The 54,350-nt window shown below is 63.3% G+C and carries 59 protein-coding genes, 1 other RNA gene and 3 pseudogenes (2 of these 63 cut by a window edge); 38 read left to right on the plus strand and 25 right to left on the minus strand.

The genetic code is table 11. The features are described from left to right. Window positions 1-651, plus strand: the 3' end of a protein-coding gene (gene pyk, locus J2Y48_RS20410; protein WP_310421690.1) for a pyruvate kinase. It extends 789 nt beyond the left edge of the window; only the last 651 of its 1,440 coding nucleotides appear in the window; the start codon falls outside the window, past its left edge; its stop codon occupies window positions 649-651. A 76-nt stretch (window positions 652-727) separates the two neighbouring features. Here the strand turns inward: pyk and J2Y48_RS20415 are convergent, their stop codons facing one another. The 5 genes from J2Y48_RS20415 to J2Y48_RS20435 all read right to left on the minus strand — a co-directional run bounded on the left by J2Y48_RS20415 (window position 728) and on the right by J2Y48_RS20435 (window position 3,478). Continuing rightward, window positions 728-1,327 carry a hypothetical protein gene (locus J2Y48_RS20415; protein ID WP_310421693.1) on the minus strand — a complete coding sequence of 200 codons (600 nt, stop codon included), beginning with the start codon at window positions 1,325-1,327 and terminating at the stop codon, window positions 728-730. 68 nt (window positions 1,328-1,395) lie between these two features. After that, window positions 1,396-1,521, minus strand: a complete 126-nt coding sequence (gene ykgO / locus J2Y48_RS20420; RefSeq protein WP_012709334.1) for a type B 50S ribosomal protein L36 — start codon at window positions 1,519-1,521, stop codon at window positions 1,396-1,398. Between the two features lie 184 nt (window positions 1,522-1,705). Continuing rightward, entirely contained in the window at window positions 1,706-2,761 is a 1,056-nt protein-coding gene (locus tag J2Y48_RS20425; RefSeq protein ID WP_310421714.1) for a 5-(carboxyamino)imidazole ribonucleotide synthase, read from the minus strand. Beyond that, entirely contained in the window at window positions 2,758-3,225 is a 468-nt protein-coding gene (gene purE, locus J2Y48_RS20430) for a 5-(carboxyamino)imidazole ribonucleotide mutase (RefSeq protein ID WP_310421983.1), read from the minus strand. Before purE ends, J2Y48_RS20425 begins: the two co-directional genes overlap by 4 nt. Window positions 3,226-3,274: 49 nt before the next feature. Further along, window positions 3,275-3,478, minus strand: a complete 204-nt coding sequence (locus J2Y48_RS20435) for a YdcH family protein (protein ID WP_108003658.1) — start codon at window positions 3,476-3,478, stop codon at window positions 3,275-3,277. Window positions 3,479-3,696: 218 nt separating this feature from the next. On the opposite strand from J2Y48_RS20435, the gene J2Y48_RS20440 reads away from it, so the two are divergent. Continuing rightward, a complete protein-coding gene (locus tag J2Y48_RS20440; RefSeq protein ID WP_310421720.1) occupies window positions 3,697-3,870 on the plus strand; it encodes a DUF465 domain-containing protein in 174 nt (57 codons plus the stop codon). A 155-nt stretch (window positions 3,871-4,025) separates the two neighbouring features. Here the strand turns inward: J2Y48_RS20440 and J2Y48_RS20445 are convergent, their stop codons facing one another. Next, complete coding sequence (locus J2Y48_RS20445) at window positions 4,026-4,796, minus strand: sulfite exporter TauE/SafE family protein (protein WP_310421723.1); 771 nt, start codon at window positions 4,794-4,796, stop codon at window positions 4,026-4,028. A gap of 102 nt (window positions 4,797-4,898) precedes the next feature. On the opposite strand from J2Y48_RS20445, the gene J2Y48_RS20450 reads away from it, so the two are divergent. The 6 genes from J2Y48_RS20450 (at window position 4,899) to J2Y48_RS20475 (ending at window position 10,773) form a co-directional block, all read left to right on the plus strand. After that, a complete protein-coding gene (locus J2Y48_RS20450; RefSeq protein WP_310421726.1) occupies window positions 4,899-5,552 on the plus strand; it encodes a thiamine phosphate synthase in 654 nt (217 codons plus the stop codon). Window positions 5,553-5,562: 10 nt separating this feature from the next. Then, window positions 5,563-6,879 carry a sel1 repeat family protein gene (locus J2Y48_RS20455; protein ID WP_310421730.1) on the plus strand — a complete coding sequence of 439 codons (1,317 nt, stop codon included), beginning with the start codon at window positions 5,563-5,565 and terminating at the stop codon, window positions 6,877-6,879. 143 nt (window positions 6,880-7,022) lie between these two features. Continuing rightward, window positions 7,023-7,586 (plus strand): elongation factor P, encoded by a 564-nt coding sequence (gene efp / locus J2Y48_RS20460; protein ID WP_310421732.1) that lies wholly within the window; start codon window positions 7,023-7,025, stop codon window positions 7,584-7,586. Window positions 7,587-7,648: 62 nt separating this feature from the next. Continuing rightward, window positions 7,649-8,449, plus strand: a complete 801-nt coding sequence (locus J2Y48_RS20465; protein ID WP_310421735.1) for an inositol monophosphatase family protein — start codon at window positions 7,649-7,651, stop codon at window positions 8,447-8,449. A gap of 209 nt (window positions 8,450-8,658) precedes the next feature. Then, window positions 8,659-9,738: a MotA/TolQ/ExbB proton channel family protein gene (locus J2Y48_RS20470; protein WP_310421738.1), complete on the plus strand. Its 1,080-nt coding sequence runs from the start codon at window positions 8,659-8,661 to the stop codon at window positions 9,736-9,738. Window positions 9,739-9,741: 3 nt separating this feature from the next. Beyond that, window positions 9,742-10,773, plus strand: a complete 1,032-nt coding sequence (locus J2Y48_RS20475) for a peptidoglycan -binding protein (RefSeq protein ID WP_310421741.1) — start codon at window positions 9,742-9,744, stop codon at window positions 10,771-10,773. 268 nt (window positions 10,774-11,041) lie between these two features. On the opposite strand, the gene J2Y48_RS20480 is transcribed toward J2Y48_RS20475, so the two are convergent. Both J2Y48_RS20480 and J2Y48_RS20485 read right to left on the minus strand, forming a co-directional pair. Beyond that, the gene (locus tag J2Y48_RS20480; protein WP_310421745.1) at window positions 11,042-11,956 is read right to left on the minus strand and encodes a hypothetical protein; all 915 of its coding nucleotides are present in this window, start codon (window positions 11,954-11,956) and stop codon (window positions 11,042-11,044) included. 406 nt (window positions 11,957-12,362) lie between these two features. Beyond that, a complete protein-coding gene (locus tag J2Y48_RS20485; protein ID WP_310421748.1) occupies window positions 12,363-14,174 on the minus strand; it encodes an ABC transporter transmembrane domain-containing protein in 1,812 nt (603 codons plus the stop codon). A gap of 192 nt (window positions 14,175-14,366) precedes the next feature. Here J2Y48_RS20485 and rpmE point away from each other — a divergent pair, with 192 nt between their 5' ends. Next, window positions 14,367-14,588: a 50S ribosomal protein L31 gene (rpmE, locus tag J2Y48_RS20490; RefSeq protein ID WP_310421752.1), complete on the plus strand. Its 222-nt coding sequence runs from the start codon at window positions 14,367-14,369 to the stop codon at window positions 14,586-14,588. A 139-nt stretch (window positions 14,589-14,727) separates the two neighbouring features. Here the strand turns inward: rpmE and J2Y48_RS20495 are convergent, their stop codons facing one another. The 3 genes from J2Y48_RS20495 to J2Y48_RS20505 form a co-directional block, all read right to left on the minus strand. Beyond that, window positions 14,728-15,246 carry a DUF1465 family protein gene (locus J2Y48_RS20495; RefSeq protein ID WP_310421755.1) on the minus strand — a complete coding sequence of 173 codons (519 nt, stop codon included), beginning with the start codon at window positions 15,244-15,246 and terminating at the stop codon, window positions 14,728-14,730. Between the two features lie 366 nt (window positions 15,247-15,612). After that, window positions 15,613-15,801, minus strand: coding sequence for a DUF1192 domain-containing protein (locus J2Y48_RS20500; protein WP_310421759.1), 189 nt, complete (start codon window positions 15,799-15,801; stop codon window positions 15,613-15,615). Next, window positions 15,798-17,063, minus strand: coding sequence for an MFS transporter (locus tag J2Y48_RS20505; RefSeq protein WP_310421762.1), 1,266 nt, complete (start codon window positions 17,061-17,063; stop codon window positions 15,798-15,800). The genes J2Y48_RS20500 and J2Y48_RS20505 overlap by 4 nt, the downstream gene beginning before the upstream one ends. Window positions 17,064-17,231: 168 nt before the next feature. On the opposite strand from J2Y48_RS20505, the gene J2Y48_RS20510 reads away from it, so the two are divergent. Next, on the plus strand, window positions 17,232-17,387 hold the full coding sequence (locus J2Y48_RS20510; RefSeq protein WP_310421765.1) for a hypothetical protein: 156 nt from the start codon (window positions 17,232-17,234) through the stop codon (window positions 17,385-17,387). A gap of 407 nt (window positions 17,388-17,794) precedes the next feature. Here the strand turns inward: J2Y48_RS20510 and J2Y48_RS20515 are convergent, their stop codons facing one another. The 4 genes from J2Y48_RS20515 to tkt form a co-directional block, all read right to left on the minus strand. Then, window positions 17,795-18,820, minus strand: a complete 1,026-nt coding sequence (locus J2Y48_RS20515) for a class I fructose-bisphosphate aldolase (protein ID WP_310421768.1) — start codon at window positions 18,818-18,820, stop codon at window positions 17,795-17,797. 345 nt (window positions 18,821-19,165) lie between these two features. Then, complete coding sequence (locus J2Y48_RS20520; RefSeq protein WP_310421771.1) at window positions 19,166-20,362, minus strand: phosphoglycerate kinase; 1,197 nt, start codon at window positions 20,360-20,362, stop codon at window positions 19,166-19,168. 363 nt (window positions 20,363-20,725) lie between these two features. Then, on the minus strand, window positions 20,726-21,727 hold the full coding sequence (gene gap, locus J2Y48_RS20525) for a type I glyceraldehyde-3-phosphate dehydrogenase (RefSeq protein WP_310421773.1): 1,002 nt from the start codon (window positions 21,725-21,727) through the stop codon (window positions 20,726-20,728). 71 nt (window positions 21,728-21,798) lie between these two features. Beyond that, entirely contained in the window at window positions 21,799-23,781 is a 1,983-nt protein-coding gene (tkt, locus tag J2Y48_RS20530) for a transketolase (RefSeq protein WP_310421777.1), read from the minus strand. A 332-nt stretch (window positions 23,782-24,113) separates the two neighbouring features. On the opposite strand from tkt, the gene J2Y48_RS20535 reads away from it, so the two are divergent. From J2Y48_RS20535 to J2Y48_RS20555, 5 genes and pseudogenes are all read left to right on the plus strand, one after another. Further along, a complete protein-coding gene (locus tag J2Y48_RS20535; protein ID WP_310421780.1) occupies window positions 24,114-24,386 on the plus strand; it encodes a DUF4164 domain-containing protein in 273 nt (90 codons plus the stop codon). A 150-nt stretch (window positions 24,387-24,536) separates the two neighbouring features. Then, window positions 24,537-24,908 (plus strand): cell division protein ZapA, encoded by a 372-nt coding sequence (locus J2Y48_RS20540; protein WP_310421783.1) that lies wholly within the window; start codon window positions 24,537-24,539, stop codon window positions 24,906-24,908. A 148-nt stretch (window positions 24,909-25,056) separates the two neighbouring features. Next, a non-coding RNA gene (ssrS, locus tag J2Y48_RS20545) (6S RNA) lies at window positions 25,057-25,217 on the plus strand. Window positions 25,218-25,511: 294 nt separating this feature from the next. Beyond that, window positions 25,512-25,904, plus strand: a pseudogene (locus J2Y48_RS20550) (flagellin); the annotation flags it as partial. Between the two features lie 1,053 nt (window positions 25,905-26,957). After that, window positions 26,958-27,266 carry a flagellin gene (locus tag J2Y48_RS20555; RefSeq protein WP_405030271.1) on the plus strand — a complete coding sequence of 103 codons (309 nt, stop codon included), beginning with the start codon at window positions 26,958-26,960 and terminating at the stop codon, window positions 27,264-27,266. 85 nt (window positions 27,267-27,351) lie between these two features. Here the strand turns inward: J2Y48_RS20555 and tal are convergent, their stop codons facing one another. Continuing rightward, window positions 27,352-28,314, minus strand: coding sequence for a transaldolase (gene tal / locus J2Y48_RS20560; protein WP_310421786.1), 963 nt, complete (start codon window positions 28,312-28,314; stop codon window positions 27,352-27,354). A 288-nt stretch (window positions 28,315-28,602) separates the two neighbouring features. Here tal and J2Y48_RS20565 point away from each other — a divergent pair, with 288 nt between their 5' ends. Then, on the plus strand, window positions 28,603-29,586 hold the full coding sequence (locus J2Y48_RS20565) for a sugar-binding transcriptional regulator (RefSeq protein WP_310421789.1): 984 nt from the start codon (window positions 28,603-28,605) through the stop codon (window positions 29,584-29,586). A 39-nt stretch (window positions 29,587-29,625) separates the two neighbouring features. Here the strand turns inward: J2Y48_RS20565 and J2Y48_RS20570 are convergent, their stop codons facing one another. Further along, on the minus strand, window positions 29,626-29,928 hold the full coding sequence (locus J2Y48_RS20570) for a LuxR family transcriptional regulator (protein ID WP_310421792.1): 303 nt from the start codon (window positions 29,926-29,928) through the stop codon (window positions 29,626-29,628). Between the two features lie 231 nt (window positions 29,929-30,159). Between J2Y48_RS20570 and J2Y48_RS20575 the strand changes: the two genes are divergently transcribed. The 4 genes from J2Y48_RS20575 (at window position 30,160) to J2Y48_RS20590 (ending at window position 32,210) form a co-directional block, all read left to right on the plus strand. Then, on the plus strand, window positions 30,160-30,753 hold the full coding sequence (locus J2Y48_RS20575) for a 5-formyltetrahydrofolate cyclo-ligase (protein WP_310421795.1): 594 nt from the start codon (window positions 30,160-30,162) through the stop codon (window positions 30,751-30,753). Then, entirely contained in the window at window positions 30,753-31,577 is an 825-nt protein-coding gene (locus J2Y48_RS20580; protein WP_310421798.1) for a TIGR00282 family metallophosphoesterase, read from the plus strand. The genes J2Y48_RS20575 and J2Y48_RS20580 overlap by 1 nt, the downstream gene beginning before the upstream one ends. An 83-nt stretch (window positions 31,578-31,660) precedes the next feature. Beyond that, window positions 31,661-31,915, plus strand: a complete 255-nt coding sequence (locus J2Y48_RS20585; RefSeq protein ID WP_310421801.1) for a BrnT family toxin — start codon at window positions 31,661-31,663, stop codon at window positions 31,913-31,915. Continuing rightward, the gene (locus J2Y48_RS20590) at window positions 31,902-32,210 is read left to right on the plus strand and encodes a BrnA antitoxin family protein (protein ID WP_310421803.1); all 309 of its coding nucleotides are present in this window, start codon (window positions 31,902-31,904) and stop codon (window positions 32,208-32,210) included. Before J2Y48_RS20585 ends, J2Y48_RS20590 begins: the two co-directional genes overlap by 14 nt. A gap of 122 nt (window positions 32,211-32,332) precedes the next feature. Here the strand turns inward: J2Y48_RS20590 and J2Y48_RS20595 are convergent, their stop codons facing one another. Then, a complete protein-coding gene (locus J2Y48_RS20595) occupies window positions 32,333-32,875 on the minus strand; it encodes a pyridoxamine 5'-phosphate oxidase family protein (RefSeq protein ID WP_310421806.1) in 543 nt (180 codons plus the stop codon). 157 nt (window positions 32,876-33,032) lie between these two features. Here J2Y48_RS20595 and J2Y48_RS20600 point away from each other — a divergent pair, with 157 nt between their 5' ends. From J2Y48_RS20600 to J2Y48_RS20610, 3 genes are all read left to right on the plus strand, one after another. Next, a complete protein-coding gene (locus tag J2Y48_RS20600) occupies window positions 33,033-33,851 on the plus strand; it encodes an MBL fold metallo-hydrolase (protein WP_310421986.1) in 819 nt (272 codons plus the stop codon). Window positions 33,852-34,058: 207 nt separating this feature from the next. After that, complete coding sequence (locus tag J2Y48_RS20605; protein ID WP_310421809.1) at window positions 34,059-34,805, plus strand: YebC/PmpR family DNA-binding transcriptional regulator; 747 nt, start codon at window positions 34,059-34,061, stop codon at window positions 34,803-34,805. Between the two features lie 70 nt (window positions 34,806-34,875). Then, on the plus strand, window positions 34,876-35,511 hold the full coding sequence (locus J2Y48_RS20610; RefSeq protein ID WP_310421812.1) for an HAD hydrolase-like protein: 636 nt from the start codon (window positions 34,876-34,878) through the stop codon (window positions 35,509-35,511). Between the two features lie 2 nt (window positions 35,512-35,513). On the opposite strand, the gene J2Y48_RS20615 is transcribed toward J2Y48_RS20610, so the two are convergent. Then, window positions 35,514-36,509, minus strand: a complete 996-nt coding sequence (locus J2Y48_RS20615) for an LLM class flavin-dependent oxidoreductase (RefSeq protein WP_310421816.1) — start codon at window positions 36,507-36,509, stop codon at window positions 35,514-35,516. 160 nt (window positions 36,510-36,669) lie between these two features. Between J2Y48_RS20615 and ruvC the strand changes: the two genes are divergently transcribed. The 9 genes and pseudogenes from ruvC (at window position 36,670) to J2Y48_RS20660 (ending at window position 41,667) form a co-directional block, all read left to right on the plus strand. Further along, window positions 36,670-37,182 carry a crossover junction endodeoxyribonuclease RuvC gene (gene ruvC / locus J2Y48_RS20620; RefSeq protein ID WP_310421819.1) on the plus strand — a complete coding sequence of 171 codons (513 nt, stop codon included), beginning with the start codon at window positions 36,670-36,672 and terminating at the stop codon, window positions 37,180-37,182. Window positions 37,183-37,240: 58 nt separating this feature from the next. After that, complete coding sequence (locus J2Y48_RS20625) at window positions 37,241-37,495, plus strand: AbrB/MazE/SpoVT family DNA-binding domain-containing protein (protein WP_310421822.1); 255 nt, start codon at window positions 37,241-37,243, stop codon at window positions 37,493-37,495. Next, window positions 37,495-37,908: a type II toxin-antitoxin system VapC family toxin gene (locus J2Y48_RS20630; protein WP_310421824.1), complete on the plus strand. Its 414-nt coding sequence runs from the start codon at window positions 37,495-37,497 to the stop codon at window positions 37,906-37,908. The genes J2Y48_RS20625 and J2Y48_RS20630 overlap by 1 nt, the downstream gene beginning before the upstream one ends. 43 nt (window positions 37,909-37,951) lie before the next feature. Beyond that, window positions 37,952-38,569: a Holliday junction branch migration protein RuvA gene (gene ruvA / locus J2Y48_RS20635; protein ID WP_310421827.1), complete on the plus strand. Its 618-nt coding sequence runs from the start codon at window positions 37,952-37,954 to the stop codon at window positions 38,567-38,569. A 69-nt stretch (window positions 38,570-38,638) separates the two neighbouring features. Then, complete coding sequence (locus J2Y48_RS20640; protein ID WP_310421831.1) at window positions 38,639-38,926, plus strand: AbrB/MazE/SpoVT family DNA-binding domain-containing protein; 288 nt, start codon at window positions 38,639-38,641, stop codon at window positions 38,924-38,926. Beyond that, window positions 38,923-39,327, plus strand: a complete 405-nt coding sequence (locus J2Y48_RS20645) for a type II toxin-antitoxin system VapC family toxin (RefSeq protein ID WP_310421834.1) — start codon at window positions 38,923-38,925, stop codon at window positions 39,325-39,327. Before J2Y48_RS20640 ends, J2Y48_RS20645 begins: the two co-directional genes overlap by 4 nt. Then, window positions 39,324-40,364, plus strand: a complete 1,041-nt coding sequence (gene ruvB / locus J2Y48_RS20650; protein WP_310421837.1) for a Holliday junction branch migration DNA helicase RuvB — start codon at window positions 39,324-39,326, stop codon at window positions 40,362-40,364. Before J2Y48_RS20645 ends, ruvB begins: the two co-directional genes overlap by 4 nt. 1 nt (window position 40,365) lies before the next feature. Then, window positions 40,366-41,202, plus strand: a pseudogene (locus tag J2Y48_RS20655) (metallophosphoesterase); the annotation flags it as partial. A gap of 177 nt (window positions 41,203-41,379) precedes the next feature. Further along, window positions 41,380-41,667, plus strand: coding sequence for a DUF1330 domain-containing protein (locus J2Y48_RS20660; protein ID WP_310421989.1), 288 nt, complete (start codon window positions 41,380-41,382; stop codon window positions 41,665-41,667). A gap of 200 nt (window positions 41,668-41,867) precedes the next feature. Here J2Y48_RS20660 and J2Y48_RS20665 read toward each other — a convergent pair whose 3' ends face one another. The 4 genes from J2Y48_RS20665 to J2Y48_RS20680 form a co-directional block, all read right to left on the minus strand. After that, a complete protein-coding gene (locus tag J2Y48_RS20665; protein ID WP_310421840.1) occupies window positions 41,868-42,374 on the minus strand; it encodes an Hsp20/alpha crystallin family protein in 507 nt (168 codons plus the stop codon). 214 nt (window positions 42,375-42,588) lie between these two features. Beyond that, window positions 42,589-43,485 (minus strand): NAD(P)-dependent oxidoreductase, encoded by an 897-nt coding sequence (locus J2Y48_RS20670; protein WP_310421843.1) that lies wholly within the window; start codon window positions 43,483-43,485, stop codon window positions 42,589-42,591. Next, window positions 43,482-44,375 (minus strand): glycosyltransferase, encoded by an 894-nt coding sequence (locus J2Y48_RS20675; protein ID WP_310421846.1) that lies wholly within the window; start codon window positions 44,373-44,375, stop codon window positions 43,482-43,484. The genes J2Y48_RS20670 and J2Y48_RS20675 overlap by 4 nt, the downstream gene beginning before the upstream one ends. Further along, entirely contained in the window at window positions 44,372-45,592 is a 1,221-nt protein-coding gene (locus J2Y48_RS20680; RefSeq protein WP_310421992.1) for an NAD-dependent epimerase/dehydratase family protein, read from the minus strand. The genes J2Y48_RS20675 and J2Y48_RS20680 overlap by 4 nt, the downstream gene beginning before the upstream one ends. A gap of 138 nt (window positions 45,593-45,730) precedes the next feature. Between J2Y48_RS20680 and ybgC the strand changes: the two genes are divergently transcribed. Beyond that, on the plus strand, window positions 45,731-46,195 hold the full coding sequence (gene ybgC / locus J2Y48_RS20685; RefSeq protein ID WP_310421849.1) for a tol-pal system-associated acyl-CoA thioesterase: 465 nt from the start codon (window positions 45,731-45,733) through the stop codon (window positions 46,193-46,195). A gap of 2 nt (window positions 46,196-46,197) precedes the next feature. On the opposite strand, the pseudogene ligD reads toward ybgC, so the two are convergent. Both ligD and J2Y48_RS20695 read right to left on the minus strand, forming a co-directional pair. Continuing rightward, window positions 46,198-48,812 (minus strand): annotated as a pseudogene (gene ligD / locus J2Y48_RS20690) (DNA ligase D). A 7-nt stretch (window positions 48,813-48,819) separates the two neighbouring features. Beyond that, window positions 48,820-49,662: a Ku protein gene (locus J2Y48_RS20695; protein WP_310421852.1), complete on the minus strand. Its 843-nt coding sequence runs from the start codon at window positions 49,660-49,662 to the stop codon at window positions 48,820-48,822. Between the two features lie 529 nt (window positions 49,663-50,191). Between J2Y48_RS20695 and tolQ the strand changes: the two genes are divergently transcribed. The 5 genes from tolQ to pal form a co-directional block, all read left to right on the plus strand. Beyond that, window positions 50,192-50,908, plus strand: a complete 717-nt coding sequence (gene tolQ / locus J2Y48_RS20700) for a protein TolQ (protein WP_310421855.1) — start codon at window positions 50,192-50,194, stop codon at window positions 50,906-50,908. A gap of 29 nt (window positions 50,909-50,937) precedes the next feature. Next, the gene (gene tolR / locus J2Y48_RS20705) at window positions 50,938-51,387 is read left to right on the plus strand and encodes a protein TolR (RefSeq protein WP_310421858.1); all 450 of its coding nucleotides are present in this window, start codon (window positions 50,938-50,940) and stop codon (window positions 51,385-51,387) included. A 10-nt stretch (window positions 51,388-51,397) separates the two neighbouring features. After that, window positions 51,398-52,465, plus strand: coding sequence for a cell envelope integrity protein TolA (tolA, locus tag J2Y48_RS20710; protein WP_310421861.1), 1,068 nt, complete (start codon window positions 51,398-51,400; stop codon window positions 52,463-52,465). Window positions 52,466-52,502: 37 nt separating this feature from the next. Next, on the plus strand, window positions 52,503-53,804 hold the full coding sequence (tolB, locus tag J2Y48_RS20715) for a Tol-Pal system beta propeller repeat protein TolB (RefSeq protein ID WP_310421864.1): 1,302 nt from the start codon (window positions 52,503-52,505) through the stop codon (window positions 53,802-53,804). A gap of 232 nt (window positions 53,805-54,036) precedes the next feature. Next, window positions 54,037-54,350, plus strand: partial view of a peptidoglycan-associated lipoprotein Pal gene (pal, locus tag J2Y48_RS20720; RefSeq protein WP_310421867.1) — the 5' portion only. It continues 211 nt past the right edge of the window; only the first 314 of its 525 coding nucleotides appear in the window; its start codon is at window positions 54,037-54,039; the stop codon falls past the right edge of the window.

Genomic DNA, 54,350 nt, shown 5'->3' on the forward strand with positions numbered 1-54,350 from the left:
GCCTGCCGCCGCGCCGGCAAGCCGGTTGTCGTCGCGACGCAGATGCTCGAATCGATGATCTCCTCGCCGGTTCCGACCCGCGCCGAGGTCTCCGACGTCGCCACCGCCGTCTTCGAGGGTGCCGACGCGATCATGCTGTCAGCGGAATCGGCGTCCGGCGAATACCCGGTCGAGGCTGTCTCTACGATGGCCGCGATCGCCAGCAAGGTCGAGCGCGACCCGAACTATCCGGGCATCATTAATGCCCAGCGCACCCCGCCCGAGGCCACCGGCGCGGATGCCATCTCGCTTGCCGCCCGCCAGATCGCCGAGACGCTGAACCTGACGGCGATCGTCTGCTACACCTCGTCGGGCACCACCGGGCTGCGCGCCGCTCGCGAGCGGCCGGAGGTGCCGGTCCTGGCCCTTTCGCCCATCATCGAGACGGCACGGCGCCTGTCGGTGGTCTGGGGGCTGCATTGCGTGGTCACCGGCGATGCCGAGAGCCTCGACGACATGGTCAATCGCGCCTGCCGCATCACGGTCAGCGAGGGCGTCGGCAAGCCGGGCGACCGCATCATCATCTCCGCCGGCGTGCCGCTCGGAACACCGGGCGCGACCAACATGCTCCGCATCGCCTATATCGGCTCGGATGGCGCCAGCGGCGTCTAAGCGGAATGACCGGTCACAGCCTGTCGAAGGGTGGGCCTCGGCCCGCCTCAGACTGCTGAAAAGCCGCGATGGCGTCTCAGGTCCGTTTTCCCGCCAGCTTTTCGGCGATGTCGCCGAGCGCTTTCTGGGCCCGGCGCTCGGACGGGTAGATGTCGAGGAAGCGCTGCCACGCCTCCAATGCCAGTTCGTCGCGACCGTAACTCGTCAGGATCATCGCCATGCCGGCGATGGCGCCGAAATGGCGTGGCTCGATCGTCAGAACACGATTGATGTCCGACATCGACTTCCGATAGTTGCCGAGCTTGTAGTTCACTGTCGCGCGCTGATTCCAGCCCTCGACGTAGCCGGGTTGAAGCTGGATGACCTCGTCCAGGTAGTCGAGCGCTGCCCCGTCGTTGTCCTCGGCCATGGCCTTGTCGACCTGCTGCATCAGGAAATTGACAGTGGCGCTGCCGGAATCGCGCCATTCCACCCGTATGCTGTCGGAGATCACCTTCGCCTTGTCCGGATCCCGCTCGTGCTTCAGTTCGGCAAACAGGGCGTTCAGCCGTTCGGCGGGCGTTGTGAGCGCCGGTTCGTTCTGGGGGATGGCGGCCGCCTGACTATCCTGCGCGAAGGCGGTCCCGGGCAACGGGGCAAGCAGCGACAGGGCGGCATAAACAACGTAAAAGCGCATGCGGTTATGCTAAACCGCATGCGCTTGAAAGCAAACTGCTATCTTTCGACAGGCCGGGACGCCTGCGCTCAGCCCTGGCGGGCCTTGAAGCGCGGGTTCGACTTGTTGATGATGTAGACGCGACCCTTGCGACGAACCAGGCGGTTTTCGCGATGGCGGGTCTTGAGCGACTTGAGCGAATTCTTGATCTTCATGTTTCTGATCCGCGATGCTGGGGAGGAAACAAATCCGCCCGAAAACTTGTCAATTAAAAACGCGCCATGTCGGGCGCGCTCTCAGGTTGGCGTTCGTGTAACCGCTCATCCGATTGCTGTCAACCGTTTGGCGGGAGTTTTGGCGTTCGCGCACCGCGATTTCCACGGCGCGCGAAGCCGTTTTTCAGCGCAGTTCCGTGACGTGGCCCATCTTGCGACCCGGGCGCGACTCGCTCTTGCCGTAGAGGTGCACGAGGACGTCAGGTGTCTTCAGCCAGGCTGGCACAGTCTCGATGTCGTCGCCGATCAGGTTCTGCATCACGCAGTCGGAGTGGCGGCGCCCGTCGCCGAGCGGCAGGCCCGCGACGGCGCGGATGTGCTGCTCGAACTGTGAGATAACACAGGCTGCCTCCGTCCAGTGGCCGGAATTGTGCACGCGTGGGGCCATCTCGTTCGCCACGAGCTGGCCGTCTCCAAGCACGAAGAACTCGACGCCGACGACGCCGACATAATCTAGTCGATCGAGGATCGCGCGTGCGGCCCGCCGTGCCTGATCGGCCGTCGCCTCGTGGATGGCGGCCGGCACCGTGGACGTGTGCAGAATACCGTCGCGATGGACATTCTCGGCCGGGTCGTAGCAGACGATCGTCCCGTCCTGCGCGCGGGCGGCAATGATCGAGATCTCCCGCTCGAAGGCGATCAGGCCTTCAAGGATGAGCGGCACGGAACCGAGCGCTGCAAAGGCGCCCTGCCTGTCCTCGGCCGGCGAGCGGAACATCCTTTGTCCCTTGCCGTCATAGCCCAGACGCCGGGTCTTCAGCACGCCGATGCCGCCGAAGGAATCAAGCGCCGCGTCCAGATCCGCCTGGCTGTCGACAGCCGCGAACGGGGCGGTTGCGATCCCGCACTCATTGATGAAGCGCTTCTCCACCAGACGGTCCTGCGAGACTTCCAGCGCCTTCGGCGGTGGAAACACCGGGGCTGACCGAACCAGCCGCTCGGCGGCCGCAACCGGCACGTTTTCGAACTCGTAGGTGACAACGTCGCTGCGGCCCGCAAGCTCATCGAGCGCCGCAGGATCGTCATAGGCTGCGACGATCTGGGCATTGGCCACTTGGGCGGCCGGGCAGTCGATCTGTGGTTCGAGAATGATGGTGCGGAGGCTCAGCCGCGCGGCCGCCATGGCAAGCATGCGACCGAGTTGCCCGCCGCCGATGATTCCGATCGTGCCGACGCTCATAGTGGGCCATCCACCGGGTAGTCCGCCACCGAGGCGCTCTGGTTCTCCCGCCACTCGTCGAGTCGAAGTGCGAGCTCCGGATCCGACAAAGCGAGGACGGCGGATGCAAGCAGGGCCGCATTCACGGCGCCAGCCTTGCCGATTGCAAGCGTGCCGACCGGAATGCCGGCTGGCATCTGCACGATGGAAAGCAGGCTGTCCTGGCCGGACAGCGCCTTGGACTGGACGGGAACGCCGAAGACCGGTAGCGAGGTCATCGCGGCGATCATGCCGGGCAGGTGCGCGGCGCCGCCGGCACCGGCGATGATGACCTTGAAGCCCTCCGGGCGCGCATTCTTGGCAAATTGGTACAGCCGGTCCGGGGTGCGGTGGGCGGAGACGATACGTGCCTCGTAGTCCACTTCCAGCGCATCCAGCGTGTCGGCGGCGTTCTTCATCGTCTCCCAGTCGGATTGGCTACCCATGACAATGGCGACGGGGGGCGTTTGCGGTGTCTTCACTGCGCTTTCCGTTTCAGGCGATGATATCGGGAATAATCTGGTCCTCGATCTTGGAGATCCGGTCCTTGATCACGAGCTTCTTCTTCTTCATGCGCTGCACTCTCAAGGCGTCGCAGCCAACCTGGATCATGGCATTGATGGCGGCGTCGTAATCCTCGTGTTCCTGGCGCAGCCGGGCTATTGCCAATCGCAGTTCCGCCTGTTCCTGGTCTGCCATGCTCTCATTCCCCATCCCTTCACGATGACGACTTGTGCGCCATTCGCATTCAGCAAGATCGCTGCTCCTATCACGAAACGAGGGTCTACGGGAAGTTATACTCCGCGACCTTTTCACCTTCGACAAATGAAAATTGGCATGGCAAACTCCGCCTGTTGCAACCTGGACACCAGACGCGCAAGCGTCCGGGTGCGAACAAAAATGGAAGGAACTGTCACATGTCGATTGAGGCTCACCTTGCCACGCTTGAAAAGAAGCACTTCGCTCTTGAAGAAGAGCTTCACGAAGCGATGAACCGCCCGTCCTCCGAGGACGAGATTATCGCTGACATCAAGCGGCGGAAGCTGCGCATCAAGGACGAGATGGAGAGACTTCGCTCGTCAACGAATTGATTGGACAGAATTTTCCAAAAAGGAGTTGAACTGGGGGTGACCGCGCCCCGTCATCGCGAACCATGACAAAGGCGGATCAATAGGGCCTGATAGGCCGATTTCGATGTCCCGGTTGCCCAACGGCGGCCGGGATATTTTGTTTGTGGCCGACGACTTCAGATCAGGGAAGAAATTCCGTCATAGGCTAGCTTGAGGCCCGCCATCAGGGCCATCGTATACATGAAAGGATAGAACACCTCGGTCTTCATGCGCTTGACCAGGTAGCCGCCGGCGGCGGTCGCGGCCATGGCGAGGGGCGCAAGGGTTGCGGAGATTGTCAGGTTGGTCTTGTCGAGCTGTCCGAGCGCGAAGTAGGGGATGAGCTTCACGGCGTTCAGGATGGCGAAATAGCGCACGATCGCGCCCGTGTATTCGCGCGGCGGAAGCTTCAGCGGCAGGGCGTAGACCTGAAAAGGCGCGCCACCGGCATGCGCAACGAAGCTGCCATAACCGGCGAGCGTGCCGAAAAAGGCGGCCGGACCGACCCGCTGCGGCTTCGGCGGGATGATGATGCCGTGCCGCAGCCGCCATTGGCTGTGGAAGTAGCGCAGCGCAAAAAAGATGGTGATCGCGCCGATGATCAGACGCAGCGCATCGCGCGGAACATAGGCGGACGTCGCCCAGCCGAGTGCGACCCCGACGATGCCGCCCGGCAGCAGGAACTGGAGCGTGCGGCGGTCGTTGTGCTGGCGCCACATCCACAGCGAGACGATGTCGCTGATGACGAGGAGCGGCAGGAAGACCGCAGCCGCTTGCACCGGCGGAACCACCATGGCAAGGATGGGCACGCCCATCAGCGCCAGTGCCTCGCCCATCCCGCCTTTGGCAAGCCCGACGAGGATCACGGCGGGGACGGCGGCGAGATAGATGCTGGGGTCGATGGACATGCGGGCGATTGATCCAATGGTGCAACCGGTCTATCGGCTTTGGCTGGGCATTGCGAGAGGGGCTGTACTCTCCGAAGAGAATTCTGACGAAATGGATGTTCGATGACTGGAACCGAAAACCGCTGCCGCCTCATGCTGATCCTGCCTGAAGGAGAGGATATCGACGCGCGCCGGGTCATGCTGGAGGATGCACTGCGCGGGGGGGACGTCGCGTCGGTGGTGCTGCCCCAGTACGGATTGGAGGACGGCGTCTTCCAGATGCATGCCGAGGCGTTGGTGCCGGTGATCCAGCAAGCGGGTGCCGCAGCCCTGATCGCAGGGGACACGCGCGTCGCCGGACGCGCCAAGGCCGACGGTATTCATGTTGCCGGCGGGATCGAGGCATTGGCGGAGGCGATCGAGAAACATTCGCCGAAGCTGATCGTGGGTGGCGGCAATGCCAAGGACCGGCACATCGCGCTGGAAATTGGCGACCTCGCGCCGGACTATATCTTCTTCGGCAAGATCGGCGGCGACATCAAGCCGGAGCCGCATTCCAAGAACCTTGCGTTGGGCGAGTGGTGGGCCTCCATGGTCGAGGTTCCATGCATCGTCATGGGGGGAACCGATCCACAATCGGCGCTCGCGGTGGCGGAAACCGGAGCCGAGTTCGTCGCGCTTTGCCAGGCCGTGTTCGGCGAGCCCCGGAATGCTGCTCAGGTCGTTGCCTCGGTCAATGCGCTTCTCGACGAAAAAGCGCCACGGTTCGAGGATTAAAGGCGAGCGCATGAAGAGGGCTTCCGATCTTTGGTCATTGCGGTTGACGACGATTCTGTGCTGTGCGCTCGGCGCCGGCGCCCCGGTCACATATGCCGAAGAGTCGCCGAAGCCGACCGTGGCACAGGAGCCTGCCCCCGGAACATCGGGCGGAACGGGCGCTTCGGCGCCTGCGGCGGCCGGCGAAAGCGATCAGGCTGCTCCCGCCACGCCTCCCGGCGTCACCGATGGAAGCGGCACGGCAACTGCCGCACCTTCGAAAGCCCCGGAAGCCACTGACACCGAGACCGAGGCGCTGGACGGACCGGCGCCCGATCAGCGCACATCGCGACTTCTCGATCCTGCCGGCGGCGACCCCGCGGGGCGCATCTCGGCGAAGGGTGCGAATGATGCGGACAAGGAAAAGCAACTGCAGGGGCCCTCGGAGGGGTTGAGCGTCCTCGACCGCATGGGAGCACCGCTTCCGGACCTCCCAGCGGAAAAGACCTATACCGGCAAGCTGGACGAGGCCTATGGCGCCTATCAGCGCGGCTTTTACCTGACCGCGATGGATCTAGCCCTCCCACGCGCCCAGGGAGGCGACGCAGCCGCCCAGACGCTGGTGGCCGAGCTCTTCGATCAAGGCCTCGGCGTCAAGCGCGACCGCAAGGAGGCGGCCTTCTGGTACAAGCAGGCCGCCGAAGGCGACGACCCGGCCGGAATGTTCAAATATGCGCTGCTTCTGATCGAAGGCCGGATCGTTCCGCGCGAACGCAAGAAGGCGGACGAACTGATGAGGAAATCGGCCGAGGCGGGCAATCCTTCGGCACAATTCAACTATGCCCAGATGCTCGTTGCCGACAGCCCCGGCGAAAAGGGGCTCCGCGCGGCGATGCCCTACTACGAGAAGTCGGCCGAGCAGGGCATTGCCGATGCGCAATACGCCTTGGCGCAGATCTACACCAATCTCGCGAATCTGCCGCCGGAGAAGACCAAGCGTGCCCGTGAATGGCTGTTGCGCGCCGCACGCGCCGGATATGACACCGCCCAGCTCGACCTTGGCATCTGGCTCGTCAACGGGGTGGCGGGCGAGAAGGACTATGAGGCGGGCTTCAACTGGTTGAAGAAGGCGGCGGACGGCGGCAACGTCGTGGCGCAGAACCGGCTGGCCTATCTCTATATCAACGCGCTCGGAACGCGGCCGGATCCGATCGAGGCCGGCAAATGGTTCGTGCTGTCGCGCCGCGCCGGTCTGAACGACGATGGGCTGGAGGATTTCTATCTCGGCCTGACCGACGAACAGCAGAAGGCGGCGATCGCCGCGGCAAACAAGTTTCGGCCGCGCTGAAGGTCGGAGCATTGCGGCCGGCGAATGGCTGCGTTCCGCGCGCGAGGCTTGAACTTTTAAGGGATTTATGGTCTTGAGGCCGCATAGCCGGTTCGCGATCCCGTCAATTGCGCGGAGCCGGCGATTTTCTCTACGGAACTCTCATGAAAATCAACGGCAGCGAAATCAAGCCGGGCTATGTCATCGAGCACAATGGTGGTCTTTGGGCAGCGGTTAAAAGCACCACCGTCAAGCCTGGCAAGGGCGGGGCGTTCAACCAGGTCGAGTTGAAGAACCTGATCGATGGCACCAAGCTCAACGAGCGGTTCCGCTCGTCGGAGACGGTCGAGCGCGTCGAACTCGAGAAGAAGGACTTCCAGTTCCTGTTCGAGCAGGGCGACGGCCTCGTCTTCATGGATGTCGACACCTATGACCAGCTCGAACTGCAGAAGGAATTCGTCGGCGACCGCGCCGCCTTCCTGAAGGACGGGATGATGGTCACGGTCCAGCTCTACAACGACAAGCCGATCGGCATCTCGCTGCCCGACCAGGTCGTTCTGGCGGTGGCCGAGGCCGACCCGGTGGTGAAGGGGCAGACGGCGGCGTCGTCCTACAAGCCGGCGATCCTGGAAAATGGCGTACGTGTTCTTGTTCCGCCCTTTGTCGAGGCCGGGGAACGCATTCTCGTCGACACCAACGAGATCACCTATCTCCGCCGCGCCGATTGACACCGATATCCGCCGGCGGCGACAGTCAATGCCCGCCGGACTAATAACAAGGACAAGCCCCGATGGCTCGCTCAGCTCTTCTCAACGTCATGGTTCAGGCCGCATTCAAGGCCGGCAAGTCGCTCGCACGCGATTTCGGCGAGGTGCAGAACCTCCAGGTGTCGCTGAAGGGGCCGGGCGACTACGTTTCCCAGGCGGACCGCAAGGCCGAAAAGCTGATCCGCGATGAACTCCTCAAGGCCCGACCGACCTATGGCTTCCTGGGCGAGGAGAGCGAGGAGATCAAGGGAACGGACGGCGCGCACCGCTGGATCGTGGACCCGCTCGACGGCACGACCAACTTCCTGCACGGCATTCCCACCTTCGCATCCTCGATCGCGCTGGAACGCAACGGTGAGATCGTCGCAGCCGTCGTGCTCAACCCGGCAACGGACGAGCTCTACACCGCCGAAAAGGGCGGCGGCGCCTTCCTGAACGATCGCCGTCTGCGGGTCGCTGCGCGCAAGGAACTGTCGGACTGCGTCATCGGCTGCGGCGTGCCGCACCTTGGCCGCGGCAATCACGGCAAGTTCCTGATCGAGTTGCGCCATGCCATGGGCGAAGTGGCCGGTGTCCGCCGGATGGGGGCGGCCGCCCTCGATCTCGCCTTTGTCGCCGCCGGCCGTTTCGACGGCTTCTGGGAGCGCGACCTTTCGGCATGGGACGTCGCGGCCGGCATTTTGCTGATCCGCGAGGCTGGTGGTTTTGTCAGCGATCTGAACGGTGGCAATGCCATGCTCGAAACCGGCACGATCGTGGCCGGCAACGAACATATCCACAAGGCGCTTTCCGAGGTGCTGCATCGTCCGGTGCCGTCGCGATAGGAGGATTTCACGACCGGCGCCCGCACTCGCTCGCGGTTCCGCTCGTGCGGAAGCCGCGCCGCGCCGTCACGGCGCCCGGCAAACGCGCGCCGGGGGCGGGGTGCCGTCAAGGCTGTGCACTGTCCAACGTAAGGTTATGAGCAACCTCTTCAATTCGGCGCAATCTTCCTCTAGGCTTTCATCGTACTGAAGCAGGAGACGCGGGGATTATGGCAAAGCTGGCGCTGTCTGATTGGGAGGGGACGGCCGAGACCGGGGACGTCTATCCCCACAAACTGTCGAGTCCGATGCCGTTCTTCTGGACGATGGTGATCTTCCTGATCATCGTCGGCTTCGTCGCGGCGATCCTGTTTCGCCAGGCACATGCCGCCTTCGTCAGTAATCCCGGCCTCAATGGCCTGATTCTCGGCGTGCTTTTGATCGGCATCCTGCTCGTTTTCAGCCATGTGCTTTCGCTCCGGCCGGAAGTGCGCTGGTTCAATTCGTTCCGCGCCGCCGGCAGTGCCGAGAAGGTTGGCCGCGATCCCGTCCTGCTCGCGCCGATGCGGGCGCTGATCGGCAAGCATCATGCGATCGCGATCTCCACGACTGCGTTGCGCTCGATCCTCGATTCGATCGCCACCCGCCTGGACGAATCGCGCGACACGTCGCGCTATCTCATCGGCTTGCTGGTCTTTCTCGGCCTGCTCGGCACTTTCTGGGGGCTGCTCGGCACGATCGGCTCGATCAACACCGTCATCCAGTCGCTGGACGCCGGCGCCGGGACGGCAAACGACGTGCTGACAGTCTTGAAGGAGGGGTTGTCAGCGCCGCTTTCCGGCATGGGCACGGCGTTTTCGACCTCGCTGTTCGGCCTCTCCGGCTCGCTGATTCTCGGCTTTCTGGACCTGCAGGCGGGGCGCGCGCAAAATCGCTTCTACATGGAGCTGGAAAACTGGCTGTCGTCGGTCACCGACGTTTCCTCGGAGCTGTCGCCCAACCTGGCTGCCGATAGCGGCGATGCGGCGGATATCAAGGCGCTCGCCGAGCAGATCCTGAAGCTCTCCCAGGACGGCGGACACAGCCGCTCGACTGCGGCCATGGCAAGCCTTGCCGAGGGTATCCAGGGTCTCGTCAAGAACATGCGCAGCGAGCAGCAGATGCTGCGCGACTGGATCGAAGGGCAGCAGGACGAGGCCAAGGCCCTGCGCCGAACGCTCGACCGGTTGGCGGCGCGGACCAATGGCGAACGTTCCTCCGATCGGGGCCATGACAACGAGCGGCTGCGCGACCAGGCCGGAGGCGAATGACCCATGGCGCTCGCCCGCAACCGCCGCTCGCAACGGGCCGTCGACTACTGGCCGGGCTTCGTCGACGCCCTTTCGACGCTGCTGCTCGCCATCATGTTCCTGCTGTGCGTATTCGTGCTCGCCCAGTTCTTCCTGAGCCGCGAGATCACCGGCAAGGATGAGGTTCTCAACCGACTGACGAGCCAGGTCAACGAACTGACCCAACTGCTGGCGCTGGAAAAAAGCGGCAAGCAGGATCTCGAGGACACACTGGTCAATCTGCAGGCCTCGCTGGCGGAATCCGAAGGCGAGCGTTCGCGGCTGCAACAGATGCTGAACCAAGGCGCCGGCGCATCGGACGCCGCCAACGCCCGGGTCGCGGGCCTCAATGAATCGCTCGACGCCGAAAAGCAGGTGAGCGCACGCGCGATGAGCCAGATCGAACTGCTCAACCAGCAGATCGCGGCACTTCGGAGCCAGATCGCGGCGGTCGAGGGTGCGCTGCAGGCCTCGGAAGCCAAGGATCAGGCTTCGCAGGCGAAGATCGCCGATCTCGGCCGTCGTCTCAACGTCGCGCTTGCACAGCGGGTTCAGGAGCTCAATCGCTATCGGTCCGATTTCTTCGGGCGCCTGCGGGAAATTTTGTCCGACCGCGAGAACATCCGCATCGTCGGCGATCGCTTCGTGTTCCAGTCCGAGGTGCTGTTCCCGTCCGGCAGCAGCGAACTGAACCCCGACGGCCAGACGGAAATGGCCAAGCTCGCCACCGCACTGCTCGACCTGGCCAAGGAAATCCCGCCGGAAATCAACTGGGTGCTGCGCGTCGACGGCCATACCGACAACGTGCCGCTGTCCGGCTTCGGGAGATACGCAGACAACTGGGAGCTCTCCTCGGCGCGCGCGACTTCCGTCGTCAAGTTCCTGATTTCCAGGGGCGTCCCCGCCGATCGCCTTGTCGCCGCCGGCTTCGGCGAATTCCAGCCCTTGGCACCCGGCGAAAGCGAGCAGGCCCGCGCAACCAACCGGCGGATCGAACTGAAACTGACGGAAAAGTAACGTGGGGCGGACCTGCCTTCCGGTTGAGGAGGGGGGTACGCCTGCAGCGGTCCGGAACTACGTAGCAAATGCTACCAACGTCCGCTTCTGGCCCGAAGCGGCTGTTGCGGAACTGATCCGGGTATGTCCGAGATGGGGTGAAAAGCTGACTATCTCCTTCTGACGCAGCAGGTCGAAAAGCAGACACTCGGTGATCGGCCAATATGGTGCTATCAGGGGACAGGCCACCATTGGACTGAGGCCCTTGAGGCAGAGATTGTGAGGGTGACTAAACCGTAGACCAATTTGCCACGCGCCCATCTGAGATCGTTGTGTCGTACCGCTCGATGAACTTCAACATTTTCTCTTTGTCGGTATAAGTCTGTGCCCACTTTGCCGCACCGTCTGCAACGGCCAACATTAGTAGATAGAGGTTGAACGGCTTGGGCAGACGCAGGTCTAATTGTGCCATTGAGGGGGCCCTTCCGATGTAAGGCGCTATGGAAGACACCTTCCCAGCGAGGACCTGTCGCGATGCGAGGTTGGTCATGTGAAGAATCGAGTTTCGAAATTCCCAGACCTCAACCGCGCTTATACCGATTGGCGTGAGGTCTACATATGTGTCCAGCCAGTCAGTGAAATTGCCGCGGACGTCGCCATGTTCCACAAAAGCGAGCGTATCGACGCACGACATAAGCAACTTTGCCGATGATACATGGTGGCCCGCGTTGAAAAGCAACTTGATAGCTTTGAAATAGTCGTCGTTGAGCAGTTCGGCCAAGTAGAAATTATTTTCTCGCACGTATGTGACCAAATAGTCTGGGACTGATCCACGTCCTTCAATCTGTGTCACGACGTCGCCGCGAAGCGGGCTCGTGGAAACCTGTTGATTTACAGTTGGCACGCCGTCGACAACTGACGTCACGCAATAAATTACCGCGCGAGGTGCTCTAAAGTGACAGAACGCCTCCTCAAAATAGTGAGTCACTTCGCTAAAGCGTTGCGCCGCAATCCACTCATCGGGGGTGAAGGTCCGTTCGAAATCAAAACGCTTGGCGTTCGTGTGGTCGGTCTCAACGTTGGCTAGCAAGTGTTTTAGTTTGGCCTCGTCACTGCCCGCTAGACGGTGATGGCGGGCACCATATTGCCGAGCTACTCCCTGATCAAAATAAACAAAAATGTTGAAGGCGCGTTCCTCGAACATCGACGCTCATTTTTCTGGCTAATTATCAAGTTGTTGTACAATTTTGCGCTGTACTATTACTGATTGCAACGCGGATCGCCAAGGTTTGCCCCGATAAGTTTTTCCTTCCCCGCGGCACGAGAGCGAGCGGCTACATTCACTATTTAAATCATTTGGCACGGCCTGGCGGTGGATTTCAGGACACCGCGAGTACGATCAGATTGGTTGGAATGTGGCTTGCCGGTCTTGCCCTACGGCAGCTTTCAGGAATTCTTAATGTGGCTCAAACGACCGAAATGAGGTCGCAAAGCGGCCTTCATTAGCGCTTAGAGATGTGCCTACTGTTGGCGCAAAGCCGCCATCGCCGCTTTTCCCCTTGCACCCGCCTCGCTTCGCTTGGTGAGGCTTGCCGTTTGGCGGGCAGGTTCTACCGCGCCGCGGCCGCCAGTTCGCCGGCGCCGTCGTCGAATTGCAGGCGCGCCAGCTTGGCATAGAGCCCGCCATGGCGAACGAGGGACTGGTGGGTGCCTTCCTCGACGATACGGCCATGGTCCATGACGAGGATCCGGTCGGCCTTCAGCACGGTCGCAAGCCGGTGGGCGATGACGATGGTCGTGCGATGGCCCATCAATCCGTCCAGCGCCTTCTGCACGAGCTTCTCGCTCTCGGCGTCGAGCGCGGAGGTCGCTTCGTCGAGGAGAAGCAGCGGGGCGTCCTTCAGGATTGCTCGTGCAATCGCGATGCGCTGCCGCTGCCCGCCCGAGAGCGTGATGCCGCGCTCGCCGACCATCGTGTCGAAGCCGTGGTCAAGCCGGTTGATGAATTCTTCCGCCTGTGCGGCCTCGGCGGCGGCGCGGACCCGTTCCGGTGAGGCGCCCGGTAGGCCGAAGGCGATGTTGTCGGCAATCGTGGAGGCGAAGATCGTCACGTCCTGCGGCACGACGGCGATGCGGCTGCGGACCTCTTCGGGATCGGCCGAGCGCAGGTCGACGCCGTCGAGTGTCACCGTTCCGCTGGTGGGGTCGTAGAAGCGCAGGATCAGCGACAGGATCGTGCTCTTGCCGGCGCCAGAGGGGCCGACGACCGCCACCGTCTCACCCGGCCTGATCGAGAACGTCAGACCATTGAGGCTGCGATAGCCGGGGCGCGAGGGATAGGCGAAATGCACGTCGGAAAAGTCGAGCGCGCCGCGCGGGGGGACGGGAAGGGCGGTCGGATGCGCGGGGGCGGTGATCGCCGGCTTCTCGTCGAGAAGTTCGGTCAGGCGCTCCGCAGCGCCGGCGGCCTGGGACAGTTCGCCCCAAACCTCAGAGAGCGAGCCGAGACTGCCGGCGGCAAAAACCGAGTAGAGCAGGAACTGGCCGAGCGTGCCGGCGGAGATGTTGCCGGAGAGGACGTCCTGGGCGCCGAACCAGAGGACAGCCACGACGCTGCCGAACACCATGGCGATGGCAAAGCCGGTCAGGAGCGAGCGGGCGAGGATAGCCGAGCGGGCCGCACCGAAGGCGGTTTCAACAGCGTCACCGAAGCGGTTGCGCGCGGACTGCTCCGCGTTGAACGCCTGTACCGTGCGCGCCGCGCCGATCGCCTCGCCGGCGTAGGCCGAGGCGGAGGCAAGCGTGTCCTGCGCCTGGCGCGAGCGGCGGCGCACCGAGCGGCCGAAGGCGACCAGCGGGAAGACGATGATCGGGATTGCTGCCAGCACCAGGCTCGAGAGCTTGGGGCTCGTGTAGATCATCATGGCGATCGCGCCGAGGCAAAGGATCAGGTTGCGCAGCGCCACCGACGCTGTCGCCCCCACGGCGGACTTGATCTGGGTCGCGTCTGCGGTCAGGCGCGAGACGATCTCGCCGGACTGGTTCTGGTCGAAGAAGGCGGGCGACAGACGCGTCACATGATCGAACACGTCGCGGCGCAGGTCAGAGACGATGCGTTCGCCGAGCGTGATGACGAAATAGTAGCGAAAGGCGCTTGCGAGCGCCAAGAGGATCGCCAGCGCCGCCAGCATCATGAAGTAGGTGTCGATGAAACCGGCATCGGATCCGGAGAAGCCGTGGTCGATCATCCGCCGCACGGCCATCGGCAGCGCCAGCGTGGTGACGGCGGCGGCAACCAGGGCGACGAGGGCGCCGGAGACGAGGCCGCGGTAGCGGGTGAGATAGGGGCCAATCGCTGCGAGCGGTCGGAGCGATTTGCGTTCGGTCTTGCGCTCCGCGCCGGCCTCGGGTTCTTTGCTCACGTTTACCTCATTTCCGGTACGTTGCGGCAGGAATTATCTTTCGGCTCTTGTTATCCCGCCGGCCTTCATGTATAGGCTCGCCATCGAATTGGGAAGCCGCTGGCCTATCGGTCGCGGCTTCATTTACGTCTTTGGCCCGGCTGCCGCAACCGATTGCGACAAATGGTCTCCGGAACCTGCAGGAAGATTGTCATGAAGGCTGATATCCATCCCGACTACCACACCATCAAGGTCGTCATGACCGACGGTACCGAGTACGAAACCCGTTCGACCTGGGGCACCGAAGGCGCGGTCATGAACCTCGAAATCGACCCGAAGTCGCACCCGGCCTGGACCGGCGGCAACCAGCAGCTTATGGACCGCGCCGGCCGCGTTTCCAAGTTCAAGAAGCGCTTCGAAGGCCTCGGCCTCTAAGTCGATCCGCTTTAGCGATTTTCGAAGCCCGGGTTTGCCCGGGCTTTTTTGTTGCCCGCTTTCACCTGCGACCGCGTCCGGACAACAAAAAACCCGGCTGATGGCCGGGTTGCGGTTGCCTTCGGTGAGCCGAGAGCGGTCAGTTGTTGCCAAAAGCCGTGTGCAGCAGGTTGATCTGTGCCTGGACGCTGTTCTGGTTGTCCGGCACGAAGGTCTGGACGTCCTGGGGGCGATACATTTCGCGGTCGAGCAGGGCGACGCGATTCTGCAGACGCAGCGAGCGCTCTATCAGGTCGCGGAAGGATTCCGGCAGCTCGTTCCAGCCCGGCGCCGCGCGATCGACGTTGAAGCCGTCCAGACGCACCTTGCTTTTTTCCGAGAGCACCTGGTCGCGCGTCATCTCGCCATTGTTCACGGCGCGCTGCAGCAGCAGCCAGGAGGCCATCTGCATCAGCCGGGTCGTCAGCCGCATGGATTCGGCGGCGTAGAGAACGGATGCCATGCGCGGCAGAACCTTGGCAGCCTGGCGGCCCGGGCCGTCGAGGTAGCTAGCCGTTTCCTCCACCAGCCCCATGCCTTCGGCGTACAGGTTCTTGAACTGCGACGACGTCGCGACGTGACCGGCGAAGCTGACGGTATTCAGTCCTCTATCAGACATGGCCCCATTATCCTGTTTAACGCGATCACGATTAAGATGCCACGACGCTCGGAGAAGTGTTCCGCTGGGTCGTTTTCATGCGGGCAGAATGTTCTCATAGCCGATTTCCCGCAAGCACGATCTTAAGAAAGGGTTAATCTCCACAATTCTTTACAGCATTGCGAGACAGCGGGAAAGCACGCAAAAAAAGAGCCGCGGGAAGCGGCTCTCAAGGTAAAACAGGGAGAAAATCAGACCCATTCCCCAAGCGGCGAAAATGTCTGAATCCGGAAAAGTCCGGATACACGATTAATAGCGCATGATGCTTAATGGCCAGTTAACCGTATCGCCGGACTCGTGTTGATCGTTTCGGCCGGAGCAGAATTGTTAACGAAACAGTTTTTCAGCCGCCGAGCGGCTCGCCCCTTTCCGGATCTTCTCTTCCTCGAGGCGTGCGATCTCCTCTTTGAGCAGCGCGATGCGGTTTGCCAACTCGTCGACCGAAAGCAGCGACAGATCGCTGCCGATCTCGTGTGCCAGCTTTTTGACGGGCCTGTCGTCATCAGACATGCTCATTTTCCATCCTCCGTTGTCGGGTGCGAACCCGTGTCCTGACTTGCGCGCGGCGAGAGACGCAGGCTTTCCGGTGTCGTCAGCGTGCCGGGATTTGTAAAGGCCTCACGGGCGACCGCGGGAAGGGCGGCCCGGCGGCGGCTGCGGAAGATCGCGTAGGCCGAGATCAAGAGGTGTGCGGCGAAGGTGACGAGGAACAACGCATAAGGACCGACCGTCGACATCACCGGGCCGCCGAGGGTCGGGCCAATGATCGTGCCGATGCCGTAGAGCAGCAGCAGGCCGCCGGACACCTTTACGAAATCCTCCGGGCTGGCGAAGTCGTTCGCATGGCTGACGGCGATCGGGTAGAGCGCATTCGCCGCTGCGCCATAGAGCGCGATGACGATCAACAGAGGGGTGACGGAGGCGGGCTGCAGAACGAACATGAAAAGTCCCGACGCGGCAGCGACGGCCGAGAGTGCGGCCAGCACGTAGCGGCGGTCGACCCGGTCGGAAACGCGGCCGGCCGGCAGTTGCATGACGGCGCCCGCGAAGATCGTGACGCTCATCATCAGTGCGATCGAGCTCGCCGTCAGCCCGGCCTCGGCACCGAAGACGGCGCCGAGCGTGCCGAAGGCGCCGTTGGCGATACCGATCAGCACGATGCCGACGCAGGCCACTGGCGAGGTGCGGAACAACGCCGGTATGTCCAGCCGGACCTGCTTCAGCGGCTGGGGGGAGGCGGCAGTCGACAGCGTCGTCGGCAGCATCGCCAGGCAGTAGAGGATGCCCGCGACCATGAAGAGGATCGGCGTGCCGATATCGCCGAGCGGCACCATCATCTGGCCGCCGACCACGCCGAAGAGGGTGATGGCGACGTAAAGCGAAAAGATCGCGCCACGGCTTTCGTTCGTCGCCCGCTCGTTCAGCCAGCTCTCGATGATCATCGAGGTGCCGGCGATGGAAAAGCCCGTGACGGCACGCAGCGCCACCCACCAGATCGGATCCACGAGGATACCGGTCAAAAGCGCGATGATGGCGATCAGCGAGGCGAAGCCGGAAAAGGCCCGCACGTGGCCGATGCGCTTGACGATCTTGGGCGCCAGCAGGCAGCCGAGCACGAAGCCGCTCGCCCAGGACGTACCGAGCAGGCCGAGAAGGGTGGTCGCATAGCCCTCATGGGCGCCGCGCATCGGCAGCAGCAGGCCATGAAGGCCGTTGCCGAGGAAGAGGAACAGGGTGCCGAGCAAAAGCGCGAAGACGGAAAGGAGATTTTTTCGCATCGAGTATCCCTGAAGCCTGCGACCGGAACGACTATGCAGACAAGCACATGATTTCCAAAGCCGAATCTTGACGAGAATCAAGTCGGCCTGGTTGCGCCGTCGCGATGGCAACCCACGGCTTGGAAAAGTGTCCGCCTTGTGACAGGAAGCGATAAAAGGGAACATGTCATGTCGAAAGTTCTGCCGCTTCTTCTCCTCGTCGCCATGGCACTTCATCTGCTGCGCCCGCTTGGGCTGCCCGGCCTGCGGCGACGCCGAGACTTCTGGAAGATCGCCGTCGGCGCGATCGCGCTGATGATGCTGACGGTACTGGTCCGGCCTTAAAGGCGAGGTCATCCAAGCGCCCCGGCTGCGAGCCGTGCGCGGATGCTGGTGGTTCCGCTATTTTCGGGGAGCAACTTGCCGGGCTGATCTTGTTCGGTTGCTGATGCGCTGCTGGCCGGCCGCATCTGCCCCTGCCGCATCTGCGAATCAAAGAGGGCCGCCCTTCGGCGGCCCTCCATGAGGTTTGGCCCTGTGTGACAGGCCCGGACCGATGGGTCCGAGGAAGGTGGGACTCAGAACGAGGGCTGCCTCGCTGCTGCCACCACAATTCCCAGTGCCGTCACGAGGTCCGAAATCTCATTAGACATTGGATCACCTTCCTTTCTGTTCGTTGACGTTACCCGACATGTAGGTCGCAGGCGGGTAAACGCAAGGCCGCTTGCGCATTTTGCAGCCGTTCGCTGCAGTCAGGCTGCGCTTTCCATCTCCTTCTTCCATTCGCCCTTGGCGGCAAGACTGCACATTTTTGCCCGGTGGACGAAGGCGCGCTGGCCGGCGGCGACATTCTCCGGCTTGCCGCCCCAGGCGGCAAGCGCCTCGGCTTGCAAGGCACGGCCATAGGAAAATGTCAGTTTCCAGGGATGATGACCCAGGGCATTGATGGCCGATAGGTGGGCGGTCGCCTCTTCGGTAGACTGCCCGCCGGAAAGGAAGGCAATGCCGGGTACCGCTGCCGGCACGGTGCGTTTCAGCACGCGCATGGTGCGCTCGGCAACCTCCTCGATGGACGCCCCTCGCGCCTTCTTGCCGTCAATGACCATGGAGGGCTTGAGGATCATGCCCTCGAGGCGGACGCGCTGGCCGGCCAGTTCCTCGAAGGTGATGCGCAGCGTTTCCTCGGTCACGTCCTGTGAGCGCAGGATGGAATGGTCGCCCGGCTCGCCGTCCATCAAGACTTCGGGCTCGACGATCGGCACGATGCCTGCCTGCTGGCAGAGGGCGGCGTAGCGGGCGAGGGCATGGGCATTGGCCTTGATCGCGCCGTAGCTCGGAAGCACGTCGGAGACGGCGATGACGCCGCGCCACTTGGCGAAGCGCGCGCCGGCCTCGCGGTATTTCGCCAGCCGGTCGGCAAGGCCGTCGAGCCCCTCCGTGATCTTCTCGCCGGGGAAGTTTGCCATCGGCTTGGCGCCGGTGTCGACCTTGATGCCGGGGATTGCGCCGGCGGCGCGGATGATCTCGGTCAGCGGCCGGCCGTCGGAGGCCTTTTGGAACAGGGTCTCCTCGTAGAGGATGACGCCGGAAATGAAAGAGCGCATCGCCTCTTCGGCGGAAAACAACATCTGGCGGTAGTCGCGCCGGGAGGCCTCGGTGGATTCGACGCCGATGCTGTCGAGGCGTTTCTTGATGGTGGCGGTGGATTCGTCGGCGGCAAGCAGGCCTTTGCCGGTCGCGACTATGGCGGCAGCAATGTCTTCCAGTCTCTCGCTCATGCTTTTCTCCCTTGCCTCACGGCATTGATCTTGTTTCCTCTCCTGTCCTTCTGCATCGGCAGCCATTTGCGGCCGCACCTTTCGCCATCTTCGGCCAGCGCAGGTGGGGCGTCAACGAAAATGGCCCCCTCCCTTGGGTGGAGGGGGCCATGTCTATTGACCAGTGATGTAGCTGAGCGTTGGAGGCTGGTTGCGACTCTTGCTCCTTCGTCATGCCGGACCTGATCCGGCACCCAGCGCGCTCAAGTCCTTGGGCGCGGAAGGAGTCTCGCATGCCGCAGACGCGGGGTGGTTGGATCCCGGCTCAAGGCCGGGATGACGGAGCGGTTGGGAGCCGTCCGCGGTCTACTTCTGCTGCAGCACATCGACGCCCGGCAGCGGCTTGCCTTCCATCCATTCCAGGAAGGCGCCGCCGGCGGTGGAAACGTAGGTGAAGTCGTCGGCAACGCCAGCATGGTTGAGGGCTGCGACCGTGTCGCCGCCGCCGGCGACCGAGATCAGCGCTCCTTCCTTCGTGCGGGCGGCAGCGTGTTTGGCCGCTGCAACCGTGGCCGCGTCGAAGGGGGCAATCTCGAAGGCGCCGAGCGGGCCGTTCCAGACGAGCGTCTGCGCGCGCGAGATCCAGGCCTTGACCGTCTCGATCGACCTCGGACCGACGTCGAGCACCATGGCGTCGGCGGGGATCGCGTCGATCGCGACGGTCTCGTTGTCCGCGCCCGCCTTGAATTCGCGGGCGACGACACCGTCTTCCGGCAGGATGATGGCGCAGCCGGCGGTCGCAGCCTCGATCATGATCTGCTTGGCAGTGTCGGCGAGGTCATGCTCGCAAAGCGACTTGCCGACATTGGTGCCACGGGCGGCGAGGAAGGTGTTGGCCATGCCGCCGCCGATGACAAGCGCGTCGACCTTCTTCACGAGGTTCATCAAGAGGTCGATCTTGGTGGAGACCTTGGCGCCGCCGACGATTGCCACGACCGGGCGCTTCGGATTGCCGAGGCCCTTTTCCAGCGCCTCGAGCTCGGCCTGCATGGTGCGGCCGGCATGGGCGGGAAGCAGGCGGGCGAGGCCTTCGGTCGAGGCATGGGCGCGGTGGGCGGCGGAGAAGGCGTCGTTGACATAGATGTCGCCGTTGGCGGCAAGCGCCTTGGTGAACTCGGCGTCGTTCTTTTCCTCGCCCGCGTGGAAGCGGGTGTTCTCCAGAAGCAGGATGTCGCCGTCCTTCATTGCGTCAACGGCGGCCTTGGCGTGGTCGCCGATGCAGTCCTGGGCGACGGCGACCGGCTTGCCGAGCACGTCCTTCACGGCCGAAACGATCTGCGAGAGCGACTGGTCGGCGACCGGTTGACCCTTCGGGCGGCCGAAATGGGCGAGCAGGATAACCTTGGCGCCCTTCTTCGACAGTTCGAGAATCGTGGGGGCGACCCGCTCGATGCGCGTTGCGTCGGTGACCTTGCCGTCCTTGACGGGGACGTTGAGGTCGACGCGGACGAGCACGCGCTTTCCGGCGATGTCGTTGAGGTTGTCTAGGGTCTTGAAGGTCATGGCACCGCTCCTCGAATTCTGGGCCGAAAGCACCGCGCGCCGAACGCGCAAAATCGCTGCAATATACGTTTCGGAGTGTCCCACCTTCAATCCAGTCGGCGGGATGTATCTGGACAAGCTGATGGTGAACCAGCTTTGCCATGGGGCTCTTGGAGCAACGGTCGCATCTTCGCCGTCATGCCGGACTTGATCCGGCATCCAGCGCGCTCAAGTCTTGAGCGCAAGATAAACTTCCGCGCCGCAGACGCGACGCAACTGGACCCGGATCAGATCCGGGGTGACGGAGGGTAGATGGCGCCTCAACACCAAGCGCCGTGTCACGGACGACACCCGGACATCTGCCCGGGTGTCGTCCGACTTGCCTTAGATCAGCTTGCCGAGCGCAACCGCGGTGTCGGACATGCGGTTCGAGAAGCCCCACTCGTTGTCGTACCAGGAGAGGACGCGGACGAGGTTGCCCTCGAGAACCTTCGTCTGGTCGGCGGCGAAGCTCGACGAATGGCTGTCGTGGTTGAAGTCGATCGAAACGAGCGGGCCGGTGACGTAGTCGAGGATGCCCTTCAGTTCGCCTTCGGCGGCGGCCTTGATGGCGCCGTTGACTTCCTCGGCGGTGACGTTGCGCTTCGGCACGAACTTCAGGTCGACGACCGAGACGTTCGGGGTCGGAACGCGGATCGAGGAACCGTCGAGCTTGCCCTTCAGTTGCGGCAGCACGAGGCCGACGGCCTTGGCGGCACCGGTGGAGGTCGGGATCATCGACAGCGCCGCAGCGCGGGCGCGGTAGAGGTCCTTGTGCATGGTGTCGAGGGTCGGCTGGTCACCCGTATAGGCGTGAACCGTCGTCATGTAGCCCTTCTCGATGCCGAAGGCCTTGTCGAGAACGTAGGCGACCGGCGCCAGGCAGTTCGTCGTGCAGGAGGCGTTCGAGATGACGAGGTCGTCCTTGGTCAGCGTGTTGTGGTTGACGCCGTAGACGATGGTCTTGTCGGCGTTGTCGCACGGGGCCGAGACGATGACGCGCTTGGAACCGTTGGCGAGATGAGCGGCTGCCTTTTCCTTCGTCGTGAAAAGACCCGTGCATTCCAGCGCGATGTCGACGTCGCCCCAGGGCAGTTCCTTCGGGTCGCGGATGGCGGTGACACGGATCGGACCGCGGCCGACGTTGATCGTGTCGCCATCGACGGTGACGGTGTGCGGGAACCGGCCGTGAACCGAATCGTAACGCAGCAGGTGAGCGTTGGTCTCGACCGGGCCGAGGTCGTTCAGGGCGACGACTTCGATGTCGGTGCGGCCGGATTCGATGATGGCGCGGAGCACGTTGCGGCCGATGCGGCCAAAGCCGTTGATGGCAACTTTTACGGTCATTTCAGGACTCTCCCTGTCAAATGTTGATATGCAAAAAGGCCGGCGCGCAGGGGATGCGCGCCGGCCGACGATCAGGCCAGCTTGGCTTCCGCCGCGGCGACCACCGCTTCAGGCGTGATGCCGAAATGCTGGTAGAGTTCCTTGTAGGGGCCGGACGCGCCGAAGGTGCTCATGCCGATGAAGGTGCCATCGGAACCAATGATGTGATCCCAGCCCTGGCGGATGCCGGCCTCGACGGCGATCTTGACCGGCGAATTGCCGATGATCGCCTTCTGGTACTCTTCCGGCTGCTCGTAGAACAGCTCGAAGCAGGGGACGGAGACGACGCGGGTGGCCACGCCCTTGGCCGTCAGCGCCTCGCAGGCCTTAACTGCGATCTCGACCTCGGAGCCGGTGGCGAAGATCGTCACCTTGGCGTCGGCGGCGGAGATCAGGTCGTAGGCGCCCTTGGCGCAGAGGTTCTGCTCCTCGAACTCGGTGCGGACCGCCATCAGGTTCTGGCGGGTCAAAGCCAGGCCGGAGGGGCGGTGCTTGTTTTCCAGCGCCAGCTGCCAGCACTCGGCCGTCTCGGTGGCGTCGGCCGGGCGGAACATCAAGAGGTTCGGAATGGCGCGCAGGGCGGCCATGTGCTCGACCGGCTGGTGCGTCGGGCCGTCCTCGCCGAGACCAATCGAGTCGTGGGTCAGGACGTGGATGACGCGGATGCCCATCAGCGCGGCAAGACGGATCGACGGACGGCAGTAGTCCGAGAAGATCAGGAAGCCGCCGGAATAGGGGATCAGGCCGCCGTGCAGGGCCATGCCGTTCATGGCAGCCGCCATACCGTGCTCCCGCACGCCCCAGTGGATGTAGCGGCCGGAGAAGTCGTCCGGCGTGATCGACGCGGTCTGGCTGGTCTTGGTGTTGTTGGAGCCGGTCAGGTCGGCCGAGCCGCCGATCGTTTCCTTCAGCACGCCGTTGATGACTTCGAGGGCGTCCTCAGAGGCCTTGCGGGTCGCGGGCGAGGGCTTCGTCTCGGCGAGCTTCTTCTTGTACTCGACGATGGCCGAACCCAGGCCGCTTTCCAGTTCGCCGGCAAAGCGGCGGACAAACTGTACGCGCTTCTCGGCGTCGGCCTTTTCCAGGCGCTCCTGCCATTCCTTGTGCGCCTTGGTCGAGCGCAGGCCGGCGAGGCGCCAGGCGTCGAGCACGTCGGAGGGAACGACGAAAGCTTCGGATTCCCAGTTGAGCGCCTTGCGGGTGGCGGCGATCTCGTCGGCGCCAAGCGGGGAGCCGTGGACCTTGTGGGTGCCGGCCTTGTTCGGGGCACCGAAGCCGATCGTCGTCTTGCAGGCGATCATGGTCGGCTTGTCGGACTTCTGCGCCTGCTCGATGGCGGCGGCGATCGCCTCCGGGTCATGGCCGTCGACGGCGATCGTGTTCCAGCCGGAGGCGCGGAAGCGGGCGTGCTGGTCGGTGCTGTCGGCGATCGAGATCGGGCCGTCGATCGAAATGTTGTTGTCGTCCCAGAACACGATCAGCTTGTTGAGCTTCAGGTGGCCGGCGAGCGAGATCGCCTCCTGGCTGATGCCCTCCATCAGGCAGCCGTCGCCGGAAAGCACGTAGGTATAGTGCTCCATCAGCTCGGAACCGAACTCGTCGCGCAGCTTGCGCTCGGCGATTGCCATGCCGACGGCATTGGCGATGCCCTGGCCGAGCGGACCGGTGGTCGTCTCGATGCCGGCGGCGTGGCCATATTCCGGGTGGCCGGCGGTCTTGGCGCCGAGCTGGCGGAAATTCTTGATCTCGTCGATCGTGATGTCCTCATAGCCGGTGAGGTAGAGGAGCGAATAGAGCAGCATCGAGCCGTGGCCGGCCGACAGCACGAAACGGTCGCGGTTCGGCCAGGACGGCGCCTTCGGATCGAAGGTCATGAAGCGGGTGAAAAGCACCGTTGCGATGTCCGCAGCGCCCATCGGCAGGCCGGGGTGGCCGGAGTTTGCCTTCTCCACGGCGTCCATGGAAAGGAAGCGAATAGCATTCGCCATCCGGTCGTGTTTTTCGCGAGAGATCATGACTGTTCCAAATCAATCGGGGTGTCGGGGCCGATGCCTGCTGGGGCACCGGGCAGAGAGCGGCTGACACATAGCAGGTGCGCTGCGGGAGTCAACGAATTGAGCCGCTTTCGCCGCCTTTTGCGGCAATTTGCCGGCGGAAAAGGCAAAGCCGGAAAGGTCGCTCGGGACCATCTGTTGCACTGCAATAAACCCCTCATCCACAGTCGAACACATCGCCGCTTCGCCGCGCGGTTGACGCTGGCGCTCAGTGTTGAATAGTGTCAAGTCCTTGAAGCAGGCGACAGCCAGCTCGATTCGACAGCTACACTTGATGTGCCGGTGAAGGCGTTATGGCGGCAGGAGAGACAGTCCGGACGGCGATCGAACAGTTGCGCAAGGCTTTGGCAGGCCTCGACAACGCACTGGAGATGCGCTTCGACCGTGAGCGGAATCACGGCGAGATCGAGAGCGAGGTTCGGCGCGTCAACACGGATCGCTCCCGCCTCGCACAGGAGCTTGACGAGTCGGAATTTCGGGCGAACCGCCTCGAAGAGGTCAATCGCGAGGTTTCCCGTCGGCTGGTGACCGCGATGGAGACGATCAGGGCGGTGCTCGACCGCTGATGGGACGCATACGGCGATCCTCTAAAGCATGTCTCCCGAAAGTGGAAACCGGTTTCGGGACAAAGACATGCGAAAAAACAAGGATCTAAAGTGTGGCAAGCGGATCTGAAAGATCGCGACACGCTTTAGGAAGCAACACGGGAACATCCGATGGCGCAGGTAACGGTGTTGATCGACGGCAAGGCCTATCGCATGGCCTGCGAGGAAGGGCAGGAGCAGCATCTGACCGATCTTGCCTCCGGTTTCGATCGCTATGTCGGCCATCTGAAGGGGCAGTTCGGCGAGATTGGCGATCTGCGCCTCACCGTGATGGCCGGTATCATGGTGATGGATGAACTGAGCGAAGTCACGCGTCGGCTGCAAGCCCTGGAGGCGGAACTCGCCGGATTGCGGCGCGAGCGGGAAAATGCGCTGGCCGACATCTCGCATGAAGAGGAAACGATCGCCCAGGCGCTCGGCGAACTGACGAGCCAGATCCAGGGGATGACAGCGAAGCTGACGGGTCGGCCACCCGCCAACTAGACGCGTCCAGTGTTTGCGGCCTCGTCAAACTGTTATCCGCACCCGCTGAGTGACCGGACAATAGCCAGGCTATAGCTTCCCGCAACGACCAGTCCGACATCGAGCGAAACACACTGGCGGACAGGGCCGATTCATCCTATATCTACTAGGCGGTCTGCGCTTCCCGACAGGTAACCACAATCCCCGGGGCCATACACGATCTCAAGGGAGCTGTCCCTGACCGGGCCCGTGGGTCCGGATATACGGCGCCCACCTACTTTGTAGGCACCCGGGATCGTAAAAAATACCATCGGTCGTCGTGGATCGCGCTCTTCTCTTGCATTGTTTTGATCGCTTGTCGCGTCGTTGGGCCTCCAGCGTCGCTACCGGTAGCCGCTTGTGAGCCATGACTTCGTTGTTGCTCGATGCCCCGTTTTCGCAAGGGGCCCGAAGACAGCTTTCGTATCGTATTACCAATATATAGCATTGATTTTGCGGAATTTTTCCTCTCAAAATTTTCCGTTCCGCTGCAAATGTTAACCGTAAGGTAACCAGCATGGCGGATGTATGACACAATTTGTTTCTGCTCATGATGAGCGCTTTCCATCATTTATGGGTACCGCAATGACCAGCATTCATACGAATGCGGGGGCGATCGCTGCGCTTCAGACGTTGCGCGCCCTCGACAGCAACTCGCAGAAGGTACAAGGCCAGGTCAGCACCGGCATGCGGATTGCAGTCGCTTCCGACAACGCTGCCTATTGGTCGATCTCGACGACGATGCGCTCGGACAACATGGCGCTGTCGGCGGTTTCGGATGCGCTCGGACTGGGTGCGGCGAAGATCGACGCGGCCTATGCCGGGATGGAGGCGGTTGTCGACGTGCTGCAGATGTTCAAGGCGAAGTTGGTTGCGGCGAGTGAAGATGGCGTGGATAAGGCGAAGATCCAGCAGGAGCTTGAGCAGTTTAAGAACCAGATTCTTTCGATTGCGCAGTCCTCGTCCTTCAATGGAGTGAACTACCTGTCGACGGACATCGAGGACATCTACGATTCCCAGATGAACGCGGCGACCGTCGTCTCCGCGTATGTTCGCGACAGCGAAAACGCAGTGTCGGTCGAAAAGACCTCCTTCAAGCTCTTAGACATCTCGCTGTTTAACTCCACCGGCGGCGGTCTGCTGCAAAAAGACCCACGTGATGTGAAGAACATCGGCGGCATAAGGGTTTGGGAATACAGATCCAGTGAGGCCGTGAAGTGGGAAGGATGGAGCGATCAGTACAAGCAATCCGGCGCTAACGCCTCCATCAATATTCCCTACACGCTACCGCTTAGTTTCGACGCGCCGGGTGCCGAGATCAGGTTCAAGATCACCGTCGACGCGGATAATCCCGCGCAGGGGCTGCCAGGACCGCTGGAGCCCGGGCAGACAACGGAAATTATCATCGACCGTTCTATCGTTGACGCGGCGCTTCCGGCGGCGAACGGAGTGATTTCGACGCATGACGACTATGCGAAGGTGCTGGAAGAAGCGCTGACCTTCTTTGGGGCGGCGGCAAGCGCCAGGGCCAATACATACTACCCGCCCTTTCCTTTTCTGGTCCAGAAATCGATCGATATTTCCACGGACGATTCACTCGGCCTTCCTGGCACATATGTCGGTATCACCGATTTCACCAGTAATGTCGGCGCTCAGGATATAAACGGCTTGTCTAGCTGGGGGCGGGGCGGGTGGAGTTTGCCGCTATCGTTTAAGCCTTTCGTTGTCTATGAGGAATCCCTCATATCCTTCAATTTCAGCCTGAATGGGGCGGCGCCGACCAGCCACAGTTTTGATCGGGAATACGTCAACAGTCTGCTCGGAATCGATGATGGCAAGATTCGAACGCCTGAAGACATGGTCACTCTTCTGCAGTCACTGATTGGGCAACCGGGCCTCCAGATAGAGGTATCTGGTAGCGGGGTGCTGGTGCGAACCGATCCGGCGGTCCACCGAGCGGCCGGTTCCGGCACGTCGCTTGGCTTCAGCAACATTCACTACAATCTGGAGCCGCTGCCAGACATCAACCTGATGGACATCGACATCGTTAACGGCTCCCGACCGCTTGAGGAAGACATCGATTACATCGAGGCTGTTCTCGGACGGGTGACAAATGGGGCTTCAATTCTGGGGTCGATCAAGAGCCGCATCGAATTTCAGACCGAATTCTCCAAAAAGATGCATGACGTGATCGACGGGAGCATCGGTCGCCTTGTCGATGCCGACATGAACGAGGCCTCGACGCGCCTCAAGGCGGTGCAGGCGCAGCAGCAGCTTGCGGTGCAGTCGCTATCGATCGCCAATTCAAGTTCGGAAGGTATCATGCAGCTGTTCCGTTGATGCGGGTCAGATCATGTGTCTCGACCTCAAAGCAAAAACGGCCGCCTCAAGGGCGGCCGTTGTGGTTTTGCGGATCGTATTGAGATCAGGCCGCAGCCTTCATCTCCTTGTCGACCAGGGCGCGCAGCGCGCCGAGGTCCTTGGCGAAGGCGCGGATACCTTCGGCGAGCTTTTCCGTCGCCATGGCATCCTCGTTCAGCATCCAGCGGAAGGTCTTCTCGTCGATCTTGATCGGGGCGACGTGGCTGACGGTTTCTGGCGAGAGCCGGCGCTCGAGCTTGCCTTCGGCCTTGTCGAGTTCTTCCAGAAGCTGCGGGCTGATCGTCAGCCGGTCGCAGCCGGCCAGCGCCTCGATCTCGCCGGTGTTGCGGAACGAGGCGCCCATGACGATCGTCTTGATGCCGTTGGACTTGTAGTAGTCGTAGATCGCGCGCACCGAAAGCACGCCCGGATCGTCCTCGGCGGTGAACGTCTTGCCGGTGGCCTTGACGTGCCAGTCGAGGATGCGGCCGACGAAGGGCGAGATCAGGAAGGCGCCGGCATCGGCGCAGGCGATCGCCTGGGCCTTGTTGAAGAGCAGCGTCAGGTTGCAGTCGATGCCCTGCTTCTGCAGGACTTCGGCGGCGCGAATGCCTTCCCAGGTCGAGGCGAGCTTGATCAGGATGCGCTCGCGGCCAATGCCGCGCTCGTCATAGGCCTTGATGATGGCGCGCGCCTTGTCGATGGAAGCCTGCGTGTCGAAGGAGAGGTCGGCGTCGACTTCTGTGGAGACGCGTCCGGGCACGAGTTCGGAGAGCGCCGAACCGACGGAAATCGCCAGCCGGTCGGCGACGGCGGCGACGACGCCCTCGCGGCTGCCGCCCTGCGACTGACCCCAGCGCAGCGCCTCGGCGACGGCGTCGGCGAACATCGGCGTGTGCAGCGCCTTCAGGACGATGGTCGGGTTGGTCGTGCAGTCGACTGGCTTCAGGCGGGCGACGGCTTCGATGTCGCCGGTGTCCGCGACGACGGTCGTCATCGCACGCAATTGTTCAAGCTTGGAGGTCATGTTCGAGATCCCGTTCCGTGGTGTCCTGTGAAGCGCCGACCGTCGGCTCGAAACGATCGCCGTTGCCTTCGAGCACACGTGCGGCAGCTATACGGGATTTGACGCTTCCCGCGTCCGCGCACGCAAATGCACCCGGCGTCGGTGACGCTGCGGCACGAGCGACTATCGTCGTCGGCTCGCGCCGATGTCAAGCACTTTTGCTCACGCTGTTAAACATATGTCGCGGGGCTTGGGTTCCATGCTATGAGCGGTCGATTTGTCCACAGAACGGGTCGATACGGAGGCGCATTGGTGAAACTTAGGCGGGAGACGCACACAGCAATATCGGAGAGCGCGTCGCTGCGTCTTCGCGCGGCGTGGCTCTACTACAACCAGCGCATGACGCAGAAGGATGTCGCCGAAAAGCTCGGCGTCAGCCGGTCGACGGTGATCCGCATGCTCGACGAGGCGCTGAAGCGCGGGGAGGTGCAGATCTGGATCGACGAGGGCGTCGGCGACTGCGTGGAGCTGGCGACACGGTTGGAGCGGGCCTACGGCCTCGACGAGGCGGTGGTGGTGCCGGCGGCCGACAGCGCCGAGGGCACGGCCAAGAGCGTCGGGCTGGCGCTCGGCCAGTTTCTTACCGAGGCGATCCCAGACGACTGCACGATCGGCGTCGGCTGGGGCCGCACGCTGACCGCCTCGCTCGCAAGCTTCCGCCCGGCGCGGCGGGAGCGTGTCAAGGTCGTCTCGCTGCTCGGCGGCGTCGTCGAGGCGCATCACATCAACCCGATCGAATACAGTTGGCGGATTGCCAGCCAGCTCGGCGCCGAGTGCTATCTCTTTCTCGCCCCGCTGCTCGTCGACAGCCGCGAGACGAAGCGCAGCCTCATCGACAAATGCGGGCTGAAGCCGCTGTTCGAACTGGCGGAGACGATGGACATCGCCGTCGTTAGCTGCGGCGACATCGGGCCAGACTCCAGCTCGCTGTCGCGCGGCTTCCTGCCCCGCCAGGTGCTGGAGGAACTGGTGGCGGCCGGCTGCGTCTGCGATACGATGTGCAATTTTTTGGACGCCGAAGGACGCACCATCGATCATCCGATCCGCGACCGGGTCATGTCGATCGACCTCGACACGGTGAAGAAGGCAAACCACATCGTGCTCGTCTCCGGGGGCGCGCACCGCGCGCCGGCGATCCGTGCAACGATCCGGCGGATCGGCTGCAACACGCTGATCACCGACGAGGGGGCGGCGATGGCGATGCTGGAGCTGGCGGAAGCGCAGGCGGCGTAAGGGCGGTGTCGCCAACCTGCCCGATCGCGCAGGTTGGTGTCAGATCAGGTTGAGAAGTGCCGCGCGCGAAATCGCGCAGGTAATGTTCCGGGCGTCCAGCTTCACCACGGCCGTCGTCAGCGCCTCGACGACGCGCGAAAGGGGCAAGTCTGTCTCGATCACGATCTGCTCCGGTGGCTTGCCTTCGGCGCACAACGCCAGGCAACGCAGTTCGATGGCCGTAAGCTCCGGCTTGGCCTGGCGCGGCCGGGGTGATGAGTGCGAATCGACGGTGGACATGACGCGGTGATAGAGCGGGTTTCCGCGGTCGTTCCAGCCGAAGCTGACGGGATGCTTTATCAAACGTTATCCTGCTTTTGCGGCTTTCAGCAACTTTCGCGGAGTTTGCGGAAGGTTGAGCTGTAGGTCGCTTTCTCATCCAGGTTGTCGCGAAACGGCACGTGTCGACACCGTCCGGCACCCTTGCCTGTGTCCAAAGGTTTCGGGCTTGGCCATGTCGGTCGCGTCCGGCGGTTGCGGGTGGCGCTGTCCGGCGCTATGGGAAGCAAAACGATCAGCAACGGGAAGAGCCGCGTGACGCCGAAAGAACTGAAAGCCGCGCTTCGCAACGAGAAGCTGGCGCTTCGGGACAAAATGCCGGTGGAGGCCCGCATCGAGGGCAGTCTCGCCATGGCGGACCACGCCGGCGACGTGATCGCCATCGATCCCGGCGCAGTGATCTCGGGTTTCTGGCCGATTCGCTCCGAGGCCGACATTCGCCCGCTGATGGCGCGCTTGGCCGAGCGCGGCGCCCGGCTGTCGCTTCCCGTCGTGCTCGACCGGGAAACCATCGTCTTCCGCGAACTGGTGCGTGGCGCACCATTGATCCACACCGGTTTCGGCACGACGGGGCCGGGTCCCGAGGCCGCACTCCTCGATCCGGAAATCCTGCTGGTTCCGCTTTCGGCCTTTGATGTGAGCGGGCATCGGATCGGATACGGTGCGGGCCACTACGACCGGGCCATCGACCGGCTGCGCGCGAAAGGGCGCTCACCCCGCCTGATCGGCATCGCCTTCGACTGCCAGGAAGTGCCCTCGGTGCCGGCCGAAGCGCATGACGTGCCGCTCGATGCCGTCCTGACGGAGAGTGGTTTTCGGATATTCAACGGACAGGGTGGAGAGGGCTGATGCGCTTTCTGTTTTTGGGCGACATGGTGGGCAAGACGGGCAGGACCGCGGTGTGGAACCGGCTGCCAGGCCTGATCTCGGACCTCAAGCTCGATTTCGTCGTCGTCAACGGTGAGAACGCCGCCGGCGGCTTCGGCATCACCGAGGACATCTTCCAGGAGACGATCAACGCCGGCGCCGACGTGGTCACTACAGGCAACCATGTCTGGGACCAGAAGGAGGCGGTGACGTTTGCCAGCCGGCACGACCAGTTCCTGCGCCCGGCCAACTATCCGGCCGGGACGCCCGGCCGCGGCTCGAACCTGTTCTTCGCCAGGAACGGCGCCCGCGTGCTGGTCGCCAACGTCATGGGGCGGGTCTTCATGCACCCGGAACTGGACGACCCCTTCACGGCAGGCGAGGCGATCCTCGCATCCTGCCCGCTCGGCGAGCAGGCCGATGCGGTCATCTTCGACTTCCATGCCGAGGCGACCAGCGAGAAGCAGTGTTTTGGCCACTTCGTCGACGGACGCGCGAGCGTCGTCGTCGGCACCCATACCCATGTGCCGACCGCGGACTGCCAGATCCTCAACGGCGGCACCGGCTACATGTCGGATGCCGGCATGTGCGGCGACTACGACAGTTCGCTCGGGATGGACAAGGAGGAGCCGCTCAACCGCTTCATCTCGAAGATGCCGAAGGGCCGCTTCGAGGCGGCAAGCGGCCCGGCGACCATCTGCGGCGTCGGGGTGGAGATTTCCGACCGGACCGGGCTTGCCGAGAAGATCGCACCGCTACGGATCGGTCCACGGCTGTCGGAGACGATCCCGGATTTTTGGACCTGAGGGATTCGCCTTAAGATTGCGCTTGCGCGAATTTGAAACTAGGGCATGATTTTAGTATCGTGATTTAAAGTGATACAAAAATCGTGCAGATCCTTTATGATGAGAGCAAGCGCCGGGCGAACATCGCCAAGCATGGATATGATTTTGCCGAGCTGACGCTGGAGTTCTTTGCGGCGTCTACCATCGTTCCGGTAAAGCGAAATCGCCTGATGGCGATCGGTGTCTTGCGCAACGGCATTGTTGCGGTGGTGCTCGCCCGGCTCGGCTCGCAAGGCATCTCAATCATCTCGATGCGAAGGGCGAGCCGTAAGGAAAGGGCCGTTCATGAACGCTGGTAAGCACCCTATCCCACCGCTGAGCGACGAAGAGGAAGCGGAAATCCAGCGTGAGATCGCCGACGATCCGGACAGCGCCGAGGCCACCGATGAGGAACTGGCTCAGGCCCGTCCGTTCGCCGAGGCCCTTCCTGACCTGATGGAGGGCATCCGGCGCGCGCGCGGGCGGCCGTCCTTGGCGCGGTCGAAGCAGCAGATCTCGCTGCGGCTCGACCCCGAGGTGATCGAGAAGTTCAAGGCGACGGGCAAGGGCTGGCAGGCGCGCATCAACGAGGTGCTGAAGCGCGCCAAGGTCTGAGCGCGCACAAACCGCTTGCGAACCGCGGATCATTACCGCTGCTGTGTTGAGACTCTGCACCGTGACTTCGCACCCGCGTCACATCATCGGTCGAACGACTGAAGAACGCTCTACATCGGGCCTCACCTCGGCCACTGCCGCTGGTCCGCCGAAGTCTCGCCGAAGACAACGTGCGCGCGCACGCCAACGTCCGGCTCTTCGTCGGCGCTGAAATTTGCCTTGGCGATCTCCCAGCCGAATTTCAGGGTGCTGCCGGTGGAGGCCCAGATCGCGGCATCGTCCAGCCGCAGGGCCAGCATGGTAAGCCTCGGGTCGTCCATGCCGTGATCGTACCAGGCCTCAACAACCGAGTTCCAGAATTCATTGATTTTCGCCAGGTCCTTCTCGACGGTGATGCGGCCGGCGAGCGAGGCGTGATAGTCGTGATCCTTGCCGACGACGCAGAAGATGCCGCGTTCGCCGTTGCCCCCGCCGATCGCCTCGGCCAGGTCCGTGTCGGTCTTGGTGAAGAACCAGATCGTGTTCGTCTCCCGGTCGAGATGCGGGGCCATCGGCTGTGGGTGCATGCGGACCCGCTCAAGCCCGAGCATGCCGGCAGCGATCCGGTCGATCTCGTCGAAAAGCTGTTCGCGGGGGTTTTCGCGGGCGCGGGTCAGGCTCGTCATGAGATTGCTCCTTTGCAGTTCCAACTGCCGGCGCAACGTGCCGGAGAGGGCCATTGTTCCGGTGACGGGATTGTGAAGGCAGCCGCCGGGCCAGCAACTCGACCTGACAGGCCGCGGAAGGCATAGTGCCTTCGGTCGATGATCGGAGCCGCCGATGATGCAAGTCCGACTTCTTTCCCCGCTTGTCCTGCTTTGCGTCCTGGCCGTTGCCGGGGCGGCGCGTGCCCAGGAGCCGGCGAAGCCCCCCAGCCAGTGCCAGATGATCGCGCAGGCGCTGCCGGAGGCGGTCTTCGCGAGCGTCCGGTCCACCGGCGACGTCCAGAACGACGGCACCGTCGAGATCACCTACATCGGGCACTCCACTTTCTTCATCGAGACCGCGGGTGGCGTGAAGATCGCGACCGACTATAACGGCTGGTATCAGACACCATCGCTGCCGACCGTGGTGACGATGAACAGGGCGCACTCGAGCCACTACACGCTCATGCCCGATCCCGGTATCGCCCATGTGCTGCACGGCTGGCGCGACGACGGCGGGCCGGCCAACCACGACCTCGTTGTCGGCGACGTCTATATCCGCAACGTGCCGACCGACATCCGCGGATGGGGCGGAGCGATGCAGGAGAACGGCAACTCCATCTTCATCTTCGAGGTCGCGGGGCTTTGCATCGGCCATCTCGGCCATCTGCATCACGAACTGACCGGCAAGCAATATGCCGAGATCGGCCGGCTCGACGTGCTGATGGTGCCGGTCGACGGCGGCCTGACGATGGGGGCAGAGAGCATGAGCCGGGTGGTCGAGCGGTTGCGCTCGGCGCTGATCCTGCCGATGCACCGGCGCGGCCCGCCGATTGCGCAGTTCCTGTCGATGTTCGACGAGGATTTCGATGTTTCCATCGCCGACACGGCGAGTGTCGCGGTCTCCACCCGTTCCCTGCCGCGGCGACCGACGATCCTGGTCCTCAAGGGCGTCTGAGCGAAACAGCGGCCGCCGGCCGGCAGCGACGTTTTTGTCGGCCCTTCTGGACGGATGGCGTCAATGAAACTATAAGGCGCCATTTTCCAAAATCGGAGCCGCCGGGCCGGACTGGACGCGGATGGGTGCGCTCCCGAACCGAAACAGCGCCGGCCGTCGCTCCCGGAGCGGATCGTCGCCGTCGCGCCAGACAGATCAAGGGGTGTCATGGCAGGCCATTCACAGTTCAAGAACATCATGCATCGCAAGGGTCGCCAGGATTCCGTGCGCTCGAAAATGTTCTCCAAGCTCGCACGCGAAATCACCGTTGCCGCCAAGACGGGCATGCCCGATCCGGCCATGAACCCGCGGCTGCGGCTGGCGATCCAGAACGCCAAGGCGCAGTCGATGCCGAAGGACAACATCGAGCGCGCCATCAAGAAGGCCTCCGGCGGCGATGCGGAGAACTACGAGGAAGTCCGCTACGAGGGCTACGGACCAGGCGGAGTCGCCGTCATCGTCGAGGCACTGACCGACAACCGCAACCGCACCGCCTCCTCGGTCCGCTCGACCTTCACCAAGGCCGGCGGCGCGCTCGGCGAAACCGGTTCGGTTTCCTTCTCCTTCGACCACGTCGGCGAGATCACCTACAAGCTTTCGGCCGGCGACGCCGATAAGATGATGGAAGCGGCGATCGAGGCGGGCGCCGACGACGTCGAGACCGACGAGGAAGAACACACCATCTATTGCGCCTTCGAGAGCATCGGCGAGGTGTCCAAGGCGCTTGAAGGGACCCTCGGCGAGGCCGAGACGGTCAAGGCGATCTGGAAGGCGCAGAACACCGTGCCGGTCGACGAGGAAAAGGCGCAGTCGCTGATGAAGCTCATCGATACGCTCGAGGACGACGACGACGTACAGAACGTCTACTCGAACTTCGAGGTCTCCGACGAGGTGCTGGCCAAGCTTTCCGCCTGACGGGCAGACGTACCGATCAATATCCCGCCCGTGCCTTTCGAGGCGCGGGCTTTTTCATGACCTATCCTGCATGACTTACGACCTTGTCATCTTCGATTTCGACGGAACCCTTGCCGACTCCGGCGACTGGTTCATGACCGCAACCAACCAGGCGGCGGATCGCTTCGGCTTTCGCCGGATGTCGCGTCCGGAATTCGACGAACTGCGCTCCAAGGGCAACCACGAGATCATCGCCCACATGGGCGTGCCGTTCTGGAAGCTGCCGGCGATCGCGGCATTTATGCGCCGGCAGGCCGAGGCGCATGCTTCCGAGATCCGCCTGTTTGCCGGCGTCGAGCCGATGCTGGCTTCGCTGAAGGCGGCGGGCGCGCGCATCGCCATCGTCAGCTCCAATCGTGAGACGGTCGTTCGCACAGCACTCGGCGACAACGCCAGGCACATCGATCACTTCGGTTGCGGCGCTTCGCTGTTCGGAAAGGCGCTGCATTTTCGCCGGCTGTTGAAGGCGACGTCGGTGGCACCTGGGCGGGCGCTGTCAATCGGCGACGAAGCTCGCGACATCGAGGCGGCCCGCGATTGCGGCATCGCGGCCGGCTCGGTCGGCTGGGGTTACGCCGATCCGGGCTTCCTCAGGAGCCTCGGACCGGACCTGTTCTTCGCCAAGGTCGAGGATATTTCGGCCACGCTCGCCCGGACCGGCGGCTGAGATCAGGCGGCGAGCGCTGCCCGCGCCTTGGCAAACAGGCGCACGGATTTCAGCCGCGCTTCCATGTCGAAGACCGGCATGGAAATGATCAGTTCATCGGCCTTGGTCAGATCGAGGAAGCGGGCGATCTGGTCGCGAGCGGTTTTAGGTCCGCCGACCACAGCATATTGCAGCGTGTGTTCGACCATGATCTTTTCCTGCTCGCTCCAAAGCCCCTCCATGCTTTCGACCGGCGCCGGGAAGGCGGTCGGCGCGCCGCGGCGCAGCGCGACAAAGGACTGCTGCATGGAGGTGAAGTGAAACTTTGCTTCTTCGTCCGTGTCGGCCGCGACGCCCATGACGCCCACCATGACCTGGGGCTTGTCGAGATATTGCGACGGCTGGAAGCGCTCTCGGTAGATCTCCAGCGCCGACAGCAGCATGTCGGGCGCGAAATGCGAGGCGAAGGCGAAGGGCAGGCCGAGCATGCCGGCGAGATGGGCGGAATAGTGGCTAGAGCCCAGCAGCCAGACCGGGACGTTGCTGTCCGCACCGGGCACGGCGACGATCTTCTGGTTCGGCTGGACGGGGCCGAGCAGCGCCATCAGGTCGACCACGTCCTGCGGAAAATTCTCGGCCGAGGCTTCCATGTTTCGTCGCAAGGCGCGGGCGGTCAGCATGTCGGTGCCGGGGGCGCGGCCGAGCCCGAGATCGATGCGCCCGGGAAACAGCGCTTCCAGCGTGCCGAACTGCTCGGCGATGACGAGCGGCGAATGGTTCGGCAGCATGATGCCGCCGGCACCGACGCGGATGCTGTTCGTTCCGGCGGCGACATGCTGGATCACCTGCGACGTGGCGGCGCTGGCAATGCCGCGCATGCCGTGATGCTCGGCGAGCCAGACGCGCTTGTAGCCCTGTGCCTCCGCCTCTTGCGCCAGCCGCCGCGAGTTGGCGAGCGATTGGGCGACAGTGCCGCCTTCGACGACCGGGGAGAGATCGAGGATTGAGAACGGGATCATGGGGCGGGCCTCATCATGAAGAGTTTTGAATGAACTCCCATGTAGGTTCAATTCAGTGAAATCCAAACTGTCCGACGCCGTTTCCGACCGGCCTTGTGGATGTTTTTGTTTTGTTCACATTTCGCTGGCAGGGTCCGCCCGACAGGAATAGGATTCGACCATGCAGGGCACGATTCGCATCATCGGCATCGATCCGGGGCTTCGCCGCACCGGCTGGGGCATCATCGAGGCGCTCGGCAACTCGTTGCGTTTCGTCGCCTCCGGCACGGTGACCTCCGACGGCGACATGGATTTGGCCTCGCGGCTCTGCCAGTTGCATGACGGGCTGGCGGAGATCATCCATGCCCACCAGCCGGACGAGGCGGCGGTCGAGCAGACCTTCGTCAACAAGGACGCGACGGCGACGCTCAAGCTCGGGCAGGCGCGCGGCATCGCCATGCTGGTGCCGGCGCGCGCCGGCCTGCGGGTCGCCGAATATGCGCCGAACGCGGTGAAGAAGGCGGTGATCGGCGTCGGCCACGGCGACAAGCAGCAGATCCAGATGATGCTGAAGGTGCTGATGCCGAAGGCGGAGTTCAAGGGCAACGACGCCGCCGACGCGCTCGCCATCGCCATCTGCCACGCCCACAACCGCGGCAGCCTTGCCGGTCGGCTGGCCAAGCTCGCCGGTTGATTTGTTCTTGACTTGTTCTGGTAGTCGGAATATTTCTTACAAAGTAAGGAGTGCGGCCATGCGGGTGACATCCAAAGGACAAGTGACGATTCCGCGCGATCTGCGCGAGCTCGCCGGCATCGAGCCGAACAGCGAGGTCGTGTTTGCGATCGAAGGCGGCAAGCTGACAATCGTTCCCAAGGACGGAAAGCGCGAGGCGGAAGAGCGGGAGCGGCTGGATCGCTTTCTCGGCGCGCTGCGGCGAATGGCGGGAACGGGCGACCAGGCGCTGGACGCCGAGGCACTTGCGCGCATCACCCGGGATCGCGACTGATGGCGACCCTGGTGGATACGAACGTGCTGGTCGACCTCGCCGTGCGCGACCCTGTCTGGCACGACTGGTCGCTGGCGCAGCTTCTGGCGGCCAGCCGACGCGGCAGCGTGGTGATCAACCAGATCATCTATTCAGAGTTTTCCTATAGGTACGAACGGCCCGAAGAGGTGGAAGCCCTGCTGCCGGAGCCAGAATTCGTTCGGGAAGGGCTTCCGTGGTCGGCCGCTTTCGCCGCTGCGCAGGCGTTCCGACTCTACCGCGCCGGCGGCGGGCGCAAGGAGCGCGTGTTGCCGGATTTCTTCATCGGCGCCCATGCGGTTGTCCGCGGCTATCCCATCCTCACCCGCGATCCTACCGGATACCGGACCTATTTCCCGACCGTTGATTTGATAACGCCGGAGACCCACCCGTGACGAGCCAATCCATGACAATGCCATCCATGACGAGGAATGCGCAATGATCGGCAAACTCAAAGGCACTATCGACGAGATCGGCGACGACCATGTGGTCCTCGACGTCCATGGGGTTGGCTACGTCGCCTTCTGCTCGGCGCGGACGCTTGGCAAGCTCGGTTCGGCCGGCGAGGCGGCGGTGCTGTTCATCGAGACCTATGTGCGCGAGGACCAGTTAAAACTGTTCGGCTTTCTGTCGGCGCTGGAGCGGGAGTGGTTCCGGCTCCTGCAGAGCGTGCAGGGGGTCGGCTCGAAGGTGGCGCTGGCGGTGCTGTCGACGCTGACGCCGGGTGAGCTTGCCAACGCGATCGCGCTGCAGGACAAGGTGCAGGTGTCGCGGGCGCCGGGCGTCGGGCCGAAGGTGGCCGTGCGCATCATCACCGAATTGAAGAACAAGGCGCCGGCCTTCGCCGGTGACGCCGGGCAGGCCATCGGCCTGAAGCAGGAGATCGGCGAGGGCGTGGCGCCGGCCCCGGTCGCCGACGCCGTCTCGGCGCTCACCAATCTTGGCTATTCGCGCGACCAGGCGGCGAACGCCGTCGCCGCGGCGCTGAAGAACGGCGGCGAGGGCGCCGACAGCGCCAAGCTGATCCGGTTGGGGTTGAAGGAGTTGGCGCGGTAGTAGGAAAAATCGGAACCTTGCGGAGAAAAGTGATATGTTCCTACGAAATACAGCTTTTCGGAGGTTCAGGTGAAAAGTTGGACCGTCACGGTGTCGTCAAAGGGGCAGGTCACGATGCCTAAGGAAATGCGGGAAGAACTTCATCTGCGGCCGGGTGACCAACTGATCTACAGCATCATCGACGGACAGGTGGTCGTTACGCCCAAGAATGTGGATTTCAACGATCTTGCGGGGCTGCTCGGAAGCCCGCCAAATGGCCGCTTCACACTGCAAGAGATCGACGAGGCTGTGCTGCAGGCTGCGGGCACCAATGCGCTTGACGTCAGTGATGACGAGAGTCCGGATGCTGCTGCATGAAGATGTTTGGCCTTGATACGAACGTCGTTATCAGGCTCCTGACGAATGACGATCCTTCACAGCGGCAGGCGGCTCTTAAGTTCGGCGCTGGTCTTGGAAGGGACTATCGGGCCTTTCTGTCGCTGGTCAGCATCCTTGAACTCGATTGGGCGCTGCGGTCGAAACTCGGCTTCACGAAGAACGACGTGGTCGCCGCCATCAATAAACTGCTACAAACCCGCGGGCTTGTCGTCGAACACCACAATTTGGTCCTGAAGGCGCTCGATCTCGTGGAAACGAACAACGCGGACCTCGCAGACGCGCTCATCGCTTGCCGGTCGATCGAGGAAGGTTGCGTTTCCGTGAAGACCTTCGAACTGAAAGCTGCACGAAAAGTGCCCGGAATGGAACTTCTGACATGACCGAAGCCGCACGGCTCATCTCCTCCGAACGGCGCGGCGAGGATGTCGATGCCGCGCTGCGCCCGCAGACGCTCGACGACTTCACCGGCCAGGCGGAGGCCCGCGCCAACCTGAAGATCTTCATCGAGGCGGCGAAGAACCGCGGCGAGGCACTCGACCACGTGCTGTTCGTCGGCCCGCCCGGGCTCGGCAAGACGACGCTGGCGCAGATCATGGCGAAGGAACTGGGCGTCAATTTCCGCTCGACCTCGGGGCCGGTGATCGCCAAGGCGGGTGACCTCGCCGCGCTTTTGACCAACCTGGAAGAGCGCGACGTGCTCTTCATCGACGAGATCCACCGGCTCAATCCGGCGGTCGAAGAAATCCTCTACCCGGCGATGGAGGATTTCCAGCTCGACCTGATCATCGGCGAGGGGCCGGCGGCGCGCTCGGTGAAGATCGACCTGTCGAAGTTCACGCTGGTGGCGGCGACGACGCGGCTCGGCCTTTTGACGACGCCGCTGCGCGATCGCTTCGGCATTCCGGTGCGGCTCAACTTCTACACGGTCGAGGAGCTGGAATCGATCGTGCGGCGCGGGGCGCGGCTGATGGGTCTCGGCATGACCGACGAGGGGGCGCGCGAGATCGCCCGCCGGGCGCGCGGTACGCCGCGCATCGCCGGCCGGCTGCTGCGGCGGGTGCGCGACTTTGCGGAAGTGGCGAAGGCCGAGGCGGTGACGAAGACGATCGCCGACGAGGCACTGACACGGCTGCTGGTCGACAACATGGGCCTCGACCAACTCGACCGGCGCTACCTGTCGATGATCGCGCACAATTTCGGCGGCGGGCCGGTCGGCATCGAGACGATCGCCGCGGGCCTGTCGGAGCCGCGCGACGCGATCGAGGACATCATCGAGCCCTACATGATCCAGCAGGGCTTCATCCAGCGGACGCCACGCGGCCGCGTGCTGACGGCGAACGCCTGGAAGCACCTGGGGCTGCAGCCGCCGAAGGACCTGGAGACGTCGCAGTTCCGGCTGTTTTCCGGGGAGGATTGATGTGATTACCCGGCGCGGTCTGCTGAAGGCTTTGGGCGGCCTCGCCTTCACCGGCTTCGCAACCAGCAGCTACGCCTTCGGCATCGAGCCGATGCTCAGGCTTCGCACCGCCGAATACCGGCTGCGCCCGTATCGTCGCGCTCGCCGATATTCACGCCTGCGAGCCGTGGATGAGTGCAAAGCGCATCGGCCGGATCTGCGAGGCGGCCAACGCGCTCGACGGCGATCTGATCGTGCTTCTCGGCGACTACGCCGCCGGCATGCACCTGGTGACCGGCTATGTCCACTCCAAGGACTGGTCGAAGGCAATGTCCATCCTGCGCGCACCGCTCGGCGTCCATGCCATCATGGGAAACCACAACTGGTGGGAGGACCTGACTGCGCAGGGCGCCGGAGGCATGTCGGCGTCGATGTATATGCAAACACGGCGCGGCGGTTGGAAAAGGACGGCAACGCCTTCTGGTTGGCCGGGATCGAGGACCAGCTCGCCCCGCGGCCCGGCAAGCGATGGAGCCGCAAATCCTTCGTCGGGCTCGACGACCTCGACGGCACGCTGGCGCTGGTGACGGACGATGCCCCGGTGATGCTGCTCGCGCACGAGCCGGACGTCTTTCCGCGCGTGCCGTCGCGCGTGTGCCTGACGCTGTCCGGCCATACTCACGGAGGCCAGGTCCGGCTTCTCGGCTATGCACCCGTCGTGCCTTCGGCCTATGGCAGCCGCTATGCCTACGGGCAGGTGGTTGAGCAGGGGCACGACATGATCGTTTCCGGAGGGCTCGGCTGCTCGATTGCGCCGATCCGCTTCGGCTCGCCACCGGAAATCACGGTCATCGAACTCGCCGGAGCCGTTGGAATGCGCCATAGCCACCGCGTGGCGAAGCCGCGTTCTGCCGGCTGGCCCCGTCGTCCGTCCGGGACAAGGCTGATGCTCGTCGCCTGCGTCGCGGCGGGCATTGGTACACAGGTCGGTCAAAAAAGCGTATTTTTAGGCCTCCGGACAGAATCGAGGTCCACAATGGCCGCCTATCTGATCGCCGACGTCGACGTGTTCGACGCGACCGTTTTCGAGGAATACAAGCGGGAGGTTCCGGCAACCGAAGTGCGCTTCGGCGGACGATACCTCGGCCGCGGCGGCACAACCCAGGTATTGGAGGGGGACTGGGAGCCGCATCGCCTTGTCGTGCTGGAGTTCCCGGACATGTCTTCCTTACTGGGGTGGTACAACTCACCGGAATATGCGCGGCTCAAGGCCATTCGCGAACGGTGTGCGAACACCCGGATAATCGCGCTCGAAGGTGTCTAGGGCAGACGGCGTGAAAAGGAGTCACGCCATCTACGTTTCTGTTCGTTTGCATGCCCTTGCTCCGAAACCGCTGCAGGTTTTCGGGCGACTTGCCGCAGGAAACGCCGGTCGCCATACTTCCGCAGCGCGGACGGCCGGACGACCGGCCTTGCTGCGGGAGAGACGTCGCGGTCTCTCCCGCCACGGACGCACATCCGCCATCAGTGGCTGATGGTGGTGCCCGAACCTGAGCCGGAGCCTGAGCCGACCTTGATGTGGCGGGTCTGTTCGTGCGCTGGGTTCTTCGGCAGCGTGATGGTGAGAACACCGTTCGTCATGTCGGCATGGACGTCATCGGGATTGATCGCGTGCGGTACGCGGATCGCGCGCTGGAACTGGCCGAAGGAGCGCTCGGTGAAGTGATAGTTCTCCTTCTCCTCCTTCGTTTCCGTGCGCTTTTCGCCGCGGATCGTCAGGAGATCGTCATCGAGGGTAACCTCGACGTCCTCGTCGGCCACGCCCGGCAATTCCGCGGTGATGCGGATCTGGTTTTCGGTTTCGGAAACATTGATCCGAGGCGTCAGCAAGCCCTCCTCACGTTCCGCCATCGGCAGTCTCGTGCCGTGGAACACCTCGTCGAACAGCCGGTTCATGCCCTGTTGCAGGGAGAAAAAGGGGTCGTTGCTCATGGAGGTGCCGGAAAATGGCATCAGCGAACGACGTGCCATGATAGTCACTCCTTCATCGACTGAAGGCCGGTCACTGTAGGGATGCCGTCATATCCGGTCACCGGCCAACAAGGCCTGATAGGCGCACTTGCGCATCCCGGTATTGAAGAAATTTTATCGCAATGGATGGGCAATTGGAACCTTGGGATACCGTCCGCGACGGCAAGTCGCAGCTTCCAAGACCGGACAAGAACACGCATCTGCGGCCCTTCCTCTATCGTGACGCGACAAGGTCGGTGACAACCGCACGGAGTCGCGACTCACCGCCCGGCATCCAGCCGATCGTCCTGATTTTTTCGGTCGTCATGGGATTGAAGGCTGTGAGGTCGGCAGCTTCCGGCAGCGGGTGCGGGCAGCCAGTCGCGCCTTGCACGATTGCGAGGATGGCACGGGTATCGACCAGCACGTCGGAGACGTTGAAGATCTTGCTGCTGACGCCGGCGGGATCGGCCTCGAGCATCAGCCGGACGGCGGCGGCGACGTCGTCGCCGTGGACTTCGGTGCCGGCGCGGACGGGAACCGGGCGGCCGGCGCGGTAGTCGTCGAACAGCGATTGCCATTTGTGCGACCGGCCGGGGCCGGCGGGGCCGTAGACGCCGGTGACGCGCAGGCTGGTGGCGATGTAGGCATCGTCGTCGAGCGCCAGCAGGTGGCGCTCGACCTCTAGCTTGACCTGCCCGTACAGCGTATCCGGCTGCGGCTGCATCTCTTCCGAAAGCACCACACCGGGGGGCTGCGGGCCGTAGACGGCGCGGCTGGAGAGGAAGATGCAGTGGCGTATGCCGGCCCGTCTGGCCGTTTCAAACAGGCGCACGGAGCCATCGAGATTGGCGCGGCGGAAGCCGGCCGGGTCGTCGCCTTCGCCGCTGCGATATTTTCCGGGCAGGTGCGAGAAGGCCGCATGGACGAAATGGTCGATGTCCTTGAAGGCGTCGACCTGGTTGAGGTTGGGGTCGAGGACGAGCGGAACGACGCGCACGTCCTCGGAGAAGAAGCCGGCTGGGGGCGGCGATCGACCGCCGACGGTGACTTCGTGGCCGTGCGCCAACAGGTGCTCGACGACGAAGCGGCCGACATAGCCGCTGCCGCCGGAGACGAGGACGCGGCTCATGGGCCGGTGCGGCCGGCCTGCGCGGCGGCGGCCGTCGGGGCAGGATTGGGCAGGCTGTCGATGTCGGGGATCGGTGCCCCGTCGTGGAAGGCCTGCCAGAGCGCGATCAGCGGCGCCAGCTTCTCCGCCTTCGGGTGGTTCTCCTCCCAGGGCTTCTCATACTGGTAGTGCAGGACGTGAATGCTTCTCCAGTCCCAGAGTTGCGGCAGGTTGAACCAGACGTATTGTAGCATGTTCATGAAGACCGGGAGGCCGTGCCACTCCGGGAAGAAGGCCTGCAGGAAGGTCTGGTCGGTGCGCGGCCAGAAGGCGTCCGGTGCGTCGAGCCGTTCCAGCATGGCCGAGAAGGTGGCGGTCGAGGGGCGGGCGACGAAGACGCCGGAGTTCAGCCGGTGGAAGTCGGCGAGGCTCTCGTAGACGTTGGGGGCGGCGGAAAACTCGGGGTAGGAGAAGAGCCGATCGATGTTCTTCAGCACGATCGCGTCGGCGTCGACGAAGATGCAGGCTTCGTACTCGACCAATTGCCAGAGCCGGAGCTTGACGAAATTGTCGAGCGGGGTGTGGAACGCCGGCTTGCGCCCCTTGGTGAACGGGGCGGCACCATGCAGGGCGGTGCGGGCGTGGCGGGCGTTGAAGGCGTCGGAGAGCGGCAGCAGATCGGCCTCGACGAGACGGCAGCCGAGGGCGGCGAGGGAGCTGCGCTGTTCTTCCGCCAGTGCCGCCGTGTGCAGCATGACGATATCGGCCTGCGTGCCGGTCTTGAGAAGCGAGCGGACGAGCGCGGTGGCGCCCTTCGCATAGTCCGCATTGGTGATGAGCGTCACATAGGCGTATCGCGCCGCGGGCGGTCTGCTGCGTCTGAGGCCGGCTTCTGACGCGTCTGCCGTCATGATACCGATTTGAGCCTCCGGCCTTCGGGATCGGCGTTGAGGGTGGCGGCGATGTCGCGCGTCCAGGCGGAAATGGCCGGAACGCGCGAGCGGTCGACGCGGTAGGCGAATTTTTTCGCCACGTCGACGATCTCGGACAGCAGGCCGTTTTCCAGCGTGGTGGGATCGAGGCCAAGCGCACGGAACTTGTCATTTTCGACGACGAGGTCGTTTTCGGCAGCCTCCTTGCGCGGGTTCGGCAGCCAGGCGATCTCGCTGCCGGTGAGGCCGGCGACGAGTTGGGCGAGGTCGCGGATGCGGTGGGTCTCGGTCATCTGGTTGAAGATCTCGACCCGGTCGCCGCGGGCGGGCGGGTTGGCCAGCGCCAGCTCGATGCAGCGCACCGAATCCTGGATGTGGATGAAGGCGCGGGTCTGGCCGCCGGTACCGTGCACCGTCAGCGGATAGCCGATCGCCGCCTGGATCAGGAAGCGGTTGAGCACGGTGCCGTAGTCGCCGTCATAGTCGAAGCGGTTGACGAGTTGCGGGTGCCGGCGCGTCTCGCTGGTGTGGGTGCCCCAGACGATGCCCTGATGCAGGTCGGTGATGCGCAGGCCGTCGTTCTTCGCATAGAACTGGAAGAGCAGCTGATCCAGGCACTTGGTCATGTGGTAGATCGAGCCGGGATTGGCGGGGTAGAGGATCTCCTGGCGGGCGGTGCGGCCATCCGTCGTCTCGATGCCGACCGGCAGGTAGCCTTCGGGGATCGCGGCGCCGACCGTCGAATAGCCATAGACGCCCATGGTGCCGAGATGGACGAGGTGGGCATCGAGGCCGGTCTCGACCAGCGCATTGAGGAGATTGTGGGTCGCCGTGACGTTGTTGTTGACCGTGTAATTCTTGTGGCGGTCGCTCTTCATCGAATAAGGGGCGGCGCGCTGCTCGGCGAAGTGGATCACCGCATCGGGCCGCTCTTCGCCCAGCCAGTTCTTCAGGCGCTCGTAGTCGCGAGCGAGGTCGATCAGGTGGAAATGGATGCGGCGGCCGGTTTCGGCATGCCAGACGCGGGTGCGCTCCTGGATCGAGTCCATCGGGGTCAGCGACTGCACGCCGAGCTCGGTGTCGATCCAGCGGCGGGAGAGATTGTCGAGGATATGGATCTCGTGACCGGCGTTGGAGAGGTGCAGCGAGGTGGGCCAGCCCACGAAACCGTCACCGCCGAGAACCGCAATCTTCATCGCCGATACCATGGAATACCCCCATGCGTTGAGACCGCTCCGGTCATAGTGACCGAATATGACAGGAGTGCAATCCTTGCTTTTGCCCCGCCCTTCCTCCACAGAGGCGCGAAGATCGCCTCATTTCGGATGCTGAACATGACGAATTTCGATCACGCCCTTGCGGGGGTACTGACGGCGGACGGCCACCGACTGGTGCAGCGCGTCTACTACGAGGACACCGACTTTTCGGGTTTCGTCTATCACGCGCGCTACCTGCATTTCATGGAGCGCGGCCGGACCGACTACCTGCGCTGCCTCGGCGTCGAGCAGGGGGCGCTGTCGATCGAGGGCGACACGGAAGGGCTGATGTTCGTCGTCCACCGCATGGAGATCGACTTCAAGGCGCCGGCCAAGATGGACGACATCCTCACCGTGCTGACGCACACCGAGAAGGCGGGCGGGGCGAAGATGGTGCTGCAGCAGCAGGTGCGCCGCGGCGAGCAGCTACTGATCGCCGCCAAGGTGGTGATCGCCGTGATCAACGCCAAGGGCCGGCCGCGGCGGCTGCCGGAGGGGCTTGCGGCGCAGTTTCTCTCAGCCACGGCTGGCCAGGCGGGATGATGTCAGTGGTCCATTGCGGCGCTGACGATGCGATCGGTCAGCGATTGTTTCCATTTGCGCGTTTCCGCCCACGGATCGGTCTCTTCCAGGCGCTGCAGGACGACGGAAATTGTGAAGGCATCGGCTGCCTCTAGAGCGGCCAGCTCCGTCCAGGAGACCGGGGTCGCAACCGGTCCGCCTTTCCGGGCGCGGGTCGAATAGGGGGCGACAGCGGTGGCGCCGCGCTCGTTGCGCAGCCAATCGATGAAGATTTTGCCCTTGCGCTTGGCCTTCGACATGGTGGTGACATAGCGGTCGGGCCTGGCATCGGCGAGCCGCTGCGACAACGCCTTGGCAAAGGTTTTCACGTCGTCCCAGCCCGCCTTCGGGACGAGCGGCACGATCACATGCACTCCCTTGCCGCCCGTCACCATGGGAACCGTTTGCAGGCCGACTGCAGCGAGCACGTCGCGCAACTCAACGGAGGCCTGCTTGACCTCCTCGAAGCCGATGCTTTCATCCGGATCGAGGTCGAAGATGATCCGGTCAGGCTGCTCGAGCTTGTCGGCGGTCGCGCCCCAAATGTGGAATTCCAGCGTGCCCATCTGCACGGCGGCGACGAGGCTCTTTTCATCCGTGATCGCCATGTAGTTTTCGGTTTCGCCGGACGATTCCCGGATCGGTACCTGCTTGATCTCCTCGGGAAAGCCGTCGCCCGCATGCTTCTGGAAGAAGCAGTGGGCGATATCGCCGCTCGGGCAACGCACGAGCGAAACCGGATGCCGGGCAGCGTGTTGAAGCATGCGCGGGGCGGCTGCCTCGTAGTATCGCGCCAGATCCAGTTTCGTGATGTTGCCCTCCTTGAAGAGAACGCGTTCGGGATGGCTGATGGAGACGCCCACAACGACATTGCCCTTGGGCGAAGGCTTCGACGGGGCCGCGGCATTCGCCCCCGCTCGACCGGAGGCGGGCGATGACTTGCCTCGCGGAGCAGCTTTGGCGGCGTCTTTCTTTGGCTGTTCCAACACCACGGTCCGGGCCTCCTTGTCCTTGCGCAATCCTTGGAATGATCCGTGCCGGACGTGTCCGTCGTCGGTGAACTCGGCGAAATCGACTTCGGCGACGAGATCGGGTTCAAGCCAGAAGGTGCCGCGGGCATACTCCTTCGGGACCGATGCAAACGGTGATGCCTCGCGGACGCGCTTGGCGAACAACGCGGCAAGCTCCGCCAATGTTTCATCGTTGAAGCCGGTGCCGACCCGACCCCGGTAGATGAGGCGGTCTTTCTCGAAGGTGCCAAGCAGGATCGAGGCGAAGGGGCGGCTGCGCTTGTCGGACGGCGTATAGCCGCCGATGACGAACTCCTGCCGCCGCGTGCACTTGACCTTGAGCCAGCTGCCGACGCGGCCTGACCGGTAGGCATCGTCGGCGCGCTTGGCGACGATGCCTTCCTGCCCCGCTCGGCACATGCTGCGGTAGACCTCGTCCGCATGACCACGCACGTGCTCGCTGAATTTCAGGATCCGGCCATCGGAACCCGCCAGCAGCGATTTCAGCAACGCTTTACGCTCCCACAGCGGCGTTCTCAGGATGTCCTTGCCGTCAAGATGCAGGAGGTCAAAGGCATAAAGCACGGTCTGTCCACCATGCTTCAATGCCCTTTGCAGCGCCGAGAACTGCGAGCCCTCGCCACCGACGGCAACGGCCTCCCCATCGATAAGCGCGCTTTCGCAGTCGAGTTCCGACAGGGCCGTGGCGATGTCGGGAAACTTTTCCGTCCAGTCGAGACCATTGCGGGTATAGCAGGTGACCCGTCCATCGCCGATCGCGGCCATCAGCCGGTAACCATCGAACTTCACTTCGTTCAACCAGTCGTCGCCTTCCGGTGCGGAGGTGCTGAGGGTGGCGAGTTGCGGGGCGCGGAAAGCGGGCTGGCCGGCCGCTTTGGTGTTGGCTTTTTTTTTACCCGGCCGGGCAGGGGCGCGAGGGCCCCTTTGCGAAGGTTCTCCGAGACGGGTTCGTCCGAATGCCAGACATGGGGCTTGGTCTCGCCCTTGCCTGTGGCGATTTCCGCCATTGTGCGCCCGGTGACGACGCTTGTGTCGTTTTCCCTCAAGACGCTCTCGCCGTCATCGGACGCCTCCGCATCGCGCTCCTTGATGAGCAGCCAGTTCTCGTGCTTCTCGCCCGGGCGGGGCTTCATGCGCACGAGCGCCCAGCTGCCGGTGAGGCGGCGGCCATAGAGGCGGAATTTCAGCTTGCCCTCCTTCAAGCCTTCGTCGGGATCCTCGAGCGGCTCCCAATGGCCGACATCCCAGAGCATCACCGTGCCGCCGCCATACTCACCCTTCGGGATCGTTCCCTCGAAATCGCCATAGGCCATCGGATGATCCTCGGTGTGCACGGCGAGGCGCTTGTCGTCCGGATCGAGGCTCGGCCCGCGCGTCACGGCCCAGCTTTTCAGCACACCGTCCCATTCGAGGCGGAAGTCGTAGTGCAGGCGGGTGGCGGCGTGCTTCTGGATCAGATAGGTGAGGCCGCTCTTCGACCTGCGTGCAACCTCGCCCTTCGGTTCGCTCGTCTTCGAAAAATCGCGCTTGCGGTTGTATTCCTTGAGGTTCTGCTGAGGCGTCGCCATTGCGACCTCACGCCGATTTCGGCCGGCGGGTGGCGGCCGGCTTGGATTTTTTTGCCGGGCCACCGCTGCCCTCGAGACTCTTCTTCAGCGCGGCCATCAGGTCCACGACGTTGCCGCCGGTGGCGGCACGACGTTCTCCGGCCTCGTCCAGGGTGATCGCCTTGCCCTTCATCTTTTGCTGCACGAGTTCCTTGAGCGCGTCCTCGTAGTGATCCTTGAAGGCGGTGGGATCGAAGGGGGCGGTCTTGCGATCGATCAGCTGGGTGGCGACCTCCAGCAGGTCCTTCTCGGCATTCTTCTTCGGGATGCCCGCGAAAATCGGCTCCGCCTTCTGCAATTCGTTCGCGTAGTGGAGGGTCTCCAGCAGCAGGCCGTCGCCGCAGGGGCGGACGGCGACGAGATATTCGCGACCGCGCATGGTCAGCTGGCCGAGACCGGTCTTGCCGGATACGCGCAAGGCGTCGCGCACGACCTGATAGGCGTCGTCGGCAAGATCGTCCGCGGGGACCAGGTAATAGGGCTTGTCGAAATAGACCGGGGAGATTTCGTCGGCGCCGACGAACTGGACCAGTTCAAGAGTCTTCTTGGTCTCGAGCTTGACCGCGTCGATCTCCTTCGGTTGCAGCAGCACATACTTGCCATCGTCAAGTTCGTAGCCCTTGACGATGTCGTCCTCCTTCACCGCGCCGACGCCCTCGACGATCTTCTCGTAGTGGATCGGCTTGCCGGTCGGTTTGTGGATCTGCCGGAAGGAGGTGCGACCACCAGATTTCGTTGCGCTGAAGAGCTCGACGGGGATCGAGACGAGCGACAATCGAAGTTGTCCTTTCCACATTGCCCGAGACACCATTGTCATCGTCTCCCAATGGGGAGGTCGCTCAAATTGGGCGCAACCTCCTGCTGCTTGCAGCCAGGCATTCCAGACAAAGTATAGGACCGTTATGCATTTCCTCAAGCGGTGGGCAGAGGGATGGACTGCTGGCAGCGCTTGGCAAATGTGCGACCGGCGAATTGGTTCCGTCGGGCGGAAATCGCCGCGAGATGATATTCGACCTCACCCGGTAATACTCCCTTAACCATAATGATGTCTTACTCGAACCACTGGATTATGTGCGCTGCACGTCATCCTTTAACCAAAATTGACGGCAAGAAGGCAGTTGAAAGCGTTAGATCGGCGTGGCAGCCGGCGACATCAACCGGACATTCTTGACGGAAACGCGGAGCGGTTGCGGACACATTCGAACCGCCAGCTCCAGAGGTTTGCGAAAAGCCGGCTCGGCAAATCCGAAACTCCCATCGGATGTCGGTCCGGCAAGGATGAAGACCCGGTGCGATGGCCATGGTCCGTGCCGGGTGTTTGGATTCGGGGACAGAAGTCTATGGAACAGGTAGGTTTGGCAGCAACGACCGATGTGAGCCTCTGGTCGCTCTTCATGCAGGCCGGCTTGGTCGTCAAGCTGGTCATGCTCGGGCTGATCGCGGCGTCGGTTTGGACCTGGGCGATCGTCGTCGACAAGACGCTCGCCTACGGCAAGGCGCGTCGCGCCCTCGACAGCTTCGAGCAGGTGTTCTGGTCCGGGCAGTCGCTGGAGGAGCTCTACCGCACGCTGTCGGACCGGCAGACGTCCGGCATGAGCGCGATGTTCGTCTCCGCCATGCGCGAATGGAAGAAGAGCTTTGAGCGTGGCGCGCGCTCGCCGATCGGCCTGCAGATGCGCATCGACCGCGCAATGGACGTGACGCTCGCGCGTGAATCCGAAACCCTCGAAGCTCGCCTCGGTTCGCTGGCGACGATCGGTTCGGCTGCTCCGTTCATCGGCCTGTTCGGTACCGTCGTCGGCATCATGACGTCGTTCCAGGCAATCGCCGGCTCGAAGTCGACCAACCTCGCCGTCGTGGCGCCCGGTATCGCCGAGGCGCTGCTTGCCACCGCCATCGGCCTGCTGGCCGCTATCCCGGCCGTTATCGCCTACAACAAGTTCACCGCCGACGCCGGCAAGCTGACGGCGCGCATGGAAGGTTTCGCCGACGAGTTCTCCGCCATCCTTTCGCGCCAGATCGACGAGAAGCTGCAGCCGCGCCAGGCGGCGCAGTGACCGGCCGACGTTAAGCAGGAGACGAAGCCATGGGCATGTCAGTCGGGGGAGCCAAGGGCGGCGGCGGTCGCCGCAGGCGCGGCGGTCGAAAGGCCGTCATGAGCGAAATCAACGTGACGCCGTTCGTCGACGTCATGCTGGTGCTGCTGATCATCTTCATGGTGGCCGCTCCGATGATGACCGTCGGCGTGCCGCTGGATCTGCCGAAGACCTCTGCGAAGGCGCTCAACGCCGAGACCCAGCCGATCACCGTCTCGGTGAAGGCCGACGGTGCCGTGTTCCTGCAGGAAACGGCGATCCCGGTCGAGGAGATCGCGGCCAAGCTCGAGGCCGTAGCCACCACCGGCTACACCGAGCGGATCTTCGTGCGCGGTGACGGCGCAGCCCCCTACGGCGTGATCGCCGACGTCATGTCGCGCATCCAGCAGGCGGGCTTCACCAATATCGGCCTCGTCACCGAGCAGAAACCGGACAATTGATCAGACCGCGATGAAGGGCAGCCTCGCCACATCCGCCGCATTGCATATCCTGGTGCTCATCATGGCACTGGTGTCGATCGGCAGTCCGGAAAGCTTCGATGTCGCCGATGTCGAGGCGATGCCGGTCGACATCGTGCCGATCGAGGAGCTGACGCAGATCCAGCAGGGCGACAAGAAGGCGCCGATGGCGGAAAAATCCGCGCCTGTGCCGACCAAGCGTCAGGACGTCGTCGAGAATGCCGAGAATGCCGGCGACAACGACATCGACATGAAGACGCCGCCGACACCGGACAAGAAGCCGCAGAGCACTGAGACGGCTGCCGCACCCCCGAAATCCGAGAAAGCCATCCCCACGCCCGAGCCGGCAAAGGAGCCGGTCGAGCAGGTGCAGAAGACCGAGCCTGCGACGACGCCGGCCACCGAGGTGGCGAAGGAAACCGAGCCGAAGCAGGACGTCAAACCCGACGCCAAGCCGGAAGAGAAGCCGATCGAAGAAGCTCCGGCCGAGGTCGCCGAAGCCGAAGCGCTGCCGGAAACAGGACCCGTTCCCGAGGTGAAGCCGAAGCCGGCGCAGGCGCAGACCGCCAAGACCGAGGACCGCAAGAACGAGGACAAGAAGAAGGAGCAGAAGAAGTCGGCTTCCGCCAAGGAAAGCGACTTCAACGCCGACGAGGTGGCGGCGCTCCTGAACAAGACCGAGAGCAAGGGTGGCGGCGCCAAGCGCTCGACAGAGACGGCCTCGCTCGGCGGCAAGAAGACGACCGGCGGCTCCAAGCTGTCGATGAGCGAGATGGATGCGCTGCGCGGCCTGATCCAGAACAACTGGTCGATCATCCCCGGCATGGCGGATGCGAGCGACGTGCGCATCAAGGTGTCGATGCAGCTCGATCCGGACGGCAACATTGTCGGCGAACCGGAAGTCGTGGCGACCGGTGGCTCGGAAGCGGCGCGCAGGGCGCTTGCCGGCGGTGCACGCCGAGCGATCCTGAAATCGGCGCCCTTCGATAAGCTGCCGAAAGACAAATACGATGCCTGGAGCGAAGTCGTGGTGAACTTCGATCCGAGCGAAATGATGTGATGCCAAGTGGCATGAACCCTAGGAAGGCCTAGAACGCATGTTGAGACGCACTTTTCTCCATTCTGCCGCCGGGTTGACCGGCCTTGCGGCGACCGTGTCGCCGGCCATGGCGCTGGTCGAGATCAACATCAACAAGGGCAATGTCGAGCCACTGCCGATCGCGGTGACGGATTTCATCGCCGGCGGCGACCTCGGCCAGAAGATCACCGATGTGATCGCGGCCGACCTGAAGCGCTCCGGACTGTTCGCCCCGGTCAACAAGCAGGCCTTCATCGAGAAGATCTCCAATCCGGACCAGCCGCCGCGCTTCGAAGACTGGAAGGTCATCAACGCGCAGGCGCTGGTGACGGGCCGGGTGGTGCAGGACGGCGGCCGCCTTCGCGCCGAGTTTCGCCTGTGGGACACCTTTGCCGGCCAGCAGATGACCGGCCAACAGTTCTACACCCAGCCGGAGAACTGGCGCCGCGTCGCCCACATCATCGCCGATGCCATCTACGAGCGCATCACCGGCGAGAAGGGCTACTTCGACACTCGCGTCGTCTATGTCGCCGAGAGCGGCCCTAAGACCGCCCGCAAGCGCCAGCTTGCCATTATGGACCAGGACGGCGCCAATGCGCGCGCGCTGACGAACTCCAACGAGCTGGTGCTAACGCCGCGCTTCTCGCCGAGCCGGCAGGAAATCACCTACATGTCCTTCGAGGGCCAGCAGCCGCGGGTCTACCTGCTGCAGCTCGAGACCGGGCAGCGCGAGGTGGTCGGCAACTTCCCCGGCATGACCTTCGCGCCGCGCTTCTCGCCGGACGGTCAGCGGGTGATCATGAGCCTGCAGCAGGAAGGCAACGCCAACATCTACACGATGGACCTGCGCTCGCGCACGACGACGCGCCTGACCTCGACAGCGGCCATTGACACCGGTCCCTCCTACTCTCCGGACGGCACGCAAATCGTCTTCGAAAGCGACCGTGGTGGGCGCCAGCAACTCTATGTGATGAGCGCAGACGGCTCTGCACAGAACCGGATCTCGTTCGGTGACGGCTCGTATTCGACGCCGGTCTGGTCGCCGCGCGGCGACCTGATCGCGTTTACGAAGCAGTCGGGTGGCAAGTTTTCGATCGGCGTGATGAAAGCCGACGGTTCGGGCGAGCGGATCCTGACGTCGGGTTTCCACAATGAGGGCCCGACCTGGGCACCGAACGGCCGCGTGCTGATGTTCTTCCGTCAGAACGCCGGTGCGGGCGGTCCGCAGCTCTTTTCGATCGACCTGACCGGCTACAACGAGCAGCAGATCCCAACGAATGGCTTTGCTTCCGATCCCGCCTGGTCGCCGCTTCTGGAGTAGTTGTCCCGCAAATTGTGACGGCGCCGCCGCTTTCTCGCCTCAAAGTCCTGTAAACCAGGCATCGAACGGCGAGGGATTCGGCGGCGTCTGTCGTTTATGCCGGGGAATGGGGATCATTGCGAAAGCGTTTGTTAACCATAGTCGTTGAAAGCCGGTTAACCGCGTGCGGTTACAGTCTGGCAACCCTGATTGAAACCCAAGCCCCATCGAACTGATGCAAGGAGACCGGCTGATGAGCCGCTTTGAAATCCCGGCCGTTGGCCGCATGCAGAATCTCGCTCGCAACCCCGCCATGATCGCCCTGTTCATGGGCCTCGCACTTGCCGGCTGCGCCAACAAGAAGAACATGCCCAACAGCGCCGGCGAACTCGGCCTGAACAACGCCACCCCGGGCTCGACGCAGGACTTCACCGTCAACGTCGGCGACCGCATCTTCTTCGACACCGACTCGACCTCGATCCGCGCCGATGCGGCTGCGACCCTCGACAAGCAGGCGCAGTGGCTGCAGAAGTATTCGAATTACGCGATCACGGTCGAAGGCCATGC

This window comes from Mycoplana sp. BE70 (assembly GCF_031455855.1).
Lineage (GTDB): Bacteria > Pseudomonadota > Alphaproteobacteria > Rhizobiales > Rhizobiaceae > Mycoplana.

Bases quoted from the DNA above. Each gene is read 5' to 3' on its own strand.
- J2Y48_RS20450 (WP_310421726.1), top strand. From the start codon at position 4,899: ATGACTGGAACCGAAAACCGCTGCCGCCTCATGCTGATCCTGCCTGAA.
- J2Y48_RS20540 (WP_310421783.1), top strand. From the start codon at position 24,537: ATGGCGCAGGTAACGGTGTTGATCGACGGCAAGGCCTATCGCATGGCC.
- J2Y48_RS20495 (WP_310421755.1), bottom strand. From the start codon at position 15,246: ATGTCTGATAGAGGACTGAATACCGTCAGCTTCGCCGGTCACGTCGCG.
- J2Y48_RS20480 (WP_310421745.1), bottom strand. From the start codon at position 11,956: ATGTTCGAGGAACGCGCCTTCAACATTTTTGTTTATTTTGATCAGGGA.
- tal (WP_310421786.1), bottom strand. From the start codon at position 28,314: ATGACCTCCAAGCTTGAACAATTGCGTGCGATGACGACCGTCGTCGCG.
- ruvC (WP_310421819.1), top strand. From the start codon at position 36,670: ATGCAGGGCACGATTCGCATCATCGGCATCGATCCGGGGCTTCGCCGC.
- J2Y48_RS20515 (WP_310421768.1), bottom strand. From the start codon at position 18,820: ATGAGCGAGAGACTGGAAGACATTGCTGCCGCCATAGTCGCGACCGGC.
- J2Y48_RS20665 (WP_310421840.1), bottom strand. From the start codon at position 42,374: ATGGCACGTCGTTCGCTGATGCCATTTTCCGGCACCTCCATGAGCAAC.
- J2Y48_RS20535 (WP_310421780.1), top strand. From the start codon at position 24,114: ATGGCGGCAGGAGAGACAGTCCGGACGGCGATCGAACAGTTGCGCAAG.
- J2Y48_RS20510 (WP_310421765.1), top strand. From the start codon at position 17,232: ATGTCGAAAGTTCTGCCGCTTCTTCTCCTCGTCGCCATGGCACTTCAT.
- J2Y48_RS20605 (WP_310421809.1), top strand. From the start codon at position 34,059: ATGGCAGGCCATTCACAGTTCAAGAACATCATGCATCGCAAGGGTCGC.
- tkt (WP_310421777.1), bottom strand. From the start codon at position 23,781: ATGATCTCTCGCGAAAAACACGACCGGATGGCGAATGCTATTCGCTTC.
- gap (WP_310421773.1), bottom strand. From the start codon at position 21,727: ATGACCGTAAAAGTTGCCATCAACGGCTTTGGCCGCATCGGCCGCAAC.
- J2Y48_RS20695 (WP_310421852.1), bottom strand. From the start codon at position 49,662: ATGGTGTCTCGGGCAATGTGGAAAGGACAACTTCGATTGTCGCTCGTC.
- J2Y48_RS20475 (WP_310421741.1), top strand. From the start codon at position 9,742: ATGGCGCTCGCCCGCAACCGCCGCTCGCAACGGGCCGTCGACTACTGG.
- J2Y48_RS20470 (WP_310421738.1), top strand. From the start codon at position 8,659: ATGGCAAAGCTGGCGCTGTCTGATTGGGAGGGGACGGCCGAGACCGGG.
- J2Y48_RS20625 (WP_310421822.1), top strand. From the start codon at position 37,241: ATGCGGGTGACATCCAAAGGACAAGTGACGATTCCGCGCGATCTGCGC.
- J2Y48_RS20680 (WP_310421992.1), bottom strand. From the start codon at position 45,592: ATGAAGATTGCGGTTCTCGGCGGTGACGGTTTCGTGGGCTGGCCCACC.
- J2Y48_RS20435 (WP_108003658.1), bottom strand. From the start codon at position 3,478: ATGGCAGACCAGGAACAGGCGGAACTGCGATTGGCAATAGCCCGGCTG.
- J2Y48_RS20580 (WP_310421798.1), top strand. From the start codon at position 30,753: ATGCGCTTTCTGTTTTTGGGCGACATGGTGGGCAAGACGGGCAGGACC.
- J2Y48_RS20425 (WP_310421714.1), bottom strand. From the start codon at position 2,761: ATGAGCGTCGGCACGATCGGAATCATCGGCGGCGGGCAACTCGGTCGC.
- J2Y48_RS20505 (WP_310421762.1), bottom strand. From the start codon at position 17,063: ATGCGAAAAAATCTCCTTTCCGTCTTCGCGCTTTTGCTCGGCACCCTG.
- J2Y48_RS20455 (WP_310421730.1), top strand. From the start codon at position 5,563: ATGAAGAGGGCTTCCGATCTTTGGTCATTGCGGTTGACGACGATTCTG.
- tolQ (WP_310421855.1), top strand. From the start codon at position 50,192: ATGGAACAGGTAGGTTTGGCAGCAACGACCGATGTGAGCCTCTGGTCG.
- J2Y48_RS20555 (WP_405030271.1), top strand. From the start codon at position 26,958: ATGGACATCGACATCGTTAACGGCTCCCGACCGCTTGAGGAAGACATC.
- J2Y48_RS20645 (WP_310421834.1), top strand. From the start codon at position 38,923: ATGAAGATGTTTGGCCTTGATACGAACGTCGTTATCAGGCTCCTGACG.
- efp (WP_310421732.1), top strand. From the start codon at position 7,023: ATGAAAATCAACGGCAGCGAAATCAAGCCGGGCTATGTCATCGAGCAC.
- J2Y48_RS20660 (WP_310421989.1), top strand. From the start codon at position 41,380: ATGGCCGCCTATCTGATCGCCGACGTCGACGTGTTCGACGCGACCGTT.
- J2Y48_RS20465 (WP_310421735.1), top strand. From the start codon at position 7,649: ATGGCTCGCTCAGCTCTTCTCAACGTCATGGTTCAGGCCGCATTCAAG.
- J2Y48_RS20675 (WP_310421846.1), bottom strand. From the start codon at position 44,375: ATGACGGCAGACGCGTCAGAAGCCGGCCTCAGACGCAGCAGACCGCCC.
- ykgO (WP_012709334.1), bottom strand. From the start codon at position 1,521: ATGAAGATCAAGAATTCGCTCAAGTCGCTCAAGACCCGCCATCGCGAA.
- J2Y48_RS20610 (WP_310421812.1), top strand. From the start codon at position 34,876: ATGACTTACGACCTTGTCATCTTCGATTTCGACGGAACCCTTGCCGAC.
- ruvA (WP_310421827.1), top strand. From the start codon at position 37,952: ATGATCGGCAAACTCAAAGGCACTATCGACGAGATCGGCGACGACCAT.
- rpmE (WP_310421752.1), top strand. From the start codon at position 14,367: ATGAAGGCTGATATCCATCCCGACTACCACACCATCAAGGTCGTCATG.
- J2Y48_RS20500 (WP_310421759.1), bottom strand. From the start codon at position 15,801: ATGAGCATGTCTGATGACGACAGGCCCGTCAAAAAGCTGGCACACGAG.
- J2Y48_RS20440 (WP_310421720.1), top strand. From the start codon at position 3,697: ATGTCGATTGAGGCTCACCTTGCCACGCTTGAAAAGAAGCACTTCGCT.
- tolB (WP_310421864.1), top strand. From the start codon at position 52,503: ATGTTGAGACGCACTTTTCTCCATTCTGCCGCCGGGTTGACCGGCCTT.
- J2Y48_RS20520 (WP_310421771.1), bottom strand. From the start codon at position 20,362: ATGACCTTCAAGACCCTAGACAACCTCAACGACATCGCCGGAAAGCGC.
- J2Y48_RS20615 (WP_310421816.1), bottom strand. From the start codon at position 36,509: ATGATCCCGTTCTCAATCCTCGATCTCTCCCCGGTCGTCGAAGGCGGC.
- ruvB (WP_310421837.1), top strand. From the start codon at position 39,324: ATGACCGAAGCCGCACGGCTCATCTCCTCCGAACGGCGCGGCGAGGAT.
- tolA (WP_310421861.1), top strand. From the start codon at position 51,398: ATGAAGGGCAGCCTCGCCACATCCGCCGCATTGCATATCCTGGTGCTC.
- J2Y48_RS20415 (WP_310421693.1), bottom strand. From the start codon at position 1,327: ATGCGCTTTTACGTTGTTTATGCCGCCCTGTCGCTGCTTGCCCCGTTG.
- tolR (WP_310421858.1), top strand. From the start codon at position 50,938: ATGGGCATGTCAGTCGGGGGAGCCAAGGGCGGCGGCGGTCGCCGCAGG.
- J2Y48_RS20670 (WP_310421843.1), bottom strand. From the start codon at position 43,485: ATGAGCCGCGTCCTCGTCTCCGGCGGCAGCGGCTATGTCGGCCGCTTC.
- J2Y48_RS20600 (WP_310421986.1), top strand. From the start codon at position 33,033: ATGCAAGTCCGACTTCTTTCCCCGCTTGTCCTGCTTTGCGTCCTGGCC.
- J2Y48_RS20445 (WP_310421723.1), bottom strand. From the start codon at position 4,796: ATGTCCATCGACCCCAGCATCTATCTCGCCGCCGTCCCCGCCGTGATC.
- purE (WP_310421983.1), bottom strand. From the start codon at position 3,225: ATGGGTAGCCAATCCGACTGGGAGACGATGAAGAACGCCGCCGACACG.
- J2Y48_RS20595 (WP_310421806.1), bottom strand. From the start codon at position 32,875: ATGACGAGCCTGACCCGCGCCCGCGAAAACCCCCGCGAACAGCTTTTC.
- J2Y48_RS20590 (WP_310421803.1), top strand. From the start codon at position 31,902: ATGAACGCTGGTAAGCACCCTATCCCACCGCTGAGCGACGAAGAGGAA.
- ybgC (WP_310421849.1), top strand. From the start codon at position 45,731: ATGACGAATTTCGATCACGCCCTTGCGGGGGTACTGACGGCGGACGGC.
- J2Y48_RS20630 (WP_310421824.1), top strand. From the start codon at position 37,495: ATGGCGACCCTGGTGGATACGAACGTGCTGGTCGACCTCGCCGTGCGC.